Here is a 57,671-nt window from a genome sequence, read left to right on the forward strand (position 1 = left end):
TTTTCCTGAAGGAGGAGCCCTTGTGGAAGGATTGGATGAGAAAATTGCATTTAAAAGCACCAATCAGTCTGGTATACCTGTGCGTATCAAAGGCGTACTGATGAATGATAAGAATAAAGTACTGGATACACTTAAGATTTTGCATGATGGAATGGGTAGTTTTATGCTCAGACCAGTAGCTGGAGAGAAGTACAGGGTTGAATGGACGGATGAAAATGGAGCCAAAGGGAGTACCGCTATTTCCAATATACAACAGCAAGGTGTGGCGCTGAGTATTCAGGGTACAAATGATAAAGCCCTCATTCAGGTACAAAGAACTGAAAATGTTACGGATAACTACAAGCAGTTATTTCTCCTCGTTCATATGAATGAAAGGCCTATTTATAAGGTGCAGTTGAAAATGCCTGAAAAATTAGTATTAAATACCGCAGTACCCATTGATGAACTACAAACGGGTATCCTTCAGTTCTCATTGTTTACAAGCGACTGGATACCGTTGGAAGAAAGGATTTTATTCGTTAATAACAGAATGCATGAGTTTAATGCACGTGTAAATCCGGGAATCATTAACCTAAATAAAAGAGGTAAAAATATAGTTGAAGTGTTTGTTTCAGATACAGCTGTTACAAACATGTCTGTTTCTATCACAGATGCGGAGCTTTCCGGTACAGAACAGTATAATATATTCTCAGATTTTCTATTAAGTAATCAGTTAAGAGGATATATACATAATCCCGCATACTATATGAAAAGTGATGCGGATAGCATTACACGCCGGCTGGATCTGGTAATGATGACAAATGGCTGGAGACGTTTTGACTGGAATAAAATTAAAGCGGCTGTTGAACCTAAACTGCAATTTCCTCCTGAAACTGATTTTATGAAACTGCAGGGAAAAGTATATGGTATAGGAACGGGTGGCGGCAGCAATCCACAATTGAATCTGATACTAGCCAATAAAGACAGCAGTAAGAATATGTATTTTGTACCGGTGAACAGGGATGGGAGTTTTGAGGAACGGGATGTCTTTTTTTTCGATACCGCAAAAGTGTATTATAACCTGAATGCAGACACTAAAAATGCCGGACGTGTTACAGAAGTGCAATTAAACAATGGCTTATTGAAAAAACAGCCGGGTAGTACCATCCGTATGGATCAGCAGCCTTATCTGCAAAACTGGTCTGATAGTCTGGCACTTGTAAGAATGAATATGTTTTTGGCCGAAGAAGAAAAGCTTAGGAAAAGTATGGCATCTGCTACTTTACAGGAAGTAGTTGTGCAGGCAAAAATTAAGAACCCAATGCAGGAACTGGATGAAAAATATGCATCTGGTCTTTTCTCTGCAGGGGATGCCTATAGTTTTGATCTTACTGCTGATAAGGCATTGGGTGCTTTTAATGTATTGACTTATTTGCAGGGTAAAGTAGCGGGATTACAAATATCCGGATCGGGTTCCCAAATGTCTCTGAGCTGGCGTGGCGGTACTCCATCTTTATATCTGAATGAAATGATTTCTAATGTGGATATGGTACAAAGTATTCCTATTACCGATATTGCTTATATTAAAGTTATGCGTCCACCATTTTTTGGATCAGGAGGTGGTGGTGCCGACGGTGCTATTGCCATTTACACAAAGAAAGGAAGTGATGCCAGGAAAAATGACCCGGGTAAAAAAGGGATGGAAACAACCATACTTGCGGGCTACTCAAGGTTCAGGGAGTTTTATAGCCCCAGTTACGAAAAAGATGGCAGTTATGATGCAGATACAAGAAGTACACTTTACTGGAACCCATATATCATAACCAATAAAAAAACGCCCAGATTCAGAATAGAGTTCTACAACAATGATTTCTCTAAAAAATTATTGCTTGTGTTGGAAGGGATCAATGCTGATGGAAAAATGACAAGAACCGTTAAATACCTTGAATAGGCATGAATGGTGAATGGTCAATGGTGAATATAGTTTTCAAATTCACTATTCACCATTGACCATTCACCATTCACGCATAATGGCTAATTTTCCATCATGTCAGAAAACTAAGCAGGGAGTAGTAGCATCAAAAATTAAATACAGATTATTTTTCTCTGAGTCCTGCTTTTTGTGCGATAGACGTCCATGAATAAAACTGAAAAGTTTTGTCTGTGCTCATAGCCACAAAGAGACCACCTTTAAATCCAGGTAAACTTACCGATGTAACATCGCTGCCATCGCTCTGGTTGGTAGATACTAATACAGATGTAATACGTTTATGGTCATTTGGATTGGTTTTCGATCCTTCTCTTGGGTAAATGTTGAATCTGTTGGCTGATTGATCTGAAACAAGAATATAACCTGTTCCATCGGCAAATTTATATATAGAGATGCCTTCATTGTCTTCTTTATAATCACCCTGTCCAAAGACAGCCAATTCATCGTTTCCTTTTTCAGGATCTGCATAATATTTTCGGATGCCAAATTGTTCGTCTGAATAATATACATAACCGAGTTCATTATCAACAGCAATGGATTCAATTTCTTTTTTGCCTGAAAAACGCCCGAATTTCCTGATCAATTTTGCGGTAACCATTCCTTTTTCATTGCCGGTAAGTAAGTATTGTTCCAGATAGCCTTCAGATGGTCCGCTTTTTCGCCCAACGATTACAAAAACTGACTGGTCTGAAGGGCGTTTGTACAACGCAATGCCCATTGGGTAACGAAGACTGTCATTTACAAAAACTGGTATTCCGCCATTGTCTATTGCCTGCATATCAGGCAAACGAAATATCCGGATACTGTTTTTATCTCTCTCTGTAGCTACTGCAATGTCTACAGTTTGTTTGTTGATGATAAGGCCGTAAGCAATGTCTACATTGTTCATTCTTTTTAATCCGGTAACCGATCTTTTCTTATCAATCTTTCCTTGTAAGTTGAATACATAAAGACCACCGTTTTCTTTGTGCTTATCGGTGCCGATAACCATACTGTTAGATGGTTGCATACTGTCTATCCAGATGGCGGGGTCATCGCTGTCATCAAAAACAGTATCAGTGACCACAAGTGGTTTTATGGCAGACGTGTCGGTAGATACAATTTCTTTTTCTTTGATATTGTTCCTGCAGGCTGTTAATGCCACACAGAGTATAGAAGTAGATATAATCAGTCGCATGTTAATTAGGATTAAACAGAACCCCGGTAGTTCCGGGGTTCTGCAGGTATGAAAGTAGCTAATGATTTTATTTGTTGATATCGAATTTTAAACCAAAATTAAACCTTGGGCCATAGTATTCCAATTGTGCTGTTCTGGATTTATTGCCCTGGTAATAACGAAGCGGTTGATTGGTAAGATTATTGGCTTCTGTAAAAATTCTTGTTCTATGGTTAACTGCATAGGAAGCATTAAAGTCAAGGAAGAATTGTTTATCGTAGAACCGGTCATTAAACGAATCAGCATTATACCCTGCATCGTCACTGTCATCCACATAGGATGATGTATAATTGGCTGAAAGACGGCTTACGAATTTGCTGTTTTCATAGGAAAGTGAGAAATTGAAGATATGAGGAGCTGCACCCGGTAATTTCACATTGCTGCGAACAAGTGAGCCTCCGCCGTCATAAATACCATCAGCTTTTGAATAGGTATAGGTGTAGTTAAAATATACACCGAATCCCTTCCATATGCCTGGTAAAAAATCCAGTTGACGTTGGGCAGCCACTTCCAAACCCAAAAGGCTTGCGCCATCGCCGTTTCTTCGTTGCGTAAATTGCCAGTTTTCACCTGCACCGATCGGATTGGTAATGGTTGGGAAATCACGTGAAAATTCAGCTTGTGTGTATTGCTGATCAAGATAGGTATAAAAGAAACGGTCAATTTTTTTGTAGAATACACCTCCGGAAATAATACCAACCGATTTATAATATTTTTCAAACATCAGATCTATGTTCCATGATCTTACAGGTTCCATTTTAGGGTTACCTGCGCTTAATTCCTGATCATTTGGGTTGATATTAAAGAAAGGAACCAGATCGTAGTATCTTGGTCGGGCAATGGAACGGGTAATAGCTCCTTTGAATACAGTATTATTATCGAATTTGTATTTGGCATTCACGTTAGGTAGAAAATCTGTATAACTGTTTTTTAAATTTGCGATGCCTTTCAGTTGATCCCCATCTTCAACAATATTACCTGAATAGTTGATGCTGGTTTTTTCAATACGGACACCCATGTTAGCCGACCAGCGATCGCTGAAATTCTGTTTCAACTCTATATAACCTGCACTGATGGTTTCTTTGGCAGAGAAGTTTCCTGAAAGATATTCTTCAGGTACATCACTTTCAGTAAAACGGGTAGCATCTTTAAAGTTTAATCCACCCAAAAATCCCGGTGATACAAAAAGACCGGCAGCAAATCTTTCACCCGGATAGAATTCCGAAGCTGTTTTATCGGTGAGTGGTAGCAGACTGATGTTTGCAAAACTTCCTGCAGAAGCTCCGATAGGCGTGTATTCAAAAAAGTTATTATCCCTTTTTTTCTCTTTACTGCGCAAACGAAGGCCGAATTTCAGATTGCCGGATTGTGTTTTAACGATAGAAGCAGGTATTTCAAAATTGAGTTTTGCATTGATGTCTTTCTCAAACTGATTTTGAAATTGTTCGGTGAGTTCGTTTCTTCTTGTGTATCCTGTTAATGCAGTGTTATCGGTGAGATAAGGTCTTTCAGGATTTGAAATATCCTGTGTTACTGTAATATTTCTTCTTCCCATTGAAATGTATCGCTCATTGGGTCTTTCCTCCGAAGCTCTGGCAAATTGTACGCTCCAATCTGTTTTTACTTTACCAAAAAGATGTTCGCCTTTAATGGCAAGAGAACGAACTCTTTGGTCTTCCAGACGACGATTGTCGACACGGCCACCAGCAGCGCCTCCTTTTGTTTGTCTGAGTACTTCACCCACATTGTACCCTGATATATTTCCAGCTGCATCATATATCAGATCAGTTGCGGCATTACCCCTGAAACGATGTCTTAATCTGAAGCGGTTTTCCTTATCATCTCTCCAGTTATAACTACCTGTAACATAAATAGTATGAAGCGGACTTATTTTATAGTCAACAGTTGCAGTAGCACTTCTGCGTATCCTTAACAGATCATATATACGCTGGTCATGGTCACTTACATATAATTTACCATTGGCATCTTTGCTCCATACAGCTTCCACATTATCTGAGCCATATTCATTTCTGTTGAATGATCCGCTGATTACATAACCAAGTTTATTTTTAGCAAAACGGCTTCCTGCAATAAAGTTAACAGTACCAATAAAGGATGCACGGATCGGGTTATAACCGCCGGCAACTGTTGCAGATAAACGCTTGCCGTTGGGTGCGGTGCGTGTAACGAGATTAACTGAACCACCAATGGCATCCGCATCCATGTCAGCTGTAAGTGTTTTGCTTACTTCTACAGTCTGAATCATATCGGCAGGAATCAGATCCATCTGAATACGTCTGTTATCGCCTTCTGCTGATGGTATACGCTCGCCATTTAAGGTAACCGAATTAAATTCCGGGCCCATGCCACGTACGATGATATTTCTGGCTTCGCCCTGATCATTTTGCATCGCAATACCCGGTACCCTTTTAATGGCATCACCGATATTAGCATCCGGGAAACGACCAATCTGATCGGCACTGATAATATTGCTGATATTATCAGTGTTCTTTTGCTGATTTAATGCTTTAGACTGACCTTTTAAACGATCGCCCAATACAATGACCCCTTTTAAAACGGAAACACCGGATTCCAGAGAGGCAGTGAACTCACTTACTGTTCCAGTACTGGTAATTGATTTCTCATAATCCTTATAACCTAGATAAGAAATGCGAAGGGTATGTGTTCCTGCAGGAACATTATAAAAAGTGGCCACACCACTTGTATTTGATATGGCACTCATCTTTTGATTATCTAATGAAACATTCGCCCCGGGCAGGTTCAGTTTTTGTTCATCAATGATTTTTACTTTGATGGTACCATTTTGTGCATAAAGAATGGTTGTCATGAACAGACATACCATTGCCATGTAGACATTTTTCATAATCAGCGTTTTGTACACATTTTAATTGCGTGCAAAACTATCTGCTATGAAAGCCGTTAGTATCTATGTTGCGTTATGGTTTTGTGACGGAATTGTTAAGGGAAAATGAAGTGGGTGAATGGTCAATGGTCAATGGTGAATTCGAAAACTATATTCACCATTGATCATTCAACATTCACAACTCACTTCCCGTCATACGCCCATTTCACCCAGGTAGCTCCCCAGGTAAATCCACCACCGAAAGCGGCAAGAACAATATTATCGCCCTTTTTTAATTCTTTTTCCCAATCCCATAGACATAATGGAAGGGTGGCTGCGGTAGTATTGCCATATTTCTGGATATTGATCATTACCTTTTCTTTGGGTAATCCCATTCGGTTAGCTGTCGCATCGATGATGCGCAGATTAGCCTGATGTGGTACCAGCCATGCTATATCATCTCCTGTTAATCCGTTTCTTTCCAGTAATTCTGCACTTACATCAGCCATACCTTTTACAGCAAATTTGAAAACAGCCTGTCCCTCCTGATAGGCAAAATGTTCTTTAGCCATTACGGTTTCAACAGTTGCGGGCTTAACAGAGCCACCTGCTTTCATATGTAAATAATGACGACCACTACCATCGCTTCTTAAGATGCTGTCTTGGATGCCCGAATCATCAGTTGATGGTTCGAGTAAAACCGCACCTGCACCATCTCCAAAAATAATACAGGTAGCGCGATCGGTATAATCGATGATGGCACTCATTTTATCGACGCCTACTACAATTACTTTTTTGAACCTGCCACTTTCAATATACATGGCGCCGGTGGTGAGTGCGTAGAGAAAACCACTACAAGCGGCACTCATATCGTAACCCCAGGCATTGGTAGCGCCAAGTTTATCGCAGATTATATTAGCAGTCGCAGGAAATACCATATCGGGTGTAACTGTAGCACAGATTACACAATCGATATCCAATGGGTCAAGATTTTTTTTGCGGAGAATTTCCTGGATAGCTGGAACGGCCATATCGCTGCTGCCTTTGCCGGGCTCTTTTAGTATCCTTCTTTCTTCTATACCTGTACGGGTACGTATCCATTCATCATTAGTATCTACCATTTTTTCCAGATCGAAATTGGTGAGTTTGTCTTCGGGAACATATCCGCCAACTGCGGTTATGGCTGCTGTGAGTTTATTCATCTTAATGATTAAAAGCGTTTATAAATTCTTTTGGAGATTGTATGATAATTTGTGATGACTTAAAATCTTTCTTGTCTCTGGTTATAATGCAGTATAAATTCGAAACCGAAAGAGCAGATGCATATTGGACAGCATCGTCAAAATCTTTAATTGCTGAATCCAGTGCTTCCTCTAGTACCCTATTATCAACAGTTACTGTGGTAAATAATTTATTCAGGTCTCTCAGTATTTCTTTTGCAGCTGGTTTGCCAACATATTTCTGTAAATAGTAACCAATTTGAGTATAACTCACGGCTGATAAATAACCGTCTATCTCTTTTTTGTATAATAACTTAAATATATCCATTGCCTCATCATCAAAAGAAGGGCGTTTAAGCAAAAAATCCAGTACGATATTTATGTCAAGAAACACTTTCATCTTCCTTCACTATATTTTTTGATGATTTCTTCCTTTATTACCTCTTCATAGTTACCTATATTTTTAGCATCTATACATCCATGTAGCCTTTTAAGAATAGGTGGGAGTTCTTCTTCCGGCTGATTTTTTTGCTTTTTACGTAGCCCACGCATATACCCTTCAATTATCTTTGAAAGACTTTTACCTGACTCCCTGGCATAGGCTTTTGCGTCCGCTACCACCGATTCATCTATCAGTAAAGTGAGTTTGGTAGACATACGTATACATTTTATACAAAGATACGTACAATCTGTCAATTTTTACCCCTATTTTTGATACCAGTTATGATCGCATTCGTACGAGGCAAGTTTGCAGTTAAAACTCCGGCAAGGGTAGTAGTAGACGTAAATGGGGTAGGTTATGACCTGCAGATCAGCCTGAATACCTATGCAAGCATTAGTAATGTAGAAAACGGACAATTACACACCTATTTACATATTACTGAAAATGCACAAACATTGTTCGGTTTTGCCGATATTGCAGAAAAGGATTTGTTTTTGCAATTGATCAGTGTATCGGGTGTGGGAGCATCAACAGCCAGGATGATGTTATCGGGCATGAAACCCGATGAAATTATCAGGGCCATTGTTCAGGGCAACACAAAGCAACTGGAAGGAATCAAAGGTATAGGTAAGAAGTCGGCTGAAAGATTGATTGTGGAGTTAAGAGATAAGCTGAGCAAACAAAACATTGATCAGCCATTGGGCGGAGCAGTTGTTTCCGGTGTGGATTACGATGCTGTTCAGGCATTGATTGCACTGGGTATTGCCAAACCCCAGGCAGAAAATGCCATAAAAAAAACTATGTCAACCATACCTGCAGATGCATCATTGGAAGAGATCATCAAACAGGCCTTAAAAAATTTATAGTCTATCGCGTACACCTCTACTTAACTAAGTGTTTCACATTGCACCTGCGACTGCTTTTAATTATTTCACTGGCCCTGACCTGGCATAGTCATCTGTTGGCTCAACAACGGGATTCCTTGCGTTATCCTATTAACGACAGAAGGGCGGATGCATTATCTGAAAAGAGCAGAAACCCATTCGATCTTCGCGATACCTCACTTATAAAAAGAACCATTGAGTATGATCCTAAAACAAAGCAATACGTAATTGTTGAGAAGATAGGGAACCGCTATTACCGCACGCCTACCAACCTGACGTTTGAAGAATTCTGGCGACTGCAGGCAAGAGAGCAGGAAAGGGAATATTTTAAAAAACGTTCTGATGCACTTACTTTATTAAATAAAAAAACACAACGACCACCACTTCGTGTATACAATAATTTGTTTGATAGGATATTTGGTCTTAATGATGTGGTAAATAAATATGGTGGCGATATAAAAGATGCAGTGGGTAATGTTAAGAATGCCGCTAATGATCTGGCCGCACAGAACAGGTTAAAAATTGATATACGCCCCACCGGGGATGTGAATATTCTTGCAGGCTATCAGGGGCAAAATATAAAAAACCCCACTTTGCCTGAACGTGCAAGAAAAAACGGCGGCTTTGATTTCGACATGAATGCCAACCTGAATGTTAATGCCAATATTGGTAACAAGTTAAAGTTTCCTATCAATTATAATACACTTTCCAACCTCAACTTCGATAACCAGATTAAGCTCGATTATAAAGGAATGGATGATGAATTGATTAAGAGTATTGAAGCAGGTAATATTTCTTTTCAGTCGCGTGGAACTTTGATACCAAGTGCACAGAATCTATTTGGTATCAAAACACAATTACAGTTTGGAAAACTATTTGTTACAGGTGCATTGGCTAATCAGCGTTCCAGCAGACAGTCAGTTGCCTTGCAGGGTGGTGCATCCACACAGAATTTTCAGAAGCGATTAGATGATTATGAAGAGAACCGTCATTTTCTGTTAGGTCAGTATTTCGTAGATAACTATAATAAGGTGATGCGTAACCTGCCCGTTGTAAATTCTCAGGTGCAGATACAAAGAATGGAAGTATGGGTAACCAACAGAACAGGCGCTACTACCGATGCAAGAGATATTGTGGGTTTGATGGATCTCGCAGAAACAAGACCTTATAATCCTGCGGTAACGCCACTTACCAACAACCCATTACCCTCTAACCAGGCCAATAATTTATACGGGTCACTGGTAGCGGATCCAAACAGCCGTAATCCTTCTTTTATTAATACACTTTTGTTATCCAAGGGATTAAGACCCGTAGATGATTATGAAAAAACATTTGCCAGAAAACTGGCTACCACTGAATATTCATTTAATCCACAGGTCGGTTTTCTTTCCATCAATACGCAGTTGCAACCTGATGAAGTACTGGCAGTGGCATTTCAATACACCTATAACGGTCGTGTATATCAGGTAGGTGAGTTTTCACAGGATGTGGCACTTGATTCGGCCAGTGGTGTACAGAAAGTTTTGTTCCTGAAATTATTAAAAGCCACTTCTCAACGTATTCAGTTACCCATTTGGGACTGGATGATGAAAAACGTGTATTCGCTTGATGTATTCGGAGGCATTCAAAGAGAAGAGTTTAAACTGAATGTTTTGTACGAAGAACCCAGTGGTGGGTTAAAGCGATATTTACCCGAAACATCACCTACAGTAGACGGACAACCATTGTTGCGTATTTTAAATCTTGACCGGTTGAATAACCGGAATGATCCACAACCCGATGGAATATTCGATTTTATCGATGGGTTTACAGTGCTGTCTCAAACCGGTAAAATTATATTTCCTGTACTGGAACCCTTTGGCCGGGATCTGGATACACTTGCTTTTGCAGGCTTGCCTGCATCAGTAAAAAATAAGTATGTGTATTATTCTTTGTACGACTCTATCAAAGCCATAGCACAAACTTATGCGAACCTGAACCGATATGTCATGCAAGGGCAGGTTAAAGGTAGCAGCAGTGGATCTGAAATTTTCCTGAATACATTTAATATTCCACAGGGTTCCGTATCGGTAACTGCCGGTGGACAAATACTAAAAGAAGGTACAGATTATACAGTTGATTATAATCTTGGAACTGTAAGAATATTGAATGCAGGGATTCTTAATTCCAATGTGCCGGTAAATGTGTCCTTTGAGAATAATGCAGGTTTTGGTATGCAGCAAAGAGGTTTTAGTGGATTACGTCTCGATTATATTGCCAATAAGAAACTTACATTGGGTGCTACCAGCGTTCGTTTGGGTGAGCGTCCGTTCTTTACAAAAATGGGTTATGGGGATGATCCGATACGCAATACCATGTATGGACTTGATTTCAGTTATCAGTCTGAATTGCCGGGGTTGACAAGGCTTTTAAATAAGTTACCTTTCTATTCAACAAAAGCAACCTCTGCTATCAATGCCTATGGAGAAGCAGCATTCCTAAAACCCGGTCACCCCCCGCAAATCGGGAAAGGAGAACAGGGCCTCATATTTGTAGACGATTTTGAAGGAACAAGAACGAGTATCGATCTTCGTTTTCCTTTTGTTGCATGGGCACTGGCATCGACACCGCAGGGTAATCCTAAGTTCCCGGAAGCTACTTTAACTGATTCAATCGACTATAATTTCAACAGGGCCAAACTAGCCTGGTATAATATTGAACCCAATCTACAGGATAAGAACAGCAGCAATAACCCATTACGCAGAAACCTTGCAGAGTTAAGTGACCCGCGGGTAAGGCAGGTCTTTACCAATGAATTATTTCCACAGCGAACAACCAATATTACAGATGTGCAGGCTGCCACATTTGACCTTGCTTTTTATCCAACAGAAAAAGGACCCTATAATTTTGAAACAAGACCTTCTGAGTTTACAGCAAACGGAAGACTTACCAAACCTGCCAACAGGTGGGGTGGTATTATGCGTGCGATAGATCAGACTGATTTTGAAACAGGAAATATTGAGTTCTTCGAAATCTGGATGCAGAATCCTTTTATACTTAATCCGGGAAGCAGAGGTGGTAAACTGTTACTGAACCTTGGTAATATCAGTGAAGATATTCTGAAAGACGGTAAGAGGTTTTATGAAAATGGAATGAATACCCCCAATATTCCGGCTTCAGTAGATAGTTCGAATACCTGGGGTAAAACACCTGTGAACCCAATTCAGATTACACAGGCATTCAGTAATGATCCGAACGATAGACCTTTTCAGGATGTGGGTTTTGACGGACTGGATGATGCTGCTGAAAGACGAAAAAAAGGTTATGTCCTGAATCGGATCGCTCAAAATTTTGGTACAGGTTCTGTTGCTTTTATTCAGGCGCAGGAAGATCTGGCACGTGATAACTATAAATGGTTCCGCGACAATTCTTTTGATCAGTTGGGAACAGGTATTCTGGGTCGATATAAAAATCATAATAATCCTCAGGGAAACTCACCCATTGCAACTACGGGAGGACAGTTTACGCCTGCAGCTACGCTGTATCCGGATAATGAGGATCTGAACAGGGATAATACTTTGAATGAAACGGAAGCTTATTATGAATATGAGGTAAATCTCCGTCCTGGAATGGATGTTGGTATTACACCTTATATAACAGATAAAAGAAGAATCACGGTGAATGCTGCTGATGGAACGACTAAAACAGAGGATTGGTTTTTGTTTCGTATTCCTATCCGTTCTTTCTCCAATAAAGTAGGTAGTATTGCTGATTTTAAATCAATTCGATTTGCACGTCTGTACCTTACCGATTTCGAAGATTCAGTAGTGATTCGTATGGCTCGTATGGATCTGGTGCGTAATCAATGGAGACAATTTTCCTTCAACCTTGATACCACAGGTGCATATACACCTGTTAACAATGCATCAGGTACTACTTTTAATACACTGGCTGTTAACCTCGAAGAAAACAGCAGCAGAACACCTGTAAATTATATTATGCCTCCGGGTGTTGAACGGGTTCAGTTATTAAGTAACAATGGTGTAAACCTGCAACAGAATGAACAGGCCATGAGTCTGCAGATCAGAAACCTGGTTACAGGTGATGCACGCGCGGTATTTAAAACCCTGAACCTGGATATTAGACAATATGGTAACCTGAATATGTTTTTGCATGCAGAGTCGGTACCCGGTCAGCGACCCCTGCAGGATAATGATTTATATGCTGTGGTAAGAATTGGTCAGGACTTCCTGAATAACTATTACGAAATCAAAGTGCCATTGAAGGTTACTTTACCGGGTAATTATCCACGTGGACAGGAAGAGAAGGTATGGCCGCTTGCCAATGAATTGAATGTGAGTCTTAGGGATCTGATTGATCTGAAATTACGGAGGAATCAGCGGGGAGGCTCGGTTACCAATATTTACCGTGAAATCTTCGGAAATAAAACGTATTCTGTTCGTGGTAACCCGAATCTGGGTGAAGTAAGAGGCATACTTGTTGGCGTTGAAAACCCATTCAGGCCTGATGGTCCAACACTTAGTTCTGAAGTATGGATCAATGAACTTCGTTTGTCTGACCTGGATGAACGCGGAGGTTGGGCAGCATTGGGAAGGGTTGACCTGCTGCTTGCAGATCTCGGCACTATGTCGGTATCAGCCAATACCAGGTCTCAGGGTTTTGGTACCATTGAACAACGTGTAAATGAAAGGGCAAGAGATAACCTGATGCAATTTGATATTGCTGCTAGTATTGATGCCGGTAAATTATTACCTAAAAAAGCAAGAATATCGTTACCTGTATATGCAAGTATCAACAGAACCGTATTAACTCCGGAGTATGATCCTTTTGACAGGGATGTTCGTTATAAAGAAAAACTAAATAATAGTCCGGTAGATAAACGAGACTCGATCCGAAAAGCAGCTGTTGATCAGACAACCATCCGTACATTGAATTTTACAAATGCGAGAATATTACCTGGTAACAAACAGGGCTTACTAAGCCTGAGTAATTTTGATTTTAGTTATTCTTTCACACAAACAGAACAGAATAGTCCGGTAATTGAACAGAATAAGGTTACAAGGCATCGTGGTGGTTTTGGATATACTTATAATGCGCAAAGTAATTATATAGAGCCCTTTAAGAAATTTATCAAATCCAACTCTCCGTGGTTTGCATTGGTAAAGGACTTTAATTTTAACCTGCGTCCATCATTCATCAGTTTCCGGGCAGATGTGCAGCGACAGTTTGGAGAATTCATTCCGCGTATTGTAAATACATTTGATGGCAAAGTAGATCGTGTAGATACAACTTATGACAAGTACTTTACGTTTGATCGTTTTTATAATCTTCGCTGGGACCTAAGCCGTTCACTCAATCTTGATTTTTCGGCTACCAATAATGCACGTGTAGATGAACCTTTTGGAAGAATTGATACTAAAGCCAAAAAGGATTCAGTATGGAAGAATTTTATGAAGGGTGGCAGAAATACACTGTACACACAAAAGGCTTCATTGAGTTATACTATACCCCTTAATAAGTTTCCTCTGACAGATTGGATCACGGCCCGTTATGGATATACAACCACCTATAACTGGATTGGAGCCAGCAGACTCGCTTATAATCTCGGTAATACACTCGAAAACTCTCAGGAGAATACCTTAACCGCTCAGTTCAATTTCGCCAGTCTTTACGCTAAGTCCAGGTGGATGCGGGCGCTGGAAAATATTCCGCCTCCCAGGCAAAAAGGAGATACCACAAGAAAACAAAAAACACCCTCCAATTTGCTTGGCTCAACTTTATTGCCTAAGTCGGTAGCACTGGAAGGTCTTTCCGGAAAAGACAGAAAAGATGCGTTAAAGAAATGGAGGGCTCAGAGAAGGGATGAAAGAATAGCAGCAAAATTATTACGGGCAAACCAACTACCTGAATTGGGTGGACTGGAGAGAGCAGGTGGAAAATTACTCACAATGCTAAAAAATGTATCTGTGAATTATTCTGCTAATTTCAGAAGCAGGTTGCCGGGTTATATGGATAGTACCAGGTTTCTGGGACAGAATTTCAACAGTATGGCGCCAGGTCTGGATTATGTATTTGGCAGACAACCCGATACTGCATGGCTCAACAAAAAAGCAGCACAGGGATTATTGTCCAGAGATACTACATTCAATTTTATGTTCAGACAGAGTTTTGAACAGAGATTTACGATTACAGCACAACTGGAGCCTGTAAGAGAATTACTGATTGATCTAAATCTCGAAAAATCATTTACCAAAGATTATTCCGAATTATATAAGGATACCCTTGGTAACGGAAAATTCAGTCACCTGAATCCATTGGCAACCGGAGGATTCAGTGTCTCCTATATTTCATTCGGAACATTATTTGGTAGTTATAATCCAAATGAAATTTCTAAGACATTTAAAACATTTGAAAACAATCGACTGGTAGTATCCAGAAGAGTGGCAGAAGGTAATCCGTACTGGCAGGCTCTGCCCAATAACCAGAAATTTACAGCAGATGGGTTTGCAAAAGGATATGGCCGTTATGCACAGGATGTATTGTTACCTTCTTTCCTGGCGGCCTATACCGGAAAAGATCCCAATTCTGTGGCATTGCTCAAACAATCAAATCCTAATATATCATCCAATCCGTTCAGTGGAATTTTACCGAAACCCAACTGGCGCCTTACTTATACTGGTCTGACCAAGTTACCCGGTCTTGCGGCTAAGTTTAATAATATCACGTTAACCCATGGATATAAAGGCAATCTGAGTATGAATAGTTTCAATAGCGCTTTATTATATACAGATCCTTTCCGCCTGGGTGGACCAGCATTTATTGATACCGTCAGTGGCAATTTTGTACCCTTCTTCCTGGTACCGAATATAACCATACAGGAAAGCTTTGAACCTTTGATTGGGGTTGATATTACGACCAATGATCAGATGAATATCAAATTCTCTTATGCAAAAGGCAGGAGACTGAGTTTGAGCCTGGTTGACTATCAATTAAGCGAGACAAGAAATACTGATTGGACTTTTGGATTTAGCTGGCGTAAGAAAGGTGTAAACCTGCCGTTTAAATTACCGGGTAGTAAAGGGAAGAAATTAGAGAATGACCTTACTTTTAAAATAGATGTGGCCATGCGTAATGAGTCGCTAACCAATAGCAGGCTCGATCAGTCGAATGCCTATGGTACCGGTGGACAAAAAGAGATTACCATACAGCCTTCTATTGATTATATCATTAATAACCGGGTGAATATTCGCTTCTTCTTTGATCAGCGTAAAGTAACACCTTATATCTCTACCTCTGCACCCAGTGTAAATACAAGGGCCGGTGTGAGTGTGCGGGTGTCTTTAGCTCAATAAATATCATGACTGATTGATATTACTTTGATTACCGGTCTTTTGTAAGATTGTTCAGTTTGAATTCCTTATTTGTCTGATATTTCGACAAAAGATCTTCGAGGTAATATTTATGGAGGATGCCCGTAAGTACAATTATTTTCCTGCCTTTATACATGGATATGAAATCAAGGATATTTTGTGACATAATTTCATTTCTTGTTTTCCAGTAAGTATGTTGATCCATAAACTGAGATCCATACTTTTTTAGCCGCGGCACTATTTTCATAAGAGAAGATACATGCTCGTATTCAATTTGCATCAATTTTCGCAGACTGTCTGTCACAACAGGTCTGTTTATGGTCATATAATCCTCTTCGTACAGGTTATAGAGGTAATTATTGTAGCTGATAAATATTTTATGTTGAGGAGCCAGGTTATCGGGAATTTCATTCCTGTCATATGCCTTATTAAGATCAGTTGTCCATTGTTGCTCAAATGTTTCCTGGTTATGTACAAATTTTTTTCTGTTAATGATGGTATGGTCGAATGGGTGAATGATAACATTTGGGTTAAACGCTTGATACCGATACAGCATATCCATTTCAGGGGGCATTTTTTTTGCCAAACCCAGTTTTCTGGCAGTAATATACCAGGAGGGTGGTGTAACCATTGTGAATCGATCTGTAAAGTAACCTGAAACAGTATCTGTTTCAGATAGTAAAACATCCGGCTTTTCTTTTTTGAGTATCTCTAGTAATAGTTCCGTATTGCGGACTTTGTTTGCAGTGTGAATAACTCCAATAATGGTCACATCTGTTTCTTGTGCAGTTAGTTGAGTAATAAAAAAGGTGCAAATGAGTATGCATGACAGTACCATTTTTCTTTTTTGCATATGAAAAGCCATTGATATCTACAAAATACGCAAAGAATAACGGTCTTTCCGGTTCAGTCTGACAATAGGATTGTTATTTCTGAGAAAAAATGGGTGTTTTTCACGTTGCCTACGGAGAGGTCTCCTTCTACTTTTACATCATGAAGGGGCGTTTACAGCAGTTTTCCAACACTGTTAACGCATTGAGGGGGCGGTCATGACCGGGGGGAATACTGGCCGTCTACCTCGTTCCTGAGTTACAGTTTTTAATAGGATTAAAGGTTTGACGGGGGGATAATTCTTTATCTCCCCTTTTCTATAATGCGTTCAGCTACTCTTTCGCCATCCATGGCAGCACTAACAATACCACCCGCATAACCGGCTCCTTCGCCGCATGGATATAAATTCTGAAACTGAGGATGTGACAAACTCTCTGGATCTCTGGGTATACGTACAGGGGAGGAGGTTCTGCTCTCGGTAGCTACCACAATGGCTTCATTGGTATAATAACCACGCATTTTCTTTCCAAATGCAATAAAACCACCCTGCAGACTTTTATAAATGAAATCAGGCAGTACTTCGGAGAGAGAACTGGATTGCACGCCGGGCAGATAACTGCACTCAGGGAGGTTGGTGGAATGTTTATGCTGGCAGAAGTCAGCCATTCTTTGGGCAGGAGCAACAAACAAGCCGCCTCCGGCTTTGAAAGCTTTTTTTTCTACTTCCGCTTGAAACTGCATTAACAATAAAGGCGAATTTTTCCAGTGTTCACCTGCGGGTGTATATGATTTGATGGTGTCCAGCACTTCTTTTCTTTTATCAAAATATTTTATGGCATCTCCCTGTTCTACCTGAACTACCATGCCGCTGTTGGCATAGGGGTTGTTTCGTTTGCTGGGACTCCATCCATTCACTACCAGTTCTTCCGGGTTGGTAGCTGCCGGTGCAATAATACCACCGGGGCACATACAAAAACTGAATACACCACGATTATTTACCTGCTCTACGAGGCCATAGGAGGCAGGTGGCAGAGCATCATCTCTCAATACACAATGATATTGAATGGAGTCAATGAGTTGCTGATGGTGCTCGATACGAACACCCAATGCAAATGGTTTGGCTTCTATAGCTATTTGCCTGCTGTATAAAAGTTGAAATATATCGCGGGCCGAATGTCCGGTAGCAAGTATAAAATCATCAGCTACCATTTCATCACCATCTGCCGTTTTTACAGCTTTGATACAATTACCGGCCAGCACCAGATCTGTTACTTTCTTTTCAAACAAAAAAATACCACCACTGTTTCTGATTTGCTCACGCATGGCAGTGATGATATGCGGTAATTTATTGGTACCTATATGGGGGTGTGCATCGTATAAAACAGAGTCTTCTGCACCGAATTGATATAATAATTGAAGAATCCGGTTGATATCGCCCCTTTTGGTACTGCGGGTATATAATTTCCCATCACTGTAAGTACCAGCGCCCCCTTCTCCAAAACAATAATTACTCTCCGGGTTTACTATGCCCTCTTTATTTAGTTGGGCAAGATCTCTTCTTCTGGCACGTACATCTTTACCTCTTTCCAATAAAATTGGCTGAACACCTTTTTCAATCAGTTTTAATGCTGCGAATAAGCCTGCTGGTCCGGCGCCTACTATGATTACTTTTTGCCGGGCTGTTGAAACATCCTGAAAATGGATAGGGGTAACTTCCCTTTTGGTAAAAGGTTCTTCAATATATGCGTTAACGGTAAGGTTAACCCATACCTGTTGCCGGCTTCTGGCATCAATGGATCGTTTTAATATATGGAAACCGGAAATTCTTGCAGGATTTGTTCCTGTTGACCGGGCTATATAGGATTTCACAACGGATTCATCCGCCGCTTCTGCCGGTTTGAGTTTAAGTGTGAGGTGTTTTTGCATACTGTTAGGTATTTAGCCTAAAAAGTTGTGGGAGTCCGAAAGTCCATAAGTCCGGGAGTCCGAAGAAAATTTTACGTATTCAAAACTTCTTTCAGACTTCCGGTCTTACTTAAAAGGGAAGATCATCAACCACATCTGCAGGAGGCGGCATATCGTTATATGCATTTCCTGGTATTGCATCCTGCTGGCCTAATTTCACGGCTTCCATTCTCCAGGCATCAAGGTTGGTGATATAATTTTCACGACCATCTTTTATCCATTTGGTTCCCTTGATATTGAACTGTACACGAACTTCATCTCCGATACTGAAACGGTCGGGCATAGCTGTCTTATCCTGAACGCATTGAAATTTTACATAATTGGTAATAACTCTGCCACCAATATCTTCTGACTTTTCCAATACGAATTCTCTTGTTTTAAAAGTTTCGCTACGCTGAATTATATCAAATTTGGCGACCAGTTTGCCGGTGATTTCGTAAGACATTCATTTATAATTTAATGGCCGTAAAAGTAGGATTAAAATTTTCTTTTACCCGAAAAAAAGCTTTTCCGGGTTGAATTATATTGTACCTTCCCCTACTAACCATTAACTGCTATGTACAGGAGAAAATACATCTTCTATTGCTTAATCATTTTACTCAGTTCCTGTTCCAGTTTTTATCAACCTGTTTCATTACAACATACCCAATACCGTATTGAGCCATCGCTGAAAAAAGATTCGGCTATGATTGCGTTGCTGATGCCTTATGCTAAAGACATTAATGCAACCATGAATAAAGTAATAGGTATATCTGGGGGGAACTATAACAACAACCGACCTGAAAGTGAGATCGGAAATTTTCTGGCAGATGCGTATTTGCAAATGGCCTCCGAAAAGTTTGGCCGAAAAGTAGATGCAGGATTTATGAATGCAGGAGGTGTCCGTTCTTATTTATCAAAAGGAAACATAACCGTTGGGAAAATTTTTGAAATCATGCCTTTTGATAATATCCTTGTTTTACAGGAGTTGAAAGGTTCAGTATTGCAGGCTTATCTGGATAAAATGGCAGAGGATGGAGGATGGCCTGTTTCAAAAGGCGTTACTATGGTAATCCGTAATAAAAAAGCCACACAGGTAATGATAAATGGGAAACCCTTAGATGCTAATACAGTTTATGTGGTGGCACATTCAGATTATATCGCCAATGGCGGCGGTGATTGCGACATGCTAAGATCTGTGCCGCAGATTAATAAGGGCTACCTGATGCGTGACGCTATTATTGATTACGTAACAAAATTAACTGCTGAAGGAAAAACTATTCAACCTCTTATAGAAAACCGAGTAACCAATGCCCAGTAATAGAAGATCATTTATTAAAGAAACGGGTGCAGCATTGCTGGCTACATCATTACTCCCATCTGTTGATCTGGCAGCTATGGCCGATCCGGTTCAAAAACTTACCATTCTGCATACCAATGATGTTCATAGCCGTCTGGACCCCTTTCCGATGGATGGGAGCAGAAATCAAGGGTTAGGGGGTGTTTCTGCCAGATCGGCCTTGATCAGCCTGATAAGGCAAGAGGAAGAGCATGTGTTACTGCTGGATGCTGGAGATATTTTCCAGGGCACACCTTATTTTAATATTTACAAAGGTGAACCGGAAATAAAAGCCATGACGGCTATGCAATATGACGCAGCCACCATGGGTAACCATGATTTTGATCTGGGTATGGAAAATTTTGCTACCCAGCTAAAACATGCATCTTTCCCCATTCTGTTGAGTAACTATGATTTTTCCGGCACAGAACTGGAGGGGAAAACCCGGCCGTATAAAATTTTTAAGAAAGGCAGCCTTCAAATTGGGGTGTTTGGAATTGGTATTGAGTTAAAAGGACTTGTACCTGATAATTTGTATGGCAAAACAGTTTATCAGGACCCGATAACCGTTGCCAATACCACAGCCACCATGTTGAAGAAAAAAGGATGTGATCTGGTTATTTGTTTATCGCATCTGGGAGACAGGTATACAGATAATAAGGTAAGCGATGAAGTACTGGCAAAAGAGAGTTACGACATTGACCTGATTATTGGTGGCCATACACATCGTTTTTTTGAAGAACCCAGAAAATATACCAATAAAAAGGGTGGCGATACGGTTGTAAATCAGGTGGGTTTTGGCGGTATTCAGCTGGGTAGGCTTGAGTATCATTTTTCCCATTTAGCAGGAAAAAAACTCGCAAAGGCCCATACTGTGGTTGTAGGGAAAAAAACAAGGGAATAAAAAATTTTTTTTTCAACATAAAGTCTACATATTCGCACCCCTGTATCTGTTTTTTTTCAACATTTCCACATGTGGGAAAAATAAGATAACTTGAAGGCAAAGCGAATAAGTTAACTCATTATAAAATTGTTCATTTTTTGTATGGCTAAAAATGCTGAATCAGTCTGGAGCAATTGTTTGAAGATCATCAAAGACATTGTAGAATGGCAACATTTTAAAACATGGTTTGAGCCGATTAATCCTGTAGAGCTGAAAGGAAACGTTTTAATGATTCAGGTTCCCAGTCAATTCTTTTATGAATATCTGGAAGAGCATTATGTAAATCTGCTGGCTAAAACACTGAAGCGTGAATTGGGAAAAGATGCAAGGCTTGAATACCGCATTATGGTAGACAGTGGCAATACCAATGGTAGAAGTGGTTCAATGGATGTGCCCGCCAGCAACATGAAAACCTATAACAATAATGAAATGAATTTTCCACTGGTGATTGATAATCCGGTGAAAAATCCATTTGTTATTCCTGGTTTGAAAAAAATGCAGATCGATCCTCAATTGAATCATATGTATACATTTGATTCATTCATTGAAGGCGATTGTAACAGGGTAGCCCGCAGAGCCGGAAAAACGGTTGCAGAAAAACCCGGGGCCAATTCCTTTAATCCATTGGTTATTTATGGTGGGGTAGGACTTGGTAAAACCCACCTGGCACAGGCCATAGGGAATGATGTTAAACGTGCCCATCCCGGAAAAGTGGTTCTATATGTAAGTAGTGAAAAATTCATCAACCAGTTTCAGGACCATAGCCGTAATAATGCGATCAATGATTTTATTCACTTTTATCAACTTATTGACGTACTTATTATTGATGATGTCCAGTTCTTTAGTCGTGCAGAAAAAAGTCAGGATGCATTCTTTGCCATATTTAACCACCTTCACCAGAGTGGTAAACAACTGGTACTTACCTCAGATAAGCCACCTAAGGATCTGGATGGTATGCAGGAACGTTTATTGAGTCGTTTCCGCTGGGGGCTGAGTGCCGACCTGCAGGTGCCTGATTATGAAACACGTATCGAGATACTGGAACGTAAGATGAAAAACGATGGTCTTGATATGCCTAAGGAAGTAGTGAAGTATGTGGCTTATAATATCAATACCAACGTGAGGGAGCTGGAAGGGGCATTAATTTCATTACTGGCTCAGTCATCACTTAATAAAAAAGATATTGATGTTGAACTGGCCAAGAAAGTGCTCCGCAATTTTGTAAAAACCAGCAGCAAAGAAATTACCATCGATGCCATTCAGAAAATGGTTTGCGAATATTTTGATGTACCCTACGATAAATTATTGCAGAAAACAAGGAAAAGAGAAATTGTACAGGCTCGTCAGATTACCATGTACCTGGCAAAAGCCTTTACCAAAAACTCTTTAAAAACAATCGGAGAGCATTTTGGTGGTCGTGACCACACCACAGTCATACATTCCTGTCAAACGGTAAAAGACCTTATGGATACCGACTCCATTTTCAGGGAAAATGTGATGGAGCTTACGCAGAAAGTACAACTGGCTGCCATGTAAGAACCCTATATAACTTACTGAGCAATAAATATTTTTAAAACCCGGTATTTACCGGGTTTTATTTTTTGGCAGATAAGTTTTACCTGCCTATTTTTGCAGCCCTCGCTGAAAAGTGAGGAAAGGCTAAAATCAGCCCGGTGAGGTGGATGAGTGGCTGAAATCAGTAGTTTGCTAAACTGCCGTACGGGTTAAACTGTACCGCGGGTTCGAATCCCGCCCTCACCGCTCTTATCCGCCGATGCTTCAGTGAAGGCGGATAGTAACAACCGGAAACCAATCCATCTTTGCTAAAGCTACGATGGATGAATCGGGAAGTAGCGCAGTCCGGTAGCGCACCTGGTTTGGGACCAGGGGGTCGCAGGTTCGAATCCTGTCTTCCCGACTTACTAAAGAGCATTAAGAAATTAATGCTCTTTTTTTTGGGGAAGTTTTCGGTATAGTTGATTTACCCTCGAAGTATAAAAGTACACATCGATTTAGATGCTATCATATCCCGCATAAAGTTGATTATTCCATTATATCCATCGAAGACAAAAGATAGCACGCAAAATATCAGACATAAAAGCGATAGGATTAAGTCTGATATCAGCATATACCGTTGCTAATAAGAAGTATAAATTTTATATGACTCATGCAGCGAAATATTTTTTTTTGCTAAATGTTCAAAAAGATTGAAAAACACTAATTTCCACGCCCAAAACTTAAAAACTAAAATATGAGGAAATTAATTGCATTATTCCTGTGTCTGTTTTTTGCATTCTCTCAATTGAATGCGCAAAACAAAACAGTAACAGGAAAAGTTACAGATGCTGATGGAAAGCCCGTTTCCGGTGCTTCCGTACAGGTAAAAGGAACAAAAATTGGCGTTTCTGCTAATGATGCTGGAACTTTTACCATTAGCGTTCCAATCAATTCAAATATCCTAACCATTTCTGGTGTTGGATTGGTGTCTCAGGACATTAAAATTGATAACAATACAGTGTTAAATATTACACTGGCGACTGCTAATAGAAGTCTGGATGAAGTTGTCGTAACTGGTTACCAAACCGTACGTAAAAAAGATGTTGCTGCGGCCATATCAAAAATTAGTGCAGCAGAAATCGATAACCTTCCAATGCCAAACTTCGCACAGGCAATGCAGGGAAGAGCAGCGGGAGTGGCAGTTTCTGCGGCGAACGGTGTTCCCGGGGGTAGCATGAACGTTATTATCCGCGGGGTAGGTTCAATTAATGCAGGTAATACTCCATTGTATGTTGTTGATGGGGTTCAATTAAATACTGGTACGGGATCTATTAACACCCAGAACAATCCACTAAATTTTTTAAATCCAAACGATATCGAATCGATTGAGATTTTAAAAGATGCTGCTGCGGCATCAATATATGGTGCAAGAGCAGGAAACGGTGTTGTTTTGGTTACGACTAAAAAAGGGAAAGTTGGTAAACCTAAATTTACCTTTAATTCTTATTGGGGTCAAACCAAAGCTTTACAGAAAGTTGATGTTCTATCTACGCAAGATTGGTATAAATTAAGAGTAGAATCTCTTGTAAATTCAGGTGTTGCTCCAGCTACAGCTGCCGCTACAGCTTTGTCAAACTTAGGTTTGCCAGCCAATACCACACAGGGGAAAATTGATTCATTGCCTACATATGATTGGCAGGATGCAACTTTCGGTACAGGAACCATTTCGAACGTAGAAATGTCTATTCAAGGTGGTGCACAAAATGTAAGCTATTACATTTCTGGTTCTTATTCAAAGCAGACTGCATTTATTGCTCCTACTGATTTTAATAGAGCAGCTTTACTATCTAAAATAAGTTTTAAAATCAATGATAAGGTAACACTTGATAATTCTTTAAGCTTAAGTACTATAAAGCAAAATGCGCCTTACAGTTTAGGGAATACTGGTTTTGGAAACCCAGCATATGCATCTGCTATGATTTTACCAATCAACCCTATTTATAACCCAGATGGCACTTATTATGGCTTGCCAGGTTCTGGTCAGAATATGGTTGGTACTTTTAACCACAATGTTTTGGCTGTTGGAGATTATGCCAAATATGTAACCAATACCAGTCAATTGGTGGCTAATACTTCCTTAACGTATAAACCAACAGCTAATTTAACATTAAGATCTTTTGTTGCATTAGATTATAGACAAACAAAAGACCATCGCTACCAGGATCCAAGAATCAACGACGGATTTGCTGTGAGTGGTCGTTTATCTGATCAGGCGGATTTCAATACGAACTTCCTGACTAATACTACGGCTAATTTTACTAAAGTATTTGCAGATAAACATAGTGTAAATGCATTAGCAGGAATCGAATACCGTCGCGACCAAAATGAATGGTTTCAGGCTGATGGTCAGGGCTTCCCATCCTACCAGCTACAGTATTTAAGTGCAGCGGCAACGCCCAGCGGTGTTTCTGGTCAATGGACGGCTAGTGCTACTTTCAGCCAATTCGGAAAGTTGGGTTATACATATGATGGTAAGTATGTATTTAATTATTCAATACGTAGAGATGGATCAAGCAGATTCGGTGCAAATAATAAATATGGTATTTTCCAGTCTGTACAATTTGCATGGAATGCAAAAGAAGAAGCTTTCCTGAAAAATGTAGATGCAATTTCTGACTTGAAATTAAGATATGCTTTCGGTCAGGCAGGTAACGATCAAATCGGTAACGTTTTATATGCTCAATTATATGGCGCCAGCCGTTTATACGGAAACTCCTCTGGTATATTTCCAAGTCAATTAGGTAACCCGGATTTAACCTGGGAAAATAGACAGGAAAATAATATTGGTTTAGATGTTTCTTTTTTTAAAAATAAAGTAAGCCTGACTGTGGATGCTTACAGAAGAGTCAATAAGGATTTATTGTTGAGCCGTCCATTGTACAGCGTAACTGGCTTTACCTCTATTCAACAGAATTTAGGTAAAATGGAAAATAAGGGTTTAGAAGTTTTATTAGCTGTGACTCCTTTCGAAGGAAAATTCAGGTGGACAAGTTCATTTAATATTGCTTTCCAAAAAAACAAATTACTTGAATTGTATGATGGTTTGCAGGTATTGCCTTCTGATAATTCCATTCGAGTGGGTTCACCAATAGGATCGTTTTTTACTTCTGAATGGGCTGGTGTAAACCCGGCAACAGGTAGAGGTATGTGGTACGATATCAACGGAAATTTAACCTACAATCCAACAGCGAACGACAGGAAAATTATTGGGAATATTTATCCCGAACAATTTGGTGGTTGGACAAACAGTTTCAGTTATAAAGGGTTTTCGCTTGAAGCTTTCTTACAGTATGAATACGGAAGGGTACGTTCTGATGGACAGTTTACCCAAATGATGAGAATGGCTGGCGCAACTGTTAATACCCTCACTTATGGTTATGAAACTCGCTGGCAGAAACCAGGTGATATAGTACCTACTCCAAGATCTTTCAATGGTTTAGCAGATTACAATAGTGTAGGTTGGGGTTCTGGTAGTCGTTATTTGTTTAAAACAGACTATATCCGCTTGAAGCAAGTGACTTTAAGTTACGATGTTCCTGCTTCATTCCTGAAAAAGTATAGTATCGAAGGTGCTAGATTGTATGTTCAGGGCATCAACCTTTGGACCTATACTAAATGGCCAAGCTATGACCCTGAATTTACAGGAGATAATTTTGGTATCATTCCACAGTCTAAAAACTTCACCGTAGGCGTTCAAGTAAAATTCTAATCTTACTATCATGAAAAAAATACTTAATAAAATTGTTGTTGGTAGCTTCCTTGTTATTCTAATTGGGGAGTCTTGCAACAAGCAATTAGATATACCATCTCGTAATTCATTGGATGCCAGTTTGGCTTTATCCAATAAAAGTGGTATTGAATACGCTATTAACTCTGTATACTCTATATTGAAGCGCGAAACGCATTATGGAAGAGACTTATTCTCTGTAACAGATGCTATGGCCGATATCGCTTTTGCCAATGGACGTTCGAGTAGATTGTTGAATGAAAACAGAAATACCGCATTGGCAAATGTGGGCATTTGGGGAGGATCCTATGCGGCTATTAATGAAATTAATTTAACACTGGAAGCCATACCGGCAGTAACGGATGCGACCACAGCTGATAAAGCCCGATATGAAGGTGAGCTTAAGTTCCTGAGAGCGCTTTATTATTTCGATTTAGTTAAAAACTACGGCTACATCCCAACATTTGTGGTTGCCAACCAAAATAAGGGTGGTGTGCCAATTACCCTTACTGGATTTAATAGTTCAACCGGTGCGGCTAATTATAGACCGTCTAGAGCATCATTAGCGGCTTGTTATGCTCAAATAATGGAAGATTTGAATCGTTCTATTGTTTTATTGTCTAATGCAAACAAAGGACGTAACTATGCCAGCAAACATGCAGCACTTGCCCTTGGCTCTCGAGTAGCTTTATATGAGGGAAACTGGCAGAGAGCCGACTCATTTGCCACAGCTGCCATTACATTAACCGGTGGAATTGGTGCAATGACCAATACCTCCAATTATGTGGCAGGTTGGAGAGCAGCAAGTCATCCTGAGGGTATTTTTGAAGTATGGTATGCTACCTTAGGTGAAAACCTTGGAGTAAATACTTCTCTTGCAGCTACACATACAACTTTATCTGCACCAGGAGCATTTAATGGCGTTAGACAAGGACAAGGTGATTTAGTGCCCAATGCATTTTTATTAACGCAACTGGGTATTTCTGGATTCCCTACCAATCTTGCACAAGCTCCGGCACCTCCTGCACTTACTTACGGAAATGACATCCGTAACAGATTATTTGAGTGGGGTGTTAATGCTAGCGGTCACTATGTAGAGTGTACTAAATGGATGGGTAAAAACGGAGGCCCGAATTGGGATAATACAGTTGTGATCCGTTGGCCAGAATTATATTTAAATAGAGCTGAGGCCAGATATAGGCTAGGTGATGAAGCAGGTGCCTGGGCCGACTTAAATATTATAAGAACAGCAAGAATCGTAGGATTTACTGTACCAACTACACCATTAACCGGTCAAGCATTGTTGGATGAAATTTTAAGGCAGCGTATGCTCGAATTTGCTTTTGAAGGACATCGGTTTTATGATTTAAAGCGAAATGGATTAGCCATTGTAAAAGTGAATCCTGCTACCAATTTACCTGCAACAGATTACCGTATTTTACCTCGTATTCCACTGGGTGATATTGATGGTAATCCAAACATGGAACAGAATTTTGGCTATTAATTCATAAAAAGAAAATTTTAGAAATGAAAACGAATATTAAAAATATAATGGCAGGCATCTGTTTTTTAGGTTTACTGTCATCCTGTATAAAACAGGTAGATAAAACTTTTACAGGTGAAACGGTTGTAGAAATTGATGCAGCTGTATTAAATTCTTCAAATTCTGTTGCCGGTTACCCGGTTATTAGTAGAATTCCTGTTGCTGGAAGACCAGCAGCTACTACTGATTCAACTTTAAGAAGACTTAATGCAAGAAACATTGAAATCAGATTGAATCTTGTTGGTCCTCAATCAAATACTGATAGAACCATAGGATACAAAATAATTACCACGAGTCCTTTAACAACATTTGCATTTCCCGCAACTGCATCCGGACAAACACCGACTGCATCTGCAGCTACCTTAAATGTTTCAAGTGCTGTAATAGGAACGCATGTAGGCACTTTAACAGGTGTGTGCACAGTTCCTGCAGGAAGTTCTTTTGGTATTATCAGTGTGAATATACTACCTGGAACTTCAAGTGCAGGTCAAGCGAGATTCCTTGGAATTCAACTCGATTCTACCGGTACTTTGAGGCCTAATCCGAACTACAATAAGCTTGGTTTAGTAATAGATCAACGATAGTTCTTTATGTTTTGTGCAAAAGCCTCGGTCAATTGATCGAGGCTTTTGTATTTTATAATATCGTCTCTAAATATAAATAGCTGAACAGGATTGTATCAACAAAAAGTCCTTAAGGTTATGAATTCTGAAAAGCGAGATATAAAATACCTTGTCTTCGAAGAAAAATGAATCGCTTGGAGTGTCAGGTTTTGAAATTAAGAATTAAATGCTTCCGTATCTTTCCCACTTTAATAGGAAAAGTTTATTATTTTTTTGCCTGGTATAAGTCAGATTTATTTCCCGGATATTGAAAGTAGGATGTTGAAAATGCTGCTACAATATAATAGATCATTTGTACAAATATGGCATCAAAGCGTAACCAATTCATTCCTGATAGCATAAATGGCAAGTCCGACCCTTGTTGAAACTTCTAATTTTTGAAACAATGCATCCCGATAACCATCTACCGTTCTTGCGCTGACACCCATTTCATCTGCGATTTCTTTATAGGTTTTTTCAGTGCAGGCCCATCGCAGAAAAATCAGCTCACCTTCATTGATCATTACCTTATTTAAAGGTTCTTCTTTTTCGAGGTTTTTTCCTTTCATTTTTGGAGTGACCAATTCATTATAGAAATACCCTTTTTCATGCACTTCCCTCATGGCTTCCCTGAGTTCTTCAGGTTCGCAGTCTTTCAGGATATAACCCCTGGCTCCATTTTTGAGCATGCGTATTACAATCAGGTCGTTTTTAATCATGCTCAGCGCTATCACTTTAATGGAAGGGTGGTTTTGTTTTAGCCATTTCGTGGTTTCAACACCATCCATTACAGGCATAGTAATATCCATTAAAACAATATCAGGTAAATGATCATCTTTCAGCTGCTCAATTAATTCTTTTCCGTTTCCGGCCTCAATCATAACATCGAAATCCTGTAACATGCCAATCAGTACCGACAAACTTTTGCGGAGAATGACATGATCATCAACCAGTGCTACTTTAATCATTTGCTGGGTTCTAATTGAAAAGTAAGGGTAATGGTGGTGCCAGCACCTGCGATACTCTGTATCTGTGCTTCAGCACCTATCATAGCAGCCCGCTGTCTGATACTACTCAGGCCGATGCCGGGCTTAAATTGTGCGGTATTTTCATCAAAACCTTTTCCATTGTCTTTAATTTGTAAACGACCTGTACTTTCTACACGGGATACCTGAACATCCACATGAGAAGCATCTGCATGTTTTAAAATATTATTACAGATTTCCTGAACCATTCTGTAGAGAAAGATGGTTTTACTTTTATCCAATGGTAGCCGTTCTGTTTCTGAGCTGAAAGAAGTGGTCATCAGGCCTGTTTTTTCCAGTTGCTGCAGTTCGTGTTTAATGGCAATGATTAGCCCTTCTTCTGCCAAACGATCGGCATAATAACCTGCACTGAGGTCCCTTAATTCACGTATGGCTTTGCTAACCAGTTCTGCCACATTGGTAATCTTAGGATCTTTGAAGCCTTCCATGGCGAGTATGTTCAGATTCACTTTTGCAAGACTTAGTATCTGTCCTACATTATCATGAATTTCCTGACTCACAATTTTAAATGTATGGTCCTGCATTTCCAGTTGGGTCTGGAGCAGTTCCTGCTGAAACTGAGCCTCTCTTACCTGTTTTTCATAAAACATTTTCTTCTTCCTTCTGAAAAAATTAATTAATACCAGCATTGTAACAATGCCGAATAATAGGATGAATAATGTAGCAGTTATGATGCCGACAAGGACTTCTCTCGATACTTTTTCCATAAGAATAAGGCTACAACCATGAAGCCGTATAAAAATACGCTTAAAATTCTTGGAAATAAGTGGTAGAGTTTCATGCCCCATATAAGTATGGTTTCACCCTTAAGGAAAAAGTGCAGGGCAAAAGCGATACTGTTACCTACATAAAATAAAAGGATACCCATCACCAGCCAGAAATCAGGTACATGAAATAGATTTACTTCATAATCATCACTAACAATAAATTGCTGGTACATATATGCACAGCAAATGCAACAAAGGAAAAACCCGCCAATTACATATGTGTTATAATAAAGCTGTGTATAAACCGGAAAAAAGCAAAACCAGACAAGCATGGCACTTACTGACAGGGTAATACCGGTGGCTGTAATCCACTTCCATAGTTTTGACTGAAAAATTTCATAAAACTGGTACCCGAAAAAAATAAATCCAAATACCACTACCCATAAATAGATATGGGTATTACCGGTTACATAGTCGGGATAGGCATCCGCAAAATAGGCACCACCAAATTCCCCCAATAAAGTAAAAGCCAGAAAGGGGATAAAGTAGAAATATCGGGTATTCCGAATATGTTTCAGGTTATACAGAGCTGCCAGCAAAGCTGACAACTCTACAATAAAATTACTTAGTATCGGCATTTTAGTATTTTATGGTGTTCCATTTCCAGTATCATAGGCATCTAATAAATCCTCTTCCGGGGTATCATTGAAAAGATTACCGGGGTCTGGTAAGCCTGGATTTCCCTGCATTTGACCAAACCTTCTTTTAAACTGGTGCTTAAACATGCCGTTTTCGTTTGGTTCTGTACTCATATAAGAAGGTACCAGTAATACATCCAGTTTCTGGTCGGCCTTATTGATACAGGGTAGAAGGCTTAAACACTGTTGTTCTACATCTGCCACACCCATTTCTGTCAGTGCAATACGGGCTTTATCGAGATAAGCATGTAATTCACTGATGGTATAGGTAATGGATTCACGGTAATACGGGCTTTTGCTGAATATTGCATAATACTCGTTTAATTCTTCCTGGGCAAGCGGATAGGGCACAGGGCCACCATAATGTGTACTCATTTTCAGTTAGGTTTTGTAAGGTTAAAAATAAAAAACAGCTGTGCTCGCACAACCGTTTTTTCACCCATTTTTTGGGAAAACCTAAGATAGCAATTTATTATTATGTACTATGGTAGTTTTCCTAATGGAAAAACTGAATAGGTATAAGGTGGTGTTGATATATATGAGGACTTAGAATAAAATCTGATACCCTACGTCGTACGATCCTGTTGAATAGAACGACTTGTTGATCGGGCATTTTTATTCTTCTTCCACAGGAACAAAGCAGTCATTATTGAGCCGTATAAAAAAAAGCTGGCAATTCTTGGGAATAAATGATAAATCTTGATGCCCCAGATGTAGGTGGGGGATACTTTGAGAAAGTAATGGAGGGAAAATACAATGCTAACTCCTGTATGATAAAGGAGAATGCCCATGACCATCCAGAAATCAGGCACATGAAAAAGATTTATCTCATGATCATCACTTAAAATAAACTCCTGATAAATATAAACACATGATAAACAGCAAAGAAAAAAGCCTCCCGTCACATCTGTATTTAAATACAATTGTGTGTAAACAGGGAAAAAGCAAAACCAATAAAGTAATGTACTCACTGCTAATGTGATACCTGTGGCCGTTATCAGTTTCCATTTTCTAGAACGAAAAATATTAAAAAACTGGTACCCGAAAAAAATCAGATGGAATACACTAATCCATAGATAGATATGAATATTACCTGTGGTAAAATTTACATAATTTCTGGCAAAATTTGCGGCACCTAATTCTCCCAGTAAAGTGAAAGCCAAAAGCGGAATGAAGTAAAAATACCTGGTTTGCCGGATATGTTTCAGGTTATACAACGCCACTAAGAGGGCTAGTCCTTCTAAAATAAAATTACTGATCATAAAGCATTCACCAGTTGGATAATAGACAAAATGTTCATGATTTCTAATTAAATGAATGCAAGCTAGCAATAACCCCTGATCTACATGGCCATTAAGGTTGTTTGGACGTTTACATCATGTTGCGTAACACCATTCTGAACTTTACAGAAATTGCTTCATTCATTAGTTATTATTGGGAGCCTGTTTTTTCGAAATGAGTAATTGCTGCTGAATGAGCTCATTTTTCTTAAATGCTTCAAGTTCAGTGTTCCATTGTTTTTGCTGTTCTTCATTGAGTGCGCCACCCAGCGATGTTAAATCAGGTTTGCCTGCATCTACCCAGGCCGTGTACCAGAAATCAGCAATCAGGTCGGCAGATTGTATCAGTCTGTCATTGATACTCGTTTTTAAAGCTGATGCATATGCTTTGGCAAATGCTGAAGTATAACTTTTTGTTTCACGCCCTCTTCTAATCTGCACCCTGAATTTCTGTTCTTCTGTAAATGATTGGGAAACCTCTTTTTCCTTTGCCAGCATTTCGGGTACCATAGCAAAACCCGTGCGTACAGCTTTCCAGATAGCAGCGGTGGGATCTTTCAGGTAAACAGCTTTATGTGAGGAATATAAAAGGTAATTACCGATTTCAATTTCAGGAATCATAGATTCCCATAAACTATGTAATCCTTTTTGGTTGGTTAATTGTCCGTCATAATTTACCGTAGTATGTAATGGTACATGCGCATCACCAATATAATGACCCAGATCGGCGGCATAAAAAAGGATACTATCCCTGTTTTTCAATTTGAATGCATTGGTGAGTTTTGCCTGCATAAAAATTACATGGTAAGGAACATATCCATATTTCAGGAGGCTGTCGATGGTAAACAGCTGAACCGCTTTCTGCCATTCTGTAGGCATTTTATGGGCAGCATCTTCACCATACATCTCAAAGTCAATAAAATGTTTGGTAGCTTCCGTACTGTCCTCATTCCTTCTGTTATCGGGTCGGGGCGCATTGGAGACCAGATTTTCCATGTTTTTATAAAAAAAGGCACTGATGGGTTCCGGCAACTCATAAATGGCGAGCTGATGGATGGTCCGGTGAACCAAAAATCCCCATCCTGAACTAAGTACAGCAACAACCATCAAAAGTGTGACAAATAAAGACTTATGGTATCTTTTCATGATATTTTTTTGAAATAGGTAGCGAAAATAGCATATCGGGGACCAATTTCTGTAATATTTGAGCTGAATGAGCGACGAATAGTTAGTGTTGGTATTCATTTATTACCTTCATTTATCATACAACCTTTTCTCAGTCCATAACCAACTTCAACATGAGTAAAATTCTTGAATTACAGGCATTAAGAAAATATTATGCCACCCAGAAAGCGGTGGATGATATTAGTTTCTCCATTGAAAAAGGAAGCATTTTTGGTTTGCTGGGCCCTAATGGAGCAGGCAAAACCACCTTATTGCGGATGATTACCGGCATATTTTATCCGGATATGGGTGAAATTGTATTTGACGGACAAAAATTTGATCCGCTGAATGATATCCAGCAAATTGGTTATATGCCCGAAGAAAGGGGGCTGTATAAAAAAATGAAAATTGGTGAGCAGGCACTTTACCTCGCTCAGTTAAAAGGGCTTAGTAAGGCCGAAGCCATGCAGAAAATCAAGTTCTGGTTCAAGAAACTGGAAATGGAAACATGGTGGAATAAAAAAGTGGAAGATCTTAGTAAGGGTATGAGCCAGAAATTACAATTTGTAACCACTGTATTGCATGAACCCAAACTGATTATTCTCGATGAACCATTTAGTGGTCTCGACCCACTAAATGCAAACCTTATCAAGGATGAAATATTCGGTCTCGCACAGAGAGGATCAACCATCATCTTCAGTACCCATCGTATGGAACAGGTAGAAGAAATATGCGATCACATTGTACTGGTAAACCTTGGTAAAAAAGTACTGGATGGTTCTGTATCTGGCATCAAACAAAGTTTTAAAGAAAATAAGTTTAGTATAAAACTGCAGGGTGAGCAGATGAATGCCAACAATCCTGCATTTACTATTCTGGAAGAAAAACAGGGAGGCTATGTTTTAAAAATCAATGAAGGTTTTCAAAGCAATGATATACTGGCTCACTTCCTGCAACAGGGTGTTACGATTGAGGCTTTTAATGAAATTCTTCCTTCGCTGAATGAAATATTTATCCGCCTTGTAGAAGGTAGTAATGCCAAAACCAGGTCATTTCAGCAAGTAGACTAAACAGTTTTCCATTCAACCACTAACTATACAACTCATGAATAAAATATCATTAGTAGCCAAACGAGAGTTCCTCACCAGAGTTCAAAAGAAGACGTTTCTTCTTACAACCATTGGTGTGCCCTTACTCATTTTTGCTTTTTATGCACTGATCATTTTCTTCAGTGTAAAATCTACCGATAACTTTACTATCGCTGTATTAGATAAGGCTAATATTTTTAACGGAAGCATCGACAGTAAGAAAGGCAGCGATGTAATTTTCAAATTTGTAAAAGATGATACTAGTGTTTTAAAAAATAAATTGGAACAAAAGGAATATGATGCTTATCTGTATGTTCCTGAAAATTATTCCATAACAGGTAAATCGACCGACTCCCTTCTGTTCAGATCCGCAAAAACGGTAGGTATCATGACAAGGGAAAAAATAGAGAACCGTATCAGTAAAACATTGGAAGAGAAGCGTCTGATGTCTATGAATATCTCTAAATCACAATTAGACAGTATTCAGAACCAGAAAGAGTCAATTACATTTTCAAGCTCATCCGGTAAAACGGAAAACCAGACAAAAGTTGGATTGAGTTATGGTGTTGGTTTTGTTTCCGGATTTATGATTTACATCATCCTGTTTATTTACGGAACCATGGTTATGCGGGGTGTGGTAGAAGAAAAAGTAAGCCGTATTGCTGAAGTAATTATCAGCAGTGTGAAACCATTTCAGCTAATGATGGGTAAAATTGTAGGGATTGGGGCTGTCGGTTTGTTGCAGTTTATTATATGGGGTATTTTGATTTTTGCCATACAGCTGCTGGTGCCAGTTTTATTCCCTCAGTTATTTGAACAGATGCAATCGCAGCCGGTTCAGCCAGGCATGATGGCTGCTGCTGAAACAGCTAAACAATCTGGTGCACTGAGTGGCATCATGAATGGATTAAGTGAAATCAACTTTACTTTAATTATAGGCTGTTTTATCTTTTATTTCCTTGGAGGGTATTTTATGTACGCTTCTTTATTTGCTGCTGTAGGTAGTGCAGCCAATGAAGATATGCAGGACGCACAAAGCCTTCTGTTACCGATTATGATGCCAATTATTTTTGGTATCGTCATTATGATGCAGGCTGTAAATAACCCTAATGGTAGTCTGGCAGTATTTGGAAGCCTCTTCCCGCTCACATCTCCCATTGTAATGATGGCGAGGGTAGCTCATGGTATTCCTGATGGTGTAACTGTGTTTCAACTGGTATTAAGTATGGTTTTTCTTATACTGGGCTTTTTCGGAACTACCTGGCTCGCTGCCAAAATATACCGTACCGGTATTCTTATGTATGGTAAGAAAGTTACCTGGAAAGAGCTGTGGAAATGGGCAGTGAAAAAGAATTGAAATAAGAAATAAGAAATATGGAATAAGGAATAGGAAATAAGGTCAGAAGCACAATCACTTTCTGATTCCTTATTTCCTATTCCTTATTCCTCTGTTTACATCACCAGATTTAATAGTAGTACCCCCACCAGTCCCAACACCGATATAATGGTTTCCATGACCGACCAGGATAAAAAGGTTTGTTTAAGGGTTAAGTTGAAAAATTCTTTAAACATCCAGAACCCTGAGTCATTTATGTGAGAGCCAAATACACTGCCAGTACCTATGGCCAATACCATTAATTCAGGCGATACATTTCCGGCAGTTACCAATGGTGTAACTACACTGGCTGCTGTAATACCCGCAACGGTAGCAGAACCTATGGCTACCCTTAATAAGGCTGTTACCAGCCATCCAAAGAGTAAAGGGTGCATTTGCCATTTGCTACTGAAAGCTGCTATATATCGATCTGTTCCACTATCCTGCAGCACCTGTTTAAAAATACCACCAGCCGTAATAATCAATAAAATAACAGCGATACCTGAGATAGCTTCATTTAGCCATTTGGTAATGGTGTCCATTTTTACACCTCTTTTAATACCGAAAACTGCAATTGCGATAAATACCGATAAGAGTAATGCAATAGTAGGATCACCAATGAATAAAAGAATTTTTTTCAAAAATGCATCTTCCGGAAGCAAATAGTTAGCAATCACAGAAAGGGTGATAAGTATCACTGGTAAGAGGCCAATTAAAAAACTGGGTAAGGCGGCAGGTAATTCGTCTGTTGATGGCTTTTCTGATGAAAATAAGGCTGATTTCATCCTGACCTCTGTTTTTCTGACTAAGCGCCCCAGCAAGGGACCAGCAACAATTACTACAGGAACAGTAATGATGAGTCCGTAAATCAATGTTTTTCCCATATCGGCCTTAAATGCGTTTACAAGGAAAACCGGACTGGGGTGGGGTGGAAGAAAACAATGTGTTGTAGATAAAGCAGCAGCCATCGGAATGGCTACATATAGTAAAGGCAATTTCGCCTTATATGCCACAGAGAATACAAGTGGTACAAGTATTACAAAACCTGCGTTGTAATAAAGAGGGATGCCAATAAAAAATCCTGTTAACATGATAGCCCACTGAATATTTTTCTGGCCAAATCCATTGATTAGTGTCGATGCTATTTTTTCTGCTGCACCACCCGTTTCCAGTATCTTACCCAGGATGGCTCCCAAACAAATAATCAAAGCAAGTCCGCCCAAAGTATTGGCTGCCCCTTTTTCAATCGATTTGATGATTTGTATGGGTTCCATACCCAGCAACAGGCCTGAAAGAATAGCTACAATTAGTAAGGATAAAAATGGGCTCACTTTTTTATAGGTCAGAAACAGTTGAAGACAGATGGCAAGTAGAATGATCAGCAGCTCCATATGATGTGATTAGATGGATGTTTTTATTTTTTGGCAGGAATATTCAATATGGCATGTAATGCTGGTTTAGGCTGCTTATTTCTATCCCATAGCAATGGATAGTTGGTTCGGTTGGGAATCGGATAATCGTTTTTCCAGCTCATAGCATCATAGATACCCCAACAGGTAATACGGGCAATCTTATCTTTTTTTTTATAGAAGATGTCGAACAGTTCCTTATATCGATTGGTAAGCTGATTTTGTATTGCATCAGGAAGCCCTTTCTGATAAGGGTCAAGAAAAGTTTTGAATTCTTCCAGTTGAAACTGTTTATCACTCATGCCCTGACCAATGATCTGCCCTTCTTTTGTAAGCGGTAATACATCTACATCCAATTCTGTAATCATTACTTTAACACCGGTTGCCGCATAAGCATCAATGGCAGCTTCTATATATTCATTTTTGGGGTAATTGAGCCCCCAATGTCCCTGCATACCAATTCCATCTATTCTGATACCTTCTTTTTGTAACATTTTCACCATACGTATAATGCCGTCTCTTTTGCTAGGGCGCCAGGCATTAAAATCATTATAGTAAAGTTCTGTATCAGGCGCATATTCGCTGGCAAATTTAAATGCATATTTCACAAGCGTATCACCATTTCCTATAGCATTTACCCAACTGGTAGGTCTGTAACTGCCATCATTATCAATCACTTCGTTTACAACATCCCATGCATGCACCCTTCCAGCATAACGACCGGCAACAGTTTGAATGTGTAAGCGTAAACGTTCCAGTTGTTCGGCCTTGCTATTGGGTTGACCTGATTTGTTGGTAAAAAACCATGTAGGTACCTGATTGTGCCATACCAGTGTATGTCCTACAATAAACATCTTATTGGCTTCACCAAAAGATACAAATGCATCTGCAGGCCCGAAATTAAAAACACCCGGTTGCGGATTGATCAGCGCAGCTTTCATCGAATTTTCAAGTGTAATACTATTGAAATGAATGGTAGTGATGTTTTGAGAAAGCCCGTCTTTTCCGGAAACAATTTCATCGTTTACAGCTGTTCCTATGAGGAAAGCATCTTTATAGGCTTCTTTAAAAGGAATAATTGCTGACTGTTTCTTTTGCGCGAAACTACAAGTACTATACAGCAGGGTAAAACCAAATGAAAACTGTATCCATCTTTTATTCATAAAACAGTAATTATAATTTATCAGGCAACACTATTCACTAATGTGCCTATTCCGGTAATACTTATGCTTATTTCATCACCACTTTGTAAAGTAAAACTGCTGTCGGGAACAATGCCAGTACCCGTCATGATAAGACAGCCGCCGGGAAAAGAGGCTTCACGATATACAAAGGAAACCAGTTCTTCAGGACTTCGTTTCATTTGAGAAAGTGTAATGCTTCCCTCAAAAATCAGCGCATGATTTCTTTGTATGGTTAATGAAATCTCTGTTTGTTTGTCGAGTGGCTGATCCGTTAAATACACACACGGACCCAGACCTGCACAAGCATCATAGGTCTTTGCCTGCGGAAGGTATAAAGGATTTTCACCTTCAATACTTCTGCTACTCATGTCGTTGCCAATCGTATAGCCTATAATTTTTCCTGATGAAGTTACAACAAGTGTCAGTTCCGGTTCAGGAACATCCCATGTGCTGTCTTTTCTTATCCTTACTTTTTCGCCACTTCCTGCTACACGATGAGGGGTGGCTTTAAAGAAAACTTCAGGTCTCTCTGCTTCATATACTTTTGCATAAAAATCGGCACCACCACTGTCTTTGCTCTCTTCCTGCCTGCCAATTTTACTCCTCAGGTAAGTAACACCACAGGCCCATAGTTCCTGATTTTGTGCAATGGGGGCTTTCAATAGCGAATGATCCAGTTTTTTAATGGGTATCACTTTTCCTGAGCTGATCCAACTGCTAGCAATTGATAAAACATCATCATTGTTGATGAAATTACTCCAGTCTTCACCTTCCCCTAAATACAACTGATCCTTTTCTTCCAGAATAATTCCGTTTTTTAACTGATAAGCCTTCATGGTGTTTATTTAAGTTTGATGCGTAATACACGCATATCATTCGTAATAAATAATATTTTTTCGTCGTCAGATAAAGCCACATTCGAAGCTGCTTCATCCAGTTTTATTTTGCCCAGTAATACAGCCTCTTTATTAAAGATCCAGATACCTCCTGGCCCACTTGCAAAAACAATTCCTTTGCTGTTAATTTTCAATCCATCCGGCAATCCTTTCGCTCCCTTTTCCATGATAGCAGAATAAAATATTTTTCCATTTACCAACAGGTCATCAACAAGATCATATATATACCAATTCGGCTTTAAGGGATCAGAATTGGCAATGATTAATTGTTTTTCTCCAGGCATAAATGCAATGCCATTGGGCCGTGTAATGCTGTCTGTAAGCAGGCTAATGTCGCCTGTTTTTGATAACCTGTAAACGCCATTAAAAGAAAGTTCTTTCTGTGGGTCATTGTCATTTTGCATTGGAAGACCATAAGGCGGATCTGTAAAAAATAAATTGCCTGCCCGGTTATAGACTGCATCATTGGGACTGCTAAAACGTTTGCCACGATATGTATTTGTTAATGTAATGAATACAGGCCTGGGATTGTTCAATGGCGCATCCATGCGTGCCATCTGTCTGTTACCGTGCTGACATAAGATCAGATGGCCACCTGCATCTAATAGTAAACCATTGCTGCCAGGTTCTTTACTTTTGCTGTAAGTGCCAGAAAATCCGGATGGTTTCAGGTATATTTCTACCCCTTTTTCGATGGTCCATTTATAAACCGTATTGGAGGGAACATCTGAGAATAAAAGCATTTTATCTTTTTTTACCCATAAGGGACCCTCACTCCATTCAAATCCTTCGGCGATGATTTCGGCTTTAGCTTCTTTATCAATAATATGATCCAGTGATGGGTTGATCCGCTCAATGAATCCGGCTGTTTTATATTGTGCATGCACGAAACAGAGTAGAGAGATAAAGCCGATGGTAAGTGAAATGTTTTTTTTCATGCTGAATAGATTAATGTGAATCTCTGGTAACAACAGACCCCGAACTTCCTTGAAGGAAATCAAGATCAGCACCTTTATCGGCTCCCATTACGTGTTTAATATACAGACTCACATATCCTCTCGTAGCGGCAGGTAGGGGTGGAACCCAATTGTCTTTTCTTCTGGCCAGTTCTTCATCTGACACATCAAGATGTAATTTTCTTAGTGTTACATCCAGTTCAATCATATCACCATTCTGAACGAGAGCCAGGTTGCCCCCAATAGCCGATTCAGGTGACACATGAAGTATTGCTGTTCCGTAAGCTGTACCACTCATTCTTCCATCACTAATGCGCACCATATCACGTATACCCTTTTCAAGAATTTTTTTGGGTAAAGCCATGTTTCCTACCTCTGGCATACCTGGATAACCAACCGGTCCTACATATTTTAAAACCATTACACAGTTTTCATCAATATCAAGTTGAGGATCATCAATTCTGGCATTGTAATCTTCAATACTTTCAAAAACAACTGCCCTTCCTTTATGTTTCATCAGGTGAGGAGAGGCAGCAGATGGTTTTATAACCGCACCATTTAAAGCAAGATTACCTTTTACTACTACGCAGCCTGCTTCTGGTATCAATGGTTTTTCATAGCTGGCAATTACTTCAGGGTTATAACAGGTTGTGTTGCCTTCAATATTCTGATGATGATTTTTGCCTGTTACAGTGATAATGTTTTTATGTAAATGTTCCTTTAATTCATTCAGTACCACAGGTAAGCCACCCGCATAATAGAAATCTTCCATTAAAAATTGTCCCGAAGGCATCAGGTTAACCAATAATGGAATTTTACTGCCCAGCGTATCAAAATCCTCCAGATTCAGATCAATACCTATTCTTCCGGCAATAGCCATCAGGTGAATAATAAAATTGGATGAACCACCTACAGCTGCATTTACTTTGATGGCATTTTCAAATGCTTCACGCGTTAGAATTTTATCAATGGTAAGATTTTCTTTTACCATTTCCACAATTCTTCTGCCACTGAGTTGTGCCATCACTTTTTTTCTTGAATCAGCAGCAGGTATGGCAGCGGCGCCGCTAAGTGTAAGCCCGAGTGCTTCTACCATACAGGCCATGGTAGAAGCAGTGCCCATTGTCATACAATGACCAATGCTTCTACTCATACAGCTTTCTGCATATTCACATTCTTCCTGTGTCATTTTCCCCGTTTTCATGTCTTCATCAAATTTCCAGACATGTGTACCACTACCAATGGTCTGACCTTTATAACGGCCATTCAGCATCGGTCCACCCGGAACTACAATAGTTGGCAGCCCAACACTGGCGGCACCCATTACCGTAGAGGGCGTTGTTTTATCGCAGCCGGTTAAAAGCACAACACCATCGATGGGGTTGCCCCTGATAGATTCCTCTGTATCCATACTGGCAAGGTTGCGAAAAAGCATGGCTGTGGGTTTCAGGAGTGTTTCTCCCAGACTCATTACAGGAAATTCAAGCGGAAAACCGCCAGCTTCCAAGACTCCTTTTTTTACCGACTCGGCATGCTCACGAAAATGGGCATTGCAGGGTGTGAGTTCACTGAAAGTATTACAGATGCCGATCACAGGACGCCCATCAAACATATCTGTAGGCATGCCCTGATTTTTCATCCAGCTTCTGTAAATAATTCCGTCTTTGTTTTTTTTGCCAAACCAATCCTGGCTACGTAGTTTTTGTGACATACTTATATTTTATTAATCGGCTTTGGTTTATTATGGCAACATCGTTGCGTCGCACACTTGAACTGTATTACATTAATCAGCTTTTATTGACACTCGCTTACCGGTTCGCATCGCTTCATAGATAGCCTGAAGGTATTTTACATCTCGTCTTCCCATTTCTCCGGGAACGATGGAAGGTTTGTTGTTTTTTATGGATAATGCAATGCCATCCATTTGTTGTGCCTGCTGATTTATTAACGGAAACTGCATATTACCCGCAGGTGTATATCCCTTCAAACCATTGTAGGTATAGGCAGCTGTTAATTCAAAGATTCCCTGTTCAGCTTCTGCTTTGAGAAAGTTCATATCGTCATCGTAACTGGTAGAGCCATAACCAATTAATCCGTTAGGAAATTCGAATTGCCAGGTTAAAGACTGCTCTACTTCACTGAATCTTTGCAGGTCTGTTTTTTTGCCTTCCTGTGCCGTAACGGCAATTGGTTCCATACCTGTGGTATAACACATACCTTGCGATACATAAATACCAAGATCCATTAAAGGGCCACCACCAGCATACTTTTTTTGTAAGCGCCATTGATGGGGTGTTGCTTTGAAACCCAATCCACCACTTATTTTTTTTATATCGCCATATTTCTTTGCAGTGCCCAGTCTGGCCATTTCCAGATTATAGGGATCGAAATGTAAGCGATATCCTATTGATAAAAAACGGTTTGCCTTTTTTGCTGCACTGATCATGCTGTCGCAATCAGCAACCGTAATGGCCATTGGTTTTTCGCATATTACATGTTTACCTGCTGCAAAGCCGCGGATGGTATATTCTGCATGCATATTGTTGGGGAGTACAACATATATAATATCAATATCAGGATTGTTTTTTATCTGATCATAGTTTTCATAGCTATAAATATTTTTATCAGGGATATTGTATTTTGCTTTCCAAACAGGAATTTTCGAAGGTGTGCCCGTAACAATACCGGCAAGGTAACAGTGAGACGTTTGTAAAAGAGCAGGAGCAAGCTGCCCGCTTGCATATCCGCCCAGACCAACCAGTGCAATGCCCAGTTTTTTCTGTAGTGGCATGTTTTTTTGTTTAGTAGCTATAGATGTAATCAAATCTTCTGTGTTCGCAAAGGGTATGCTTAAACCTGCGAGACCTAGGTTGCTGATAAACTTTCTTCTGGAAGAACGATATAACTTGCTCATAACGTAAATGTGTTACGTAATATAATCGTTATTTAAAGATAATTGGCAGTTTTAGCGTGTAGATTTCAATAGACGATATAAACTAATAAAATCGATCTTCCGGATAATAAAAGTTGCATTTATTGCATTTTTTTTACTCGTTTGTAGATTACAAAGTGCTGAATTTGAGTTTTTTATAATTGAGAGGGTAATGTAATTTGCATACAATGGTGCGAATCTTGCAAATCTCTGCTTTTTGTTGCTGCAATTTGTAAACAATGGGTTTCAGATCGCAGAGTGAAATTGCAAAATTTGCATTCCTGTCAGCAATAGGCAAAAGGGAAATTTATAAGGGTAAACAAACGGAGGCAACAATATGAGACTGATTGTCTTCAATAACTTTAAGATTGGCTGCTTTGCCATACAAAAGAAAAAGTCTCTTTCTGATTTCATCCAGCGCATTAGATTCATTTTCAAGATAAGAGGAAAGACTCCCTTGGCTGATTACCCCGAAACAATGAAGATCATCTTTATAATCTGAATACAATTCAAGAAAACGATATTCCGGGTTATGATGAATGCCATATTTAATGGCATTTTCAATCAGGTTTTGAATAACCATCGCAGGTACGGGTTGATCAAGCGTATCCTCATCAATACTATAGTTTATCTGCATCTGATCTGAAAATCTGATCTGCTCAAGAGATAGATAATCTTTGATGATAGATAATTCCTTTTCAAAAAGTGTTTTTTCTGCTTTGTCTACCTGAATACTGCTTCTCAATATATTGCTGAGCATAGTAATAGCTGTTCTTGCTCTGGATGGATTATCGGTAACAAGTGAACGGATACTATTAAGCCCGTTAAATAAAAACTGTGGATTGATATGAGATTTGATAGTTGTGATTTCAAGCTCTTTTAAAAGGTTTTCAAGCTTGGCCTGTTCAACATTCTGCTGCCTTGTTTTTTGCACATAATGATAAGTGAAATACAACAGGTTCCAGATCAGTACAAAATGAAAATACGAGAAAGCAAATCTTATTGCAATATTAAAGAAAGAAAAACTAGACAGGTTTACAGACTGAATACGTAAAAGCATCTCAGTTGTCACAATACAAAGACCAATGAGGAAGGAGAAAAACAATGATAAGATAGTTAAGGCAACCAGTTGTTTTTTAAAGTTTAATTGCAGAATCTTTGTTTGTTGAATTACCCAACGCATCAGATGTGTTAACCAGAAACCTATAAATACATGGGTAAGTAGCTGCTCGAAAAAATAAGGCTGGGGTTCAACCCTTATCGACAGGTAAAAGAAAACATAGATCAGGCAATATAAAGTCCAGCCGGTAATCTGAAAAGCCCAGTATGTCTTTTTATGGTTACTCATCGCGTCTAAGATATTAAATATGCGTTTATATGGATCATTATAGTATATGTGCGGTATTTGAGCATCTTTAACCGGCGAATAGGTCGCCGCTGTATTAATCTGTGAAACTTCAGGATTTATCTATAAATTTCAAGTTCAATAATTCATATTTATGAAGAAAAATGGCAGTTTTTTAGTACTGGCATCACTTTTTTTCACAAGTGTAAGTTTCGCACAGGTAAAAGAAGAGTGGAACGGTATTTTCCGATCTATCAATGAAGAAGTTCAAAAGAACTCAAAAGCGTATGCAACTTTAAAAGAAGCCACAGAAACAATTGGCCACCGTTTAACAGGATCGAAGAATGGTGAAAAAGCAGAAGCGTATGCATTCAAGCTACTCAAGTCTTATGGTTTTACGGATGTTCGGTACCAACCGTTTGAAGTCGAAAGCTGGAGCCGGGGTACATTAAGTGTACAAACAGGTGCCAATACCAATGCACTAAAAGAAGTCAAATCTGTAACACTTGCCCACTCTCCGGTGGCATCTGATATAACACTTGAGGTCGTAGATATGGGGAATGGCCTGGAAGAAGATTACATCGCCAATCCGGGAAAAACAGATGGTAAAATCGCCTTGGTTTATCTGGGTGTTTTACCGGGTTCGAAACCGGGAACCAGAAGTTTACATCGCTCTGAAAAAACAGCACTGGCAACTAAATATGGCGCCAAAGGCATCATCATCATCAATACAGCAGACGGCGGCATTCTGCTTACAGGAACAGCTTCTGTAACAGGAAAATTGATTCCGATTCCTGCGGTATGTATTGGAAAGGAAGATGGTATGAATTTTAAAGAGGCCGTAGCAAGAGAGAAGCAGTATGCACATATTAAAATGACCAATTTCTCGGGTATGATCAAGGCTCGGAATGTAATAGCAACCATAAAAGGAAAAACTATCCCTAATGAAAAGATCGTAGTAGGCGGTCATCTGGATAGCTGGGATCTGGCTACCGGAGCTATTGATAATGGTATTGGATCTTTTTCTGTACTCGATATGGCAAGAACATTCAAGGCCCTGAAATTACAGCCGCAACGTACCGTTGAATTTGTAATGTTTATGGGAGAGGAAGAAGGATTACTGGGTTCAAAGGCTTATGTGGCTGCGGCTGTGAAAGATAAAAGTATTGATCAGATCAGGTATATGCTTAACTATGATATGACGAATGATCCGAAAGGATATGCTACAACAGCCGTGGAAAGCCGTGAATTATTTGAAGGAATTGGTGCAATAGCAAAAAGTATTGATACGAGTTTCACCAATCAGTTCAGAACCGGTGCAGGATTACATAGTGATCATCAGCCTTTCATGTTGCATGGTGTTCCTACTGGTGGTGCAGCGGGTGGCAGACTGCCCAATAATGCAGGCCCCTGTTACCATGCAGATTGCGATGGTTTTAAACTGGTAGACGAGCAGGGAATGAAGAATACCGTTCGCTTCAATGCTATGTTATTGTTTGGTATTGCTGATACAGATGCCATCAAAGCGAAACATTTTACAGATTCAGAAACCAGAGATTTTCTTCTGAAAAGTAACCTTAAAGAACCCCTGAAAATTGCGGGGGAATGGCGCTGGGAAGACTAGAGGAACAGAAAAATAACCAACAGAGGAATAAGGAATGAGAAAGTATTTTTTTTACTTTCTCATTCCTTATTTTATTTTTCAGTTCGCAGAATACTTTTCAATACTTCTTTTTTACCATCTATTTTTGAAGGATCATAGGATAGGCCCAATATGGTTGCTATCATTGGATAGATATGAATGTTTTCAAATCCAGCAATCTTTATATCTTCCTTAAATGCAGGCCCCCATGCCTGAAAGCTTGCACGCATATCGGGTATGGAAGGATCGTAACCGTGTTTGCCCGGACTGGTAGGTCTTCCTGTTTTGCTGAATATTTTTGGCAGCTTTGCCAGTAGAATAATATCTCCAATACGATTAAAACGATCATCGTCAGAGCGATAATGAAATTTTTCAGGCATTTCATCTTTCAGGTATACGTCGAAATCAATCGCTTCCTTTTTTAACTGCTGGTAGGTAGCTGGTATTGCTGATTTATCTTTAGCATATAATTGGACAACGGCACTTCCTCCGTTATGTGAAAATTGGGTCAGGTCAATAGATGAAGGATAGGGTATAGTGTGTTCATAGTCAACTTTTGCCATACCATGATCAGCTACGAAAACAAAATTCACAGGTAATCCTGATGCTTCCGCTATTGCATTTAATTTGCCTATACTTTCATCTACAAACTTAACAGCTGATGCTGTTTCCTTGCTGTCCGGACCAAAATCATGCGCTGCATGATCTACTTCCGGGAAATAAAAGCTGATAAAATGAGGTTTTTTTTCTTCAGGTAAGCCGAGCCATTGTTTAACCTTTTCAATGCGGTCGTCTATGCTGATTTTCTCATTGTAGAAATAATGATAGGTAGGGGGGAGATTTTGGATAGGTGATTCAGAAGCTACCCAATAAAAACTGGCTGCAACCATCTGTTGCTGTTCGGCCAAAACCCATAAAGGTGTACCTCCGTACCAGTATGGATCGGCGACCATGCTTTTATCGGACATCGAGTAGTTTTGTTTTCTTGACAGATCCCAAAAGCTATTGTCAATCAGGCCATGATGCGCCGGATACAAACCTGTTACTATCGTATAATGATTTGGGAAGGTTAATGAGGGGAAAGAGGGCGACATATATGCTGCAGTAGCCCCTTTTTTTCTGAGTTGCAATAAATTCACAGCCTGATATTTCTCCGCAAAATCATGTCTGAATCCGTCGGCTGAAATGAGTATTACATAAGGTTTCTGCAGCTGGGCAGAACTATTCTTTCTACCTGGCATAATCTGTTCAGTAGTATCCTGTGCAAAAACGACTGTACCGAATAGAAGCGACAGTAAGGAAAGTATCATTTTTCTCATGATCGGTGATTATGCTGTAAAACTAAAATATAGTAAGGTGATTCGTATTAGTGGGATATGATATTACTGTCAATTTTCCTCCATTTATTTTGCAGGTAAACTGAAAGAAAGATGGTGATAGATGCTGCCAGGATGCCTCCGGACAGGTCAATAGGAAAATGCTGGGCCAGGTATACTCTTGAGTAGGCAGCAAGTAGCGCATATACAAGACCTGTATATAGCATCCATTTTTTATTGATGAAGAAGCAAGCCAAAAAAAACAGGGTAAATGCTGTGGTAGTATGACCTGAAGGGAAGCTATTCATCGTGTGCAGTTCAACACCTGGAACGGTGTGAATAATCGAATGGTCGGTAATGGCCAAGGAAGGGCGTGGAAGACCCTTGAAAAAAATATTTTTACTGAGTTGGGCAATCAGTGTTGATATGATGATGGATGAGAAAGCCAGTATCCAGTATTTTCTTCTTGCAATAAGTATGAGGATAGTTACGGGTACCCATACCATACCGTCACCTGCGTATGTCCAATACCGGAAAAATTGATCAGCGAAATTGCCGAGATCGGTATTCAGCCATAAAAAAGCGTTTTCCTTTCCAGCCCATAGCGAATATCCAAATAACCCGGCACCCAGTAGTAAACTGATGAGTAGTGCTGTTTGTAGATTTTTGGGCATATGATGCTTTGTAAGGTTCACAAAGCGAAGAAAAGGAAAACGCCGCTAAACTGCAATTCTGTTTATGCAACCCCTGCTAACTCAAGACTTTTTTTCTTGAGTTTTATGATATCGAGGTTGTCAATAACCGGATCATTGGTTAAGATGAGCGAAGTGTTGTTTTCTTTCCACCATGCTGATTCTGAGAGTTTACTTACATGTAAAACGCCTACCAGGTATTTTCTTTCAGCTTCAGCATGCCATTCCTCAATCCATTCGAACTCTTCTCTGGGAATATACTTCCAATCATCAAAGCTGATATACACTTTAAGGTAGAAATCGTTTGTGAGTGTGTGCGGCTTATGATGGTAAAGCTTTTTATATTCGTATTTGTAATTGTATCGAAGGGCAGCAATATCACTCAGTACAGCAGAAGCAGTTGGAAAACTGCCGGCCCCTTTTCCATAAAAAAATTGTTTGTCAGCAAAACCACTTTCGATGACCACTCCATTGTATTCATTTTTTACAAATGACAATGGCTCATCCTGTTTTACGAATTGCGGCAGCACAAAAGCTGCTACTTGTCCATTTTTTAATTTTTTAGCCTGGGCAATCAATTTTATATCAAGGTTTTTTTCTTTGGCTACCAATGCGTCACTCAGTTGTATATTCTGAATACCGCTAAATAGTAGTTCTTCTGGTTTTGTAATAATACCATAGGCATGGTTTAACAGAATTACCCATTTGTTAAGTGCATCATATCCTTCTACATCTAATTTTGGGTTGCTCTCGGCAAAACCCAACTGCTGAGCGAGCAAGAGTGCAGATTGAAAATCCAGTTTATCCTCAAACATTTTGGTAAGGATAAAATTGGTAGAACCATTAACAATTGCTTTAATAGAGTGGAGGAGGTCGTTGTCATAGTATTCTTCAAGGTTCCTGATGACGGGTATAGAAGCGCAGGCAGAAGATTCATACAGAAATGACTGACCTGTTTGCTCCTGTATTTGTAGTAATTCAGGTAAATGTTCGGCAATCATCTTTTTGCTTGCACTTACTACTGCTTTCCCGTTAAGCAATGCAGTAGAAACGATTTCAAAAGCTGCATTGGCATCATCAATAACTTCTACAATAACATTGATTTCAGGGTCGTTCAGCAAAACCTGCCTGTCTGTAGTAAAGAGATCTGCGGGGGCATCTCTTTTTTTATCTGCATTTCTGATACATACTTTTTTTATGCCGGCTTTTAAAGAAGGTGTTTGTTGTAATACTTTATATAAACCTTCGCCTACTACACCAAAGCCAAATAATCCAATCGTTAACTGTTTGTGTGCTTCCATGTTTGTTTATACTGTCTTAGTTGTTGAATATTGAGTTGTTTTTTTTGTATGAACCCTTTGAAAGGTATCAGATAGGTCTTTAATCAGGTCTTCTGTTTCTTCAAGACCAATTGATAATCGGATCAGGCTGTCAGAAACACCCGCCGCTCTTCTTTTCTCAGCAGGAATAGATTTGTGGGTCATATTAGCCGGGTGTGATATCAGACTTTTAATGCCCCCCAGACTTTCAGCCAGTTTGAATAAACCGGTTGAGGTAACGAAGTTGATTGCGGCTTCTTCAGTATCATCTTTAAGTGAAAAAGAAACGATGCCACCAAAATTTTTCGCCTGTTTTTTTGCAATCAAATGATTGGGGTGTGAAGAAAGACCCGGGTAATATACTTTGTCAACTTGCGGATGGGATTCAAGAAATTCAGCCACTGCCTGAGCGCTGCTGCAATGCTGGCGAATACGTAAGTGAAGTGTTTCAATACCACGAATAACCAGCCAGCTATCGAATGGTCCCAGAATTGCACCGCATGCATTTTGTAAATATTTTAAGCGGGCTCCTATCTCTTTATCTTTTGCCACTACAATACCCGCAATCAGGTCACTATGTCCGCCCAGGTATTTGGTGGCACTATGAATTACAATATCAGCTCCCAGCGAAAGAGGTTGTTGTAGGGCGGGTGTTGCAAAAGTATTATCCACGCAAAGTAAACAGGCATTGGCCTTGGCAATTTTAGCAATGGCCGCTATATCTGAAATTTTCAAAGTTGGATTGGTAGGTGTTTCCAGCCAGATCAGTTTGGTGTTGGGGGTAATGGCATCCACTATATTGGCTACATCAGAAGTGTCTACATAATGTACTTTAATGCCAAACTGTTCATATACATTATTAAATAAACGGTAAGCACCGCCATAAATATCATCTACGGCCACGATTTCATCACCTGTTTTCAATAGCTTAATTACATTGTCGATCGCAGCAAGTCCGCTGGCAAATGCTAGGCCGACTTCTCCATTTTCCAACCCGGCAATTAATTTTTCAAGTGTTGCGCGGGTAGGGTTTCCGCTGCGGGCATAGTCATAACCTTTGTTTACCCCCGGCGCTTCCTGTACAAAAGTGGAGGTCTGGTAAATGGGTACAGCAATGGCACCGGTTAACGGGTCAACAGGAATGCTGTGAATCAGTTGTGTTGCGTTGCTCATGTTAAACATTTTGGTGCTCTCAAAAAGAAAGCCAATGATGAATCTTGGTAATCAGTGTTTTTTAGCAACAACAAATCCTGAAGGAGAGCAGACTTACCGGAAGAGCATAAAAAAAGCTCATCCGGTAAGTCAGATGAGCTTGAAATATGTAGAACGGTGTACCGTTGTGGAATCAAACTTTACTCTGACTTATCTCTTCCCGCCTGAAGCGGGATCGGATTTGGCACCTTCGTACCGCTGAGTAAACGATATGGGTTGCCAAGGCATCATCGGGCCAATTCCCTCTGCCTTTCTTGATAAGTTGTTGTTTAAAGAACTGATACAAAAGTAGGGTGCAATCACTGAGATTACCAAATTTCGGAAAAAAATAAATTTGTTAATTACATAGAATCCTTATTGACAAAGGATTGTAGCTGATAAAAAAAAATCCTAACAGATGTTCGGATGCAACAAAATCGCTCGCAGGATGTTCTTATCTTTACGTATCGCTATGGCAAAAAAAACAGTAAAGGATACCAAAGAAAACCTTCAGCAATCCTGGGATGAGCAAATTTCTGTATTCGGGGCACGTGAACACAATCTGAAAAATATAGATATCAGTATTCCCAAAAACAAACTGGTAGTGTTTACAGGTGTGAGTGGAAGCGGAAAATCATCTCTTGCATTTGACACTATTTATAATGAAGGGCAACGTAGGTATATGGAAAGTTTTAGTGCCTATGCCCGTCAGTTTATGGGTGATATGGAACGCCCTGATGTAGATAAAATTACCGGTCTTTCACCTGTGATTTCAATAGAACAAAAAACAACCAATAAAAATCCCCGCTCAACAGTAGGTACTGTTACAGAAGTGTATGACTTCATGCGTCTCCTCTTTGCAAGAATCGGAGAAGCTTATAGTTATAATACAGGTAGAAAAATGGTAAAGTTCAGTGAGGAAGAAATCGTTGATAATATTTTTCAGAAATACCGACAGAAGAAAATTACTTTACTGGCACCATTGATCAGAGGCAGGAAAGGACATTACAGAGAGTTGTTTGAAGATATCAGGAAGAAAGGTTTTCTGAAAGTAAGGGTTGATGGTGAGATCATAGACCTTACACCAAAACTTCAGGTAGACAGGTATAAGATACACGATATTGAAGTAGTCATCGATCGCTTACAGGTAACGGATGATATGCGGGTAAGGGTAAGTCAGAGTGTACAACAAACCCTTAAAATGGGAAAGGATCTGATGTTTCTGCTCGTGAATGATACCAGTAAAATCGTGCAGTATTCAAAACAGCTGATGTGCGATGAAACAGGTATCAGCTATGAAGAACCATCACCGAATGCTTTTTCCTTTAACTCGCCTTATGGAGCCTGCCCGGTTTGTAAGGGCCTAGGTAATGTATATTCTGTAAGTATGGAAGCTGTGATACCCGACAGATCCATCAGTATTAAGGAAGGAGGCATCGCTCCTTTGGGTGAACAAAGGGATGCTTATATGTTCCGCAATGTAGAAGCATTGGCTAAAAAAAATAAAATCAGTTTAGATAAACCTATCAGGGAACTTCCGGAGAAATCACTCAATATTTTATTGTATGGCAATGCAGATGGTATTACAGAAGAGACCATCGATATCGATGATGTAACACCCGGAATGCCGTACGAAGGTGTTTTTGAAGGTATTATTCCTATGTTGAAACGCTGGTTCACCGGAACAGGCAGTAGTGAAGCACTGCGTGAGTGGGTTGAACAGTTTATGGAACTAAAAATCTGTGGTGAATGTAAAGGAGCGAGGCTAAAAAAAGAAAGCCTGTGGTTTAAAGTAGATGAAAAAAATATTTCAGAACTCAGTAACCTGAACCTGGATAAATTACATGCATGGTTTGAAGGCATTGAAAAAAGACTCGATACCAAACAAAATGTAATTGCAAAAGATATCCTGAAAGAAATCAGGGAACGCTTACTCTTTTTGCTGGATGTAGGGTTAACATATCTGTCGCTCAACCGACCCTCCCGGACACTGAGTGGTGGAGAATCGCAGAGAATCAGGCTGGCAACGCAGATCGGTTCACAGTTACAGGGTATTACCTATATACTGGATGAACCTTCTATCGGCCTGCATCAGCGAGACAATCACCAGCTGATAAAAGCACTTCAAAACCTGCGCAATATCGGGAATACGGTGTTGGTGGTTGAACATGATAAAGATATTATGTTGGCAGCCGATCATCTGGTAGATATTGGGCCGAGAGCAGGTACTTATGGTGGTCAGATTGTAGCAGCCGGAACACCTTCTGAGGTATTAAAAAGTAATTCTGAAACCGCTCAATACCTGAATGGGAAGAAGCGTATTGAAATACCAGCAGAACGTAGAAAGGGAAATGGCAAGCTGCTTGAACTCAAAGGAGCAGCCGGTAACAACCTGAAGAATGTTAATGTGCAGTTTCCATTAGGAAAACTGATAGTGGTAAGTGGTGTAAGTGGGAGCGGTAAATCAACTTTAATCAATGAAACCCTCTATCCATTATTATCCAAGCATTGTTATAACAGCAGGGTAAGTCCGATGGAATTTAAAAGTATCAAAGGGCTTGAGCACATCGACAAAGTAATTGAAATTGATCAATCGCCCATTGGTAGAACACCCAGAAGCAATCCTGCTACCTATTGTGGTTTCTTTACTGAGATCCGGACATTGTTTGCATCTGTTCCAGAAGCCAAAATCAGGGGCTATAATGCTGGAAGATTTTCCTTCAATGTAAAAGGAGGTCGTTGTGATATGTGTGAAGGTGGGGGTATGCGGGTGATTGAGATGAATTTCTTACCTGATGTATATGTGCATTGTGAAAAATGCAATGGAAAAAGATACAATCGGGAAACCCTGGAAATCCGATACAAAGGAAAGTCTATAAGTGATGTATTGAACATGACAGTGGATGAGGCATGTGATTTTTTTCAACCTGTTCATTATCTGTACAGGAAAGTAAAAGTATTACAGGAAGTGGGGTTGGGTTATATTACGCTGGGGCAGTCTGCTGTAACATTAAGTGGTGGAGAGGCCCAGCGTGTAAAACTGGCTACAGAACTGGGAAAAAAAGACACAGGTAAAACTTTTTATATTCTTGATGAACCTACTACCGGGTTACATTTTCAGGATATACGTCATTTGCTTGATGTGTTGAATAAACTGGTAGACAGGGGTAACACGGTGTTGGTAATTGAACATAACCTTGATGTGATCAAAGTAGCCGATCATATTATTGATCTTGGGCCGGAAGGCGGCGATGGAGGAGGCATTATATTATTTGAGGGAACACCTGAAGAAATGATCAGCAACAAGAAAAGCCATACTGCCAGATTTGTGAAGGAGGAGTTAGCAGCGAAGTAAGTAAGCTACAAGCTTCAAGCCGCAAGTTTTCAAATCTTTACTTGCAGCTCTACTTGACCATTTCAATATGCGGAATATTGTCTTCGAGATACATGTCACTTACCTGTCCAAAGCCGAGTGATTCATAAAATTTTTGCAGGTATTGCTGTGCGCCTATCCGGATAGGTTGTTGCCCAAACAGTTGATAAGCGGTTTCAATGGCATTTTTCATCAATTCTTTGCCGGCACCTTTACCTCTGTAAGCGGGTGAGCTAACCACTCTTCCGATGGAAATTTCTTCAAAGGCAAGTCCGGCAGGTAATAAACGGCTATAAGCTACCAGTTTATCCTGATCCCAGCCCATCAGGTGCCATGACTGCTGATCTTTGCCGTCGGGATCGAGATAAGGACAATTCTGTTCCACTACAAAAACTTCGCTTCTCAGTTGCATAATGGCATATAATTCCTCAACAGTAAGGTTCTGGAAGCTTTTACAGTGCCATTTATATTGATTCATATAGTAATATATAGATGAAGTGGCAAAAATAGTGGTAGTACCATATTTATTTCACAACTTTGGCCCGCTGGTGAAAATATATTTCCCGGCCTTTCAGAAATATGAAAAAAAGAATTGCCATTATTGGTGCCGGTCCAGCCGGATTAACTGCAGCCTATTTGCTTGCTAAAGACGGACAGTCTGTAACTGTTTTTGAAAAAGACCCTCAATATGTGGGCGGGATTTCACGGACAGAGTCTTATAAAGGATTTCATTTCGATATTGGAGGACACCGTTTTTTTTCCAAATCAAAAGAAGTAGAAGATTTCTGGACAGAAATATTAGGGGATGAAATGCTCGAAAGACCCAGAAGTTCGCGTATTTATTATAATCATAAATTCTTTTCATATCCACTTGTAGCATTTGAGGCTTTGAATAAACTGGGTATCATTGAAAGTGGTCTTTGTGTATTGAGTTACCTGAAAGCAAAAGTGTTTCCGATTAAAAATCCTACCAATTTTGAAGACTGGGTAACCAATCAGTTTGGTAAAAGGCTCTTTAATATTTTCTTCAAAACATACACAGAAAAAGTATGGGGTATCCCCTGTAAAGAAATCAGCGCCGACTGGGCAGCACAACGTATTAAGGGTTTATCGTTGAGCAGTGCCATCTGGAATGCTTTGTTTAAGCCATCTAAAAAGGCAGGTGATAAGGATAAGGTGATTAAAACGCTGATTGATTCTTTCCGTTACCCTAAACAGGGTCCGGGTATGATGTGGGAAGTGTGTGCTGAAAAAGCCAAAGCCAATGGAATGACACTCGAAATGAATTGTGGTGTTCAGCAGATTGCATTAAAGGACGGTAAATGGAGTGTACAAACAAACCATAAAGGTAACTTCGGAGATTTCGATTATGTGCTTTCCTCTGCACCCATGCGGGAATTGGTTGCCAGTGTGGTGCCCGCTTTTCCGCAACCTGTATTGCATGCCGCTTCATCATTGGGCTACCGGGATTTCCTCACGGTAGTATTGATTTGCCGCGATGAAGACGCATTCAGTGATAACTGGATTTATATTCACGATCCCAGTGTAAAAGTAGGGAGGGTGCAGAATTTTAAATCATGGAGTCCCTATATGGTGCCTGATCCTGCTATGGCTTGTTATGGGCTTGAATATTTCTGTTTTGAAGGCGATGGCTTGTGGGCCAGCAGCGACGAAACTTTAATAGCACTTGGTAAAAAAGAAATAGAAAAAATTGGTCTCACAAAAGGCAGTGCTGTTGTGGATGGTTATGTGGTTCGTCAACCTAAAGCTTATCCTGTGTATGATCAGGATTATAAAGAGCATGTAGAAAATATTCGACAGGCCATTAAAGCCTATCCGGGTTTATATCTTGTTGGTAGAAATGGAATGCATAAATACAATAACCAGGATCATAGTATGATGACTGCTATGCTGGCTGCTCAGAATATTATTGCAGGTAAAGAAGTCTATGATTTATGGGAAGTGAATGAAGATGCGGAATACCATGAGGGTGGAAACCGCGGAGAAGAAAAGGTTGCAGGCAGAATGGTACCAGGAAAAGTATAAAAGAAATCAGCCACTGATTCACAGATTTCTCTAATCTGCGAATCGGTGGCTGATTATCATTCAGGTTTATCTACCAGGTACAGGAATTACAGGAAGGCTTTCATTGCCGGATTCGTTCACACTCTGTACAGCAAAGAAATAATTGTCTTTGGAATAAGGTAACTGGTAAGATTTTTCAGTAGTAAATATTTTCTTCTGCCAAACCGGGCTGGTGGTTTCCCGAATCAGTACATAATAACCTTTTATTTTCCCTGTTTTTGGCGCAGACCATGTAATCAGGCTGTAATTGCTTAAACGGCGTGTTTCAATTTTTACTTCTTCCGGCATTGCTGGCGCTTTTGAGAGATTGGCCAGATTGCTGAGGTTCATGGCAGTATTCTTACGGAGATATTCATAATCCATGAATTCAGGTAAATCGCCATATTGAATGCCATTTTCTACACGAACGTTTTGATGCTGGTGATAATAATTTTCATTCATTTCTGTAAAACGAACCGCAGCATACCCCTGCTCTATAAATGAAGTATGATCGCCACCGCGCAGGAAACGATCGTTTCTGTAAATCATGACTACTTCGAGGTTATCTACATAACGCTCTCCGATTTCTTTGGTATAACGTGCAAGCTGACGTGCTTTTCCATCATTCTCAAGACCCAACTGACGGATATTACGGATATTTTTTTCTGTTTCAAAAGCTGGAATGCCTTCACTGAATACACGAATGCGGGTATTGTCAATAATATTGGTTTCGCTGGTATTATTACTACCCATGATATCATTATTCAAAACGGCTTCAATATTCCAGCCTTCTTTTTTGGCTTTGGTTGCCATAAATTTTGCACCGAGTAAACCTTGTTCTTCTCCGCTTACTGCTACAAAGATGATAGTAGCAGGAAAGTTGCGCTGACTCATTATCCTTGCACATTCAATAACGGCTGCGGTACCACTACCATCATCATTGGCTCCCGGTGCATCGCCTATACGATCCATAACACTGGTCCGCATATTATCCAGGTGACCGCTGATGACAAAAATTCTTTTATCTGCCGTATCTGTGCCTTTTAAAATCGCCATTACGTTACCCAAAAGGATCGTACTATCTACTCTACCTCCCTGAATAGGCTGCAAAGTAGTTGTATCAATAAAGGCAGTGAGACGGCCATTTGACTTTCTGGCGAATTCATTGAATTTCTGTAAAACCCAGTTCCTAGCCGCACCAATACCTCTGTTGGGATCCGTTTGTGTACTCAGTGTGTTGCGGGTGCCGAAACTTACCAGCTTGTAGATATAGGCTTTCAGTGAATCGGCACTCACTTCTTTTACCATTTTCTCGATCTCAGCATCACGTTGAACGATGGTTTGTGCATGAGAATGAACTGCAAATAACAAGGCACCTGCGAAGAAGAATAATCGTAATAATTGTTTCATAAGAAAGAATTGGACAATAAATCTATGAATAACATAGCTTTCTACCGTTTGTTTATCGGATGAGTCGGTAAACAAAGAGATAGGAAGGGTGAATCCTTGTATGAATTCCTGAAGCTACCCTTATAAATAAAACA

At 39.8% G+C, this 57,671-nt stretch carries 41 protein-coding genes, 2 tRNA genes and 1 riboswitch (1 of these 44 running past the window's edge); of the genes, 16 read left to right on the forward strand and 27 right to left on the reverse strand.

All coding sequences use genetic code 11. The features are described from left to right. Positions 1-1,930: the 3' portion of a hypothetical protein gene (locus tag BC659_RS12210; RefSeq protein WP_133475035.1), read on the forward strand. The gene continues 470 nt to the left of window position 1, outside the view; only the last 1,930 of its 2,400 coding nucleotides appear in the window; its start codon lies off the left edge, out of view; it ends in the stop codon at positions 1,928-1,930. 145 nt (positions 1,931-2,075) lie between these two features. Here BC659_RS12210 and BC659_RS12215 read toward each other — a convergent pair whose 3' ends face one another. From BC659_RS12215 to BC659_RS12235, 5 genes are all read right to left on the reverse strand, one after another. Continuing rightward, positions 2,076-3,146 carry a phytase gene (locus tag BC659_RS12215; RefSeq protein WP_133475036.1) on the reverse strand — a complete coding sequence of 357 codons (1,071 nt, stop codon included), beginning with the start codon at positions 3,144-3,146 and terminating at the stop codon, positions 2,076-2,078. Between the two features lie 67 nt (positions 3,147-3,213). Next, positions 3,214-6,069 carry a TonB-dependent receptor gene (locus BC659_RS12220; protein ID WP_133475037.1) on the reverse strand — a complete coding sequence of 952 codons (2,856 nt, stop codon included), beginning with the start codon at positions 6,067-6,069 and terminating at the stop codon, positions 3,214-3,216. Positions 6,070-6,251: 182 nt separating this feature from the next. Then, positions 6,252-7,250 (reverse strand): beta-ketoacyl-ACP synthase III, encoded by a 999-nt coding sequence (locus BC659_RS12225; RefSeq protein WP_133475038.1) that lies wholly within the window; start codon positions 7,248-7,250, stop codon positions 6,252-6,254. A gap of 1 nt (position 7,251) precedes the next feature. Then, positions 7,252-7,668 carry a type II toxin-antitoxin system VapC family toxin gene (locus BC659_RS12230; protein WP_133475039.1) on the reverse strand — a complete coding sequence of 139 codons (417 nt, stop codon included), beginning with the start codon at positions 7,666-7,668 and terminating at the stop codon, positions 7,252-7,254. Beyond that, complete coding sequence (locus BC659_RS12235; protein WP_133475040.1) at positions 7,665-7,925, reverse strand: DUF6364 family protein; 261 nt, start codon at positions 7,923-7,925, stop codon at positions 7,665-7,667. The genes BC659_RS12230 and BC659_RS12235 overlap by 4 nt, the downstream gene beginning before the upstream one ends. A 66-nt stretch (positions 7,926-7,991) precedes the next feature. On the opposite strand from BC659_RS12235, the gene ruvA reads away from it, so the two are divergent. Further along, positions 7,992-8,576: a Holliday junction branch migration protein RuvA gene (gene ruvA, locus BC659_RS12240; RefSeq protein ID WP_133475041.1), complete on the forward strand. Its 585-nt coding sequence runs from the start codon at positions 7,992-7,994 to the stop codon at positions 8,574-8,576. Between the two features lie 116 nt (positions 8,577-8,692). Next, positions 8,693-15,946, forward strand: coding sequence for a T9SS outer membrane translocon Sov/SprA (gene sov, locus BC659_RS12245; protein ID WP_246027130.1), 7,254 nt, complete (start codon positions 8,693-8,695; stop codon positions 15,944-15,946). A 28-nt stretch (positions 15,947-15,974) separates the two neighbouring features. Here the strand turns inward: sov and BC659_RS12250 are convergent, their stop codons facing one another. The 3 genes from BC659_RS12250 to BC659_RS12260 form a co-directional block, all read right to left on the reverse strand. Beyond that, a complete protein-coding gene (locus BC659_RS12250) occupies positions 15,975-16,736 on the reverse strand; it encodes a hypothetical protein (RefSeq protein WP_162847418.1) in 762 nt (253 codons plus the stop codon). A 362-nt stretch (positions 16,737-17,098) separates the two neighbouring features. After that, positions 17,099-18,721, reverse strand: a complete 1,623-nt coding sequence (locus tag BC659_RS12255) for an NAD(P)/FAD-dependent oxidoreductase (RefSeq protein ID WP_133475044.1) — start codon at positions 18,719-18,721, stop codon at positions 17,099-17,101. A 109-nt stretch (positions 18,722-18,830) separates the two neighbouring features. Further along, on the reverse strand, positions 18,831-19,205 hold the full coding sequence (locus BC659_RS12260) for a DUF3127 domain-containing protein (protein ID WP_133475045.1): 375 nt from the start codon (positions 19,203-19,205) through the stop codon (positions 18,831-18,833). Positions 19,206-19,316: 111 nt separating this feature from the next. On the opposite strand from BC659_RS12260, the gene BC659_RS12265 reads away from it, so the two are divergent. The 8 genes from BC659_RS12265 (at position 19,317) to BC659_RS12300 (ending at position 28,432) form a co-directional block, all read left to right on the forward strand. Then, on the forward strand, positions 19,317-20,060 hold the full coding sequence (locus BC659_RS12265) for a 5'-nucleotidase C-terminal domain-containing protein (RefSeq protein ID WP_133475046.1): 744 nt from the start codon (positions 19,317-19,319) through the stop codon (positions 20,058-20,060). Next, complete coding sequence (locus tag BC659_RS12270; protein WP_133475047.1) at positions 20,050-20,982, forward strand: bifunctional metallophosphatase/5'-nucleotidase; 933 nt, start codon at positions 20,050-20,052, stop codon at positions 20,980-20,982. Before BC659_RS12265 ends, BC659_RS12270 begins: the two co-directional genes overlap by 11 nt. Positions 20,983-21,123: 141 nt before the next feature. Further along, the gene (gene dnaA / locus BC659_RS12275; protein ID WP_133475048.1) at positions 21,124-22,557 is read left to right on the forward strand and encodes a chromosomal replication initiator protein DnaA; all 1,434 of its coding nucleotides are present in this window, start codon (positions 21,124-21,126) and stop codon (positions 22,555-22,557) included. Positions 22,558-22,693: 136 nt separating this feature from the next. Beyond that, positions 22,694-22,782: transfer RNA gene (locus BC659_RS12280), tRNA-Ser, on the forward strand. An 83-nt stretch (positions 22,783-22,865) separates the two neighbouring features. Beyond that, a tRNA-Pro gene (locus BC659_RS12285) sits at positions 22,866-22,939 on the forward strand. Positions 22,940-23,272: 333 nt separating this feature from the next. Continuing rightward, a complete protein-coding gene (locus BC659_RS12290) occupies positions 23,273-26,287 on the forward strand; it encodes a SusC/RagA family TonB-linked outer membrane protein (RefSeq protein WP_133475049.1) in 3,015 nt (1,004 codons plus the stop codon). Positions 26,288-26,297: 10 nt separating this feature from the next. After that, a complete protein-coding gene (locus tag BC659_RS12295; protein WP_133475050.1) occupies positions 26,298-27,809 on the forward strand; it encodes a RagB/SusD family nutrient uptake outer membrane protein in 1,512 nt (503 codons plus the stop codon). Between the two features lie 23 nt (positions 27,810-27,832). Continuing rightward, complete coding sequence (locus BC659_RS12300) at positions 27,833-28,432, forward strand: hypothetical protein (RefSeq protein ID WP_133475051.1); 600 nt, start codon at positions 27,833-27,835, stop codon at positions 28,430-28,432. Positions 28,433-28,779: 347 nt separating this feature from the next. Here the strand turns inward: BC659_RS12300 and BC659_RS12305 are convergent, their stop codons facing one another. From BC659_RS12305 to BC659_RS12325, 6 genes are all read right to left on the reverse strand, one after another. Beyond that, positions 28,780-29,418 (reverse strand): response regulator transcription factor, encoded by a 639-nt coding sequence (locus tag BC659_RS12305; protein ID WP_133475052.1) that lies wholly within the window; start codon positions 29,416-29,418, stop codon positions 28,780-28,782. After that, positions 29,415-30,203, reverse strand: coding sequence for a sensor histidine kinase (locus tag BC659_RS12310; RefSeq protein WP_162847419.1), 789 nt, complete (start codon positions 30,201-30,203; stop codon positions 29,415-29,417). The genes BC659_RS12305 and BC659_RS12310 overlap by 4 nt, the downstream gene beginning before the upstream one ends. Continuing rightward, on the reverse strand, positions 30,164-30,841 hold the full coding sequence (locus BC659_RS16850; protein WP_162847420.1) for a hypothetical protein: 678 nt from the start codon (positions 30,839-30,841) through the stop codon (positions 30,164-30,166). Before BC659_RS16850 ends, BC659_RS12310 begins: the two co-directional genes overlap by 40 nt. Before the next feature lie 9 nt (positions 30,842-30,850). Continuing rightward, on the reverse strand, positions 30,851-31,276 hold the full coding sequence (locus tag BC659_RS12315) for a hypothetical protein (RefSeq protein ID WP_133475054.1): 426 nt from the start codon (positions 31,274-31,276) through the stop codon (positions 30,851-30,853). A gap of 191 nt (positions 31,277-31,467) precedes the next feature. Next, on the reverse strand, positions 31,468-32,163 hold the full coding sequence (locus tag BC659_RS12320) for a hypothetical protein (RefSeq protein WP_133475055.1): 696 nt from the start codon (positions 32,161-32,163) through the stop codon (positions 31,468-31,470). A 162-nt stretch (positions 32,164-32,325) separates the two neighbouring features. Further along, positions 32,326-33,327 carry a zinc dependent phospholipase C family protein gene (locus BC659_RS12325; protein ID WP_133475056.1) on the reverse strand — a complete coding sequence of 334 codons (1,002 nt, stop codon included), beginning with the start codon at positions 33,325-33,327 and terminating at the stop codon, positions 32,326-32,328. Between the two features lie 152 nt (positions 33,328-33,479). Here BC659_RS12325 and BC659_RS12330 point away from each other — a divergent pair, with 152 nt between their 5' ends. Further along, entirely contained in the window at positions 33,480-34,415 is a 936-nt protein-coding gene (locus BC659_RS12330; RefSeq protein ID WP_133475057.1) for an ABC transporter ATP-binding protein, read from the forward strand. 34 nt (positions 34,416-34,449) lie between these two features. Continuing rightward, a complete protein-coding gene (locus tag BC659_RS12335) occupies positions 34,450-35,790 on the forward strand; it encodes an ABC transporter permease (RefSeq protein WP_133475058.1) in 1,341 nt (446 codons plus the stop codon). Between the two features lie 95 nt (positions 35,791-35,885). On the opposite strand, the gene BC659_RS12340 is transcribed toward BC659_RS12335, so the two are convergent. The 7 genes from BC659_RS12340 to BC659_RS12370 form a co-directional block, all read right to left on the reverse strand. After that, positions 35,886-37,199, reverse strand: a complete 1,314-nt coding sequence (locus BC659_RS12340) for a gluconate:H+ symporter (RefSeq protein ID WP_133475059.1) — start codon at positions 37,197-37,199, stop codon at positions 35,886-35,888. Between the two features lie 23 nt (positions 37,200-37,222). Then, positions 37,223-38,380 carry an endo-1,4-beta-xylanase gene (locus tag BC659_RS12345; protein ID WP_133475060.1) on the reverse strand — a complete coding sequence of 386 codons (1,158 nt, stop codon included), beginning with the start codon at positions 38,378-38,380 and terminating at the stop codon, positions 37,223-37,225. 20 nt (positions 38,381-38,400) lie between these two features. After that, positions 38,401-39,237 carry a fumarylacetoacetate hydrolase family protein gene (locus BC659_RS12350; RefSeq protein ID WP_133475061.1) on the reverse strand — a complete coding sequence of 279 codons (837 nt, stop codon included), beginning with the start codon at positions 39,235-39,237 and terminating at the stop codon, positions 38,401-38,403. 5 nt (positions 39,238-39,242) lie between these two features. After that, the gene (locus BC659_RS12355; protein WP_133475062.1) at positions 39,243-40,235 is read right to left on the reverse strand and encodes an SMP-30/gluconolactonase/LRE family protein; all 993 of its coding nucleotides are present in this window, start codon (positions 40,233-40,235) and stop codon (positions 39,243-39,245) included. Between the two features lie 10 nt (positions 40,236-40,245). Next, complete coding sequence (locus BC659_RS12360) at positions 40,246-41,964, reverse strand: IlvD/Edd family dehydratase (protein WP_133475063.1); 1,719 nt, start codon at positions 41,962-41,964, stop codon at positions 40,246-40,248. Between the two features lie 72 nt (positions 41,965-42,036). Next, positions 42,037-43,167 carry a Gfo/Idh/MocA family protein gene (locus BC659_RS12365; protein ID WP_133475064.1) on the reverse strand — a complete coding sequence of 377 codons (1,131 nt, stop codon included), beginning with the start codon at positions 43,165-43,167 and terminating at the stop codon, positions 42,037-42,039. Positions 43,168-43,492: 325 nt separating this feature from the next. Further along, positions 43,493-44,533 (reverse strand): sensor histidine kinase, encoded by a 1,041-nt coding sequence (locus BC659_RS12370; RefSeq protein WP_133475065.1) that lies wholly within the window; start codon positions 44,531-44,533, stop codon positions 43,493-43,495. 151 nt (positions 44,534-44,684) lie between these two features. Between BC659_RS12370 and BC659_RS12375 the strand changes: the two genes are divergently transcribed. Next, complete coding sequence (locus tag BC659_RS12375) at positions 44,685-46,154, forward strand: M28 family peptidase (RefSeq protein ID WP_133475066.1); 1,470 nt, start codon at positions 44,685-44,687, stop codon at positions 46,152-46,154. A 71-nt stretch (positions 46,155-46,225) separates the two neighbouring features. Here BC659_RS12375 and BC659_RS12380 read toward each other — a convergent pair whose 3' ends face one another. The 4 genes from BC659_RS12380 to BC659_RS12395 form a co-directional block, all read right to left on the reverse strand. Beyond that, a complete protein-coding gene (locus BC659_RS12380; RefSeq protein ID WP_133475067.1) occupies positions 46,226-47,491 on the reverse strand; it encodes an alkaline phosphatase family protein in 1,266 nt (421 codons plus the stop codon). Between the two features lie 47 nt (positions 47,492-47,538). After that, positions 47,539-48,162 (reverse strand): phosphatase PAP2 family protein, encoded by a 624-nt coding sequence (locus BC659_RS12385; RefSeq protein ID WP_133475068.1) that lies wholly within the window; start codon positions 48,160-48,162, stop codon positions 47,539-47,541. A gap of 62 nt (positions 48,163-48,224) precedes the next feature. Continuing rightward, a complete protein-coding gene (locus tag BC659_RS12390) occupies positions 48,225-49,481 on the reverse strand; it encodes a homoserine dehydrogenase (protein WP_133475069.1) in 1,257 nt (418 codons plus the stop codon). Between the two features lie 6 nt (positions 49,482-49,487). Then, the gene (locus BC659_RS12395; protein WP_133475070.1) at positions 49,488-50,672 is read right to left on the reverse strand and encodes a trans-sulfuration enzyme family protein; all 1,185 of its coding nucleotides are present in this window, start codon (positions 50,670-50,672) and stop codon (positions 49,488-49,490) included. Between the two features lie 186 nt (positions 50,673-50,858). Further along, positions 50,859-50,975, reverse strand: a riboswitch (SAM riboswitch). Between the two features lie 187 nt (positions 50,976-51,162). On the opposite strand from BC659_RS12395, the gene uvrA reads away from it, so the two are divergent. Further along, a complete protein-coding gene (gene uvrA, locus BC659_RS12400) occupies positions 51,163-54,045 on the forward strand; it encodes an excinuclease ABC subunit UvrA (protein ID WP_133475071.1) in 2,883 nt (960 codons plus the stop codon). Between the two features lie 49 nt (positions 54,046-54,094). Here the strand turns inward: uvrA and BC659_RS12405 are convergent, their stop codons facing one another. Next, positions 54,095-54,541, reverse strand: a complete 447-nt coding sequence (locus BC659_RS12405) for a GNAT family N-acetyltransferase (protein ID WP_133475072.1) — start codon at positions 54,539-54,541, stop codon at positions 54,095-54,097. Between the two features lie 101 nt (positions 54,542-54,642). Between BC659_RS12405 and BC659_RS12410 the strand changes: the two genes are divergently transcribed. Beyond that, positions 54,643-56,109: an NAD(P)/FAD-dependent oxidoreductase gene (locus tag BC659_RS12410; RefSeq protein ID WP_133475073.1), complete on the forward strand. Its 1,467-nt coding sequence runs from the start codon at positions 54,643-54,645 to the stop codon at positions 56,107-56,109. Between the two features lie 66 nt (positions 56,110-56,175). Here BC659_RS12410 and BC659_RS12415 read toward each other — a convergent pair whose 3' ends face one another. Next, the gene (locus BC659_RS12415; RefSeq protein WP_133475074.1) at positions 56,176-57,537 is read right to left on the reverse strand and encodes a M28 family metallopeptidase; all 1,362 of its coding nucleotides are present in this window, start codon (positions 57,535-57,537) and stop codon (positions 56,176-56,178) included. Positions 57,538-57,671 lie beyond the last annotated feature (134 nt).

The sequence above is a fragment of the Sediminibacterium goheungense genome, assembly GCF_004361915.1.
In the GTDB taxonomy this organism is placed as follows: Bacteria; Bacteroidota; Bacteroidia; order Chitinophagales; family Chitinophagaceae; genus Sediminibacterium; species Sediminibacterium goheungense.

What these genes read in the sequence shown, in the direction of transcription:
- BC659_RS12215 (WP_133475036.1), bottom strand. Translation starts at nt 3,146, where the DNA reads ATGCGACTGATTATATCTACTTCTATACTCTGTGTGGCATTAACAGCC.
- BC659_RS12220 (WP_133475037.1), bottom strand. Translation starts at nt 6,069, where the DNA reads ATGAAAAATGTCTACATGGCAATGGTATGTCTGTTCATGACAACCATT.
- BC659_RS12225 (WP_133475038.1), bottom strand. Translation starts at nt 7,250, where the DNA reads ATGAATAAACTCACAGCAGCCATAACCGCAGTTGGCGGATATGTTCCC.
- BC659_RS12230 (WP_133475039.1), bottom strand. Translation starts at nt 7,668, where the DNA reads ATGAAAGTGTTTCTTGACATAAATATCGTACTGGATTTTTTGCTTAAA.
- BC659_RS12235 (WP_133475040.1), bottom strand. Translation starts at nt 7,925, where the DNA reads ATGTCTACCAAACTCACTTTACTGATAGATGAATCGGTGGTAGCGGAC.
- ruvA (WP_133475041.1), top strand. Translation starts at nt 7,992, where the DNA reads ATGATCGCATTCGTACGAGGCAAGTTTGCAGTTAAAACTCCGGCAAGG.
- BC659_RS12255 (WP_133475044.1), bottom strand. Translation starts at nt 18,721, where the DNA reads ATGCAAAAACACCTCACACTTAAACTCAAACCGGCAGAAGCGGCGGAT.
- BC659_RS12260 (WP_133475045.1), bottom strand. Translation starts at nt 19,205, where the DNA reads ATGTCTTACGAAATCACCGGCAAACTGGTCGCCAAATTTGATATAATT.
- BC659_RS12265 (WP_133475046.1), top strand. Translation starts at nt 19,317, where the DNA reads ATGTACAGGAGAAAATACATCTTCTATTGCTTAATCATTTTACTCAGT.
- BC659_RS12270 (WP_133475047.1), top strand. Translation starts at nt 20,050, where the DNA reads ATGCCCAGTAATAGAAGATCATTTATTAAAGAAACGGGTGCAGCATTG.
- dnaA (WP_133475048.1), top strand. Translation starts at nt 21,124, where the DNA reads ATGGCTAAAAATGCTGAATCAGTCTGGAGCAATTGTTTGAAGATCATC.
- BC659_RS12290 (WP_133475049.1), top strand. Translation starts at nt 23,273, where the DNA reads ATGAGGAAATTAATTGCATTATTCCTGTGTCTGTTTTTTGCATTCTCT.
- BC659_RS12295 (WP_133475050.1), top strand. Translation starts at nt 26,298, where the DNA reads ATGAAAAAAATACTTAATAAAATTGTTGTTGGTAGCTTCCTTGTTATT.
- BC659_RS12300 (WP_133475051.1), top strand. Translation starts at nt 27,833, where the DNA reads ATGAAAACGAATATTAAAAATATAATGGCAGGCATCTGTTTTTTAGGT.
- BC659_RS12305 (WP_133475052.1), bottom strand. Translation starts at nt 29,418, where the DNA reads ATGATTAAAGTAGCACTGGTTGATGATCATGTCATTCTCCGCAAAAGT.
- BC659_RS12310 (WP_162847419.1), bottom strand. Translation starts at nt 30,203, where the DNA reads ATGGAAAAAGTATCGAGAGAAGTCCTTGTCGGCATCATAACTGCTACA.
- BC659_RS16850 (WP_162847420.1), bottom strand. Translation starts at nt 30,841, where the DNA reads ATGCCGATACTAAGTAATTTTATTGTAGAGTTGTCAGCTTTGCTGGCA.
- BC659_RS12315 (WP_133475054.1), bottom strand. Translation starts at nt 31,276, where the DNA reads ATGAGTACACATTATGGTGGCCCTGTGCCCTATCCGCTTGCCCAGGAA.
- BC659_RS12320 (WP_133475055.1), bottom strand. Translation starts at nt 32,163, where the DNA reads ATGATCAGTAATTTTATTTTAGAAGGACTAGCCCTCTTAGTGGCGTTG.
- BC659_RS12325 (WP_133475056.1), bottom strand. Translation starts at nt 33,327, where the DNA reads ATGAAAAGATACCATAAGTCTTTATTTGTCACACTTTTGATGGTTGTT.
- BC659_RS12330 (WP_133475057.1), top strand. Translation starts at nt 33,480, where the DNA reads ATGAGTAAAATTCTTGAATTACAGGCATTAAGAAAATATTATGCCACC.
- BC659_RS12335 (WP_133475058.1), top strand. Translation starts at nt 34,450, where the DNA reads ATGAATAAAATATCATTAGTAGCCAAACGAGAGTTCCTCACCAGAGTT.
- BC659_RS12340 (WP_133475059.1), bottom strand. Translation starts at nt 37,199, where the DNA reads ATGGAGCTGCTGATCATTCTACTTGCCATCTGTCTTCAACTGTTTCTG.
- BC659_RS12345 (WP_133475060.1), bottom strand. Translation starts at nt 38,380, where the DNA reads ATGAATAAAAGATGGATACAGTTTTCATTTGGTTTTACCCTGCTGTAT.
- BC659_RS12350 (WP_133475061.1), bottom strand. Translation starts at nt 39,237, where the DNA reads ATGAAGGCTTATCAGTTAAAAAACGGAATTATTCTGGAAGAAAAGGAT.
- BC659_RS12355 (WP_133475062.1), bottom strand. Translation starts at nt 40,235, where the DNA reads ATGAAAAAAAACATTTCACTTACCATCGGCTTTATCTCTCTACTCTGT.
- BC659_RS12360 (WP_133475063.1), bottom strand. Translation starts at nt 41,964, where the DNA reads ATGTCACAAAAACTACGTAGCCAGGATTGGTTTGGCAAAAAAAACAAA.
- BC659_RS12365 (WP_133475064.1), bottom strand. Translation starts at nt 43,167, where the DNA reads ATGAGCAAGTTATATCGTTCTTCCAGAAGAAAGTTTATCAGCAACCTA.
- BC659_RS12370 (WP_133475065.1), bottom strand. Translation starts at nt 44,533, where the DNA reads ATGAGTAACCATAAAAAGACATACTGGGCTTTTCAGATTACCGGCTGG.
- BC659_RS12375 (WP_133475066.1), top strand. Translation starts at nt 44,685, where the DNA reads ATGAAGAAAAATGGCAGTTTTTTAGTACTGGCATCACTTTTTTTCACA.
- BC659_RS12380 (WP_133475067.1), bottom strand. Translation starts at nt 47,491, where the DNA reads ATGAGAAAAATGATACTTTCCTTACTGTCGCTTCTATTCGGTACAGTC.
- BC659_RS12385 (WP_133475068.1), bottom strand. Translation starts at nt 48,162, where the DNA reads ATGCCCAAAAATCTACAAACAGCACTACTCATCAGTTTACTACTGGGT.
- BC659_RS12390 (WP_133475069.1), bottom strand. Translation starts at nt 49,481, where the DNA reads ATGGAAGCACACAAACAGTTAACGATTGGATTATTTGGCTTTGGTGTA.
- BC659_RS12395 (WP_133475070.1), bottom strand. Translation starts at nt 50,672, where the DNA reads ATGAGCAACGCAACACAACTGATTCACAGCATTCCTGTTGACCCGTTA.
- uvrA (WP_133475071.1), top strand. Translation starts at nt 51,163, where the DNA reads ATGGCAAAAAAAACAGTAAAGGATACCAAAGAAAACCTTCAGCAATCC.
- BC659_RS12405 (WP_133475072.1), bottom strand. Translation starts at nt 54,541, where the DNA reads ATGAATCAATATAAATGGCACTGTAAAAGCTTCCAGAACCTTACTGTT.
- BC659_RS12410 (WP_133475073.1), top strand. Translation starts at nt 54,643, where the DNA reads ATGAAAAAAAGAATTGCCATTATTGGTGCCGGTCCAGCCGGATTAACT.
- BC659_RS12415 (WP_133475074.1), bottom strand. Translation starts at nt 57,537, where the DNA reads ATGAAACAATTATTACGATTATTCTTCTTCGCAGGTGCCTTGTTATTT.